Below are 57237 nucleotides of genomic sequence, written 5' to 3'. Positions count from 1 at the left end.
TACACCGGCGACAGGCGGTCGTAGAACGGATCGGCCGCGTACAGCGGGTGGCGGAAGCTCACGCCATCAAACGCCGCGCCATGGCAGGTGCCGATGGTGGTGCCTTCCAGCTTGTAGCGCGCCAGGCAGGATTCCACCAGATCCTGCGCCAGGATCAGCAGCAGCGGCTGGCCATCGCGCTCGGTCTGCACCAGCGAGTAGATCACTTCCGGATGCACGTTCAACGCCTGGTTGGACGGGATGGTCCACGGCGTGGTGGTCCAGATCACCAGGAAGCCGTTATCGGTCGGCAGTTTGTCCAGGTTGAAGATTTGCGCCAGTTTGGCGGTATCGGCGAACTTGAAGCCGACGTCGATGGCCGGATCGCGCTTGTCCTTGTACTCCACTTCCGCTTCGGCCAGTGCCGACTGACAGTCGAAGCACCAGTTGACCGGCTTCAGGCCGCGGTAGACGTAGCCTTTTTCCAGCAGCTTGCCGAGGGCGCGCAGTTCGTCGGCCTCGTTGGAGTAGTTCATGGTCAGGTAAGGGTTCTGCCATTCGCCCAGCACGCCCAGGCGGATGAAGTCCTTGCGCTGGCGCTCGACCTGTTCGTGCGCGTAGGCGCGCGCCTTGGTCAGCACTTCGCCGGTCGGCAGGTTCTTGCCGTATTGTTTTTCGATCTGGATCTCGATCGGCATGCCGTGGCAATCCCAGCCCGGCACGTAAGGCGCGTCGTAGCCGGCCAGGGTGCGGGCCTTGACCACCATGTCCTTCAGGATCTTGTTGACGGCGTGGCCGATGTGGATGTCGCCGTTGGCGTACGGCGGACCGTCGTGCAGGATGAATTTAGGACGGCCGGCGGCCGCCTTGCGCACGCGCTCGTAGATTTTCTTGTCTTGCCATTGCTTGATCCAGTTCGGCTCGCGCTTGGCCATATCGCCGCGCATCGGGAACGGGGTTTCGGTCATGTTGACCGGGTATTTACTCTCTGGCTTCTTTGCTGGTTTGTTATCGGACATGGTATGCGTTCAGTGTATGTATTCGGTAGATTCTGTGTAGCCGGCGCTCGTAGCTGATCGCGCGGTCAAATTCGGTCGGTGGCGCGCTTGGCGAAGAAGGCGCGGGCGATGTCGGCGTCGCGGTGGATGGCGGCCGTCAGCGTCGGCAGGTCGATGTATTTTTCCTCGTCGCGGATCTTTTGCAGGAACTCCACGCGCACCTGTTTGCCGTAGCAGTTCTGGGCGAAATCGAAGATATGCACTTCCAGCAGCACACGCCCGCTGTCGTCGACGGTGGGGCGCACGCCCAGGCTGGCCACGGCGGGCAGCGGCTGCTCGCTCAGGCCGTGCACCTGCACGATGAAGATGCCCGACAGCGCGGGGCGGTGCGGCACGCGCAGGTTCAGGGTCGGGAAGCCCAGCGTGCGGCCCAGTTTCTGGCCGTGGATCACGTGGCCGGAGATGGCGTACGGGTGGCCCAGCAGCGCTTCGGCGTGGGGGAAGTCGCCTTCGCTGAGCGCGGCGCGCACGGCGGAGGAGGAGATGCGGGTACTGCCGTTCATCACGGTCGGCAGGGTCTCGACGTGGAAGCCGTATTGCTGGCCGGCTTCCAGCAGCATTTGCACATTGCCGGCGCGGCGGGCGCCGTAGCAGAAGTCGTCGCCGACCATCAGCCATTTGACGTGCAGGCCTTCGACCAGCACCTTCTCGGTGAATTGCTGCGGCGTCAGGGCGGCGAAGGACGAGGAAAAGTGTTCGACGATGACGCGGTCGATGCCGTTGTCGGACAGCGATTGCAGCTTGTCGCGCAGGTTGGCGATGCGGGCCGGGGCTTTCGACAGGTCGCCGGATTTCTGGGCGAAGAATTCGCGCGGATGCGGTTCGAAGGTCATCACGGCCGCTTCCAGCCCAAGCCGGTCGGCGGCTGCGCGCACGCGGGCCAGCAAGGCCTGGTGGCCGAGGTGGACGCCGTCAAAATTGCCGATCGTGAGCGCGCAGGGCGCACGCGCCGCCGCATTGGGTAGACCTCGAAATACCTTCATGGGAATCTGGGGAAAACTATCGCAAATAAGGGATTATACGGGCAAACCCTCAAAGCGAAAAAAAAGCGCTGCCGGCGGACCGGACAGCGCTTTCGGTATCAGCCTATCCGAATTACATCGGACGGTTGATGTTCAGGGTCCAGTAGCGGGCCAGGTCGGCGGTGCCGTCCGTGCCTTTGACCGATTTCAGGGTGTTCAGCGCGGCGGGTTTCTTGCCGGCGATGTTCTGGGCGATACCCAGGTGCAGCTTGATGGCTTCCGGATTGCGGCCGGTGCCCAGCTTCACAGCCTGTTCGATCAGCGGCAGGCCTTTCTCAGCCTTGCCCTCCGAAACCAGGGCGTAGCCCAGGTTGGCCAGGGCGTCGGCGTCCTTGGCTTTTTCCGCTTCAGCCTGGGTTGCGGCCAGCTTGGCGTCGAACTCGGTCTGGGTCTTGGCGGCCAGGTCTTTCAGACGCTGGTGGCGGGCGGCGTCGCTGCCGGTGCCCAGGGCGCCTTTTTTGTAGCCCTGGTCGATGATCTTGATGGCTTCGGCCGGATTGCCCGCTTGCAGGGCCAGCTGGCTCATTTCCATGTATTCACCCGGCTTGCTCAGCAGGCCGTTGACCAGGCGCAGACGCAGCACGTCCAGTGCCAGCGTCGACGAGAAGCCTGGCTTGCCCGACACGCGGTTCAGCAGGTCGGTCCAGTAGTTTGGTTTCGGGTAGGAACCGGCCAGCTTTTCCAGGGTCTGCACGTAGCCGGCCTTGTCGTTCTGCTTCAGCTGGATGTTGGCCAGCATGCCCAGCTGGCTTTCGCTCAGGTTTTTGGTGGCTTGCAGTTCCTTGGCTGCCTCGGCGTACTTACCCGAGGTGTACAGGATCTGCACGATATATTCGTGGGCCGCGGTGTTGTTTGGGTTGTCTTTCAGCACGCGCTGGAACCAGGTCACGGCCTTGTTGTAGTCCTTGGCGCGGTAGTAAATGCCGGCCAGGGCTTCCGAGAATTTGGCGGATTCGGCAGGCGACAGCTTGCCGGAGTTGATCACGTATTCGAAGGCTTTGGCGGCGGCGTCGTTGTCGCCGGCAGCAACCGCGGCCGAGGCGCGGGTACGTTCGATCAGGTACATTTCGTTGGCGGATTTGCCGCCGACTGCGTCGGTTTCTTTCAGTTTGGCAAGTGCTTCCTTGTTCTTGCCGGCCGCGGCCAGTTTCTGTGCTTCTTGCAATGGTTTGCCGATTTCTGCGCGCACCGTTTCTGCTGCGTAGGCGACCGACGAGAAACCTGCGATAGGGGCTGCTGCAGTAAAACCAATAGCGGCCATTACCAGGCCGAGATGAGCGAGACGAAACTTGGACATGGGTGGGTTTTCTTTCATCAAAAAACGAAAATAGGCAGGATGGTCCTGCCTATTATTGTACATGGACTGATTATTGGAACTGTTCGTTACCGACCAGACCAATCTTGGTCACGCCCAGACGTTGAGCCGAAGCCATCACGCCTGCTACGACCTTGTACGACACCAGCTTGTTCGGACGCAGATGCACTTCCGGCTGGTCAGCTTGCGCTGCAACTTCGGTCAGCTTGGCTTCCAGGGTGCCGCGGTCAGGAACGACGGCGTTATCCCACAGAATCGTACCGTCGAAGTCGACGTCAATCGTAATGACCACTGGTTCCTTGGTTGGCGGTGGCGGGGTGCCGACCGGCATGTTCAGGTTGACCGAATGGTTGGCCTTCGGAATCGTAATGATCATCATGATAATCAGCACCAGCATCACGTCGATGAGGGGCGTCATATTCATTTCCATCATTGGTTCCGGATCCGCGCCTGCGGATGGAGAGCCGACACTCATACTCATGAATATTTCCTTTTTAGAAGGGCAGGCCTGAACTACAGGCCTGCGATGCACTGTCGGGAATTAACCCTTATCAGGCGGTTCGGTGATGAAGCCGACCTTCTGAATACCAGCACGCTGGGTAGTGTAAATAACCTTGCCGATCGCTTCGTACTTGGTTTCCTGGTCACCACGTACGTGTACTTCCGGCTGAGGCAATTTCACAGCTTCCACCTTCAGATTGTCGAACAGCTCATTGGCATCGCGCATTTTGCGCTGATTCCAGTAGATGTCGCCATCTTTGCTGACAACGATGTTGACGTCTTCAGGCTTGGTCTGGATAACCTGGTTGGTTTCCTCTGGCAGCTTGATCTTGATCAGCTTCAGAACAACCGGGCTCGTGATCAGGAAGATAATCAGCAGAACCAACATGATGTCCACGAGGGGCGTCGTGTTGATTTCCGACATGACTTGATCTTCGTCTCCGCTCTCGGAGCCTACGGACATGGACATGGTGAATTAGCCTACTTTTTTGGAGCCGGTTGCGGTCGACATTGCGCCCGAGATCAGCACCGAGTGAACGTCAGCCGAGAAAGCACGCACGTCTTCCATTGCCGACTTGTTACGACGCACCAGCCAGTTGTAACCCAGAACGGCTGGAACCGCCACAAACAGACCGAACGCGGTCATGATCAGTGCTTCACCCACCGGACCTGCCACTTTGTCGATCGAGGCGTTACCCGACATGCCGATGGCGATCAGCGCATTGTAAATACCCCAAACGGTACCGAACAGACCGATGAACGGTGCGGTCGAACCCACGGTTGCCAGGAACGACAGGCCGTCTTGCAGACGCGATTGAACTTTGTCAACAGCGCGTTGGATCGACATGGTCACCCAGGTCGACAGGTCGATTTGTTCCAGCAGGGCGCCGTCGTGGTGCGCGGTGGCCTTGGTGCCGGTTTCAGCGATGAAGCGGAATGGCGAACCTTCGGTCAGGGTAGCCGAACCAGCGGCGATCGACGAGGCTTTCCAGAACTTGGCCGAGGTTTCTTTCGACTGTTTGAAGATCTTGGTCTGGTCGATCAGCTTGGTGATGATGATGTACCACGAGCCCATCGACATCAGCGACAGGATGATCAGGGTGCCGCGCGACACGAAGCCGGCTTCCCAGACCGCGGCGAAGCCGTATGGGTTTTCCACTTCTTCTTTACCACCGTGAGCTGCTGGTGCTGCTGGCGCTTCCGCTGCTGGCGCAGGTGCTGCTGCCGCATCCGCTGCTGGAGCAGCTGCTGGAGCCGAAGCGGCGGCCGAGGCTTGCTCTTGCGCGAAGGCAGGGGCGCTCACCAGGGCGGTGGCTGCGGTCACCGAGAACAGCACAGCGGCCAGTACAGCGGACAAACGGGTATTCTTAAACATGCTTCCTCCAAATTGATAAAATAATCAGATCGCTGGCGTAATGACAACGAAATTACTCAGTGAGACGATGGTTTGTCTCGGTTTTACTCCAGCGTCCAGACGTATTGCATCTGCTGCCAGCCCTCTTGTGGTACGCCGTCCACGGTGGCCGGTTTGAAACGGCACTTCGTGATACCAGCGACCGCAGCTTTATCCAGATCTCTAAAGCCACTCGATTTCACAACTTTCGAATCCGCCACGCGACCGTCGGCTGCGATCAGGAACGACAGCTGGACGGTACCGGTTTCTTCGTTACGCAGCGACGACTTCGGCCATTCCGGCTTGGCGCAAGTGCTGAAGTCAACCACTGCCGCAGTGCGCACACCGGTTTTCGCCGGGCCCGGAGGCGCTGCCGGCGGTGCCGGCGGTGCCTTCTGGATCTCGGTCGTCGCCGGCTTCACGTTGGTCGCGTTAGCGATCGTGTTGTTCGGCGGTGGCGGCTGCTGCACGTTCACCTCAACTGGCGGGATGAAAGGCGGTGGTGGTGCCTTCATCTCTGGCGGAGGTGGCGGTGGTGGGAGTTCCTTTGGTGGAGGAGGTTTAACCTCCTCAATGATCTTGGTCTCCACTGGTGCGACCATTTTGGCCACCAGACGTTTTCCCAAGCCCGTCACGATCCCATAAGCAACCAGGATGTGCAACAAAACGACAATTGTGATGCCTGTAAAGTTCTTCCCGGTGCTTTTTTCGTTGTGCGTGAAATTCATGCCTGCTTTCTCCAATACCAACTCTCTTTGGTGCTACTTAAACCCCAAAATGGCGACACAAAACAACAGCCGCATCCGGGACGTCGGCGAATTATACATACGAATTCTTGATTTTACATAGAATTTTCATCCCTAAAACCGGTTAAATTTCATAGGGTTTTCCTATATGGTAGCGCTCACTTTGCACCGTTCTGGCCCAATCGGCAACACTGTCCGGCGCATTTTTGGGCGCGATCGCACCACGACGTTACTTAGTTTTCCCTTAAGGCCAAAAACGGAATTTTATCCCGGTAATTTTACTACCAACAGTTGATAATTTGGCCGTAAATGTTTCTTTGATGAAATTATGGCGCGCGGTCCCCTGCAAGTTTAACGAAAAAAATATTGACTTCCATCGCGCGCCGTGCCTTCAACGAAAAAACCGGGGATGACGCCTGTCCGCCACCCCCGGTTTGGACCTTGCAAGAGCCGTGCCTGAGTCAGGACGGCATTGCGAAAGCCTTATATATATGTTGGCTCAGGGCGTGCGGCCGCGTTTCTCCCGTTTTACTTCCAGCGTGCTGACGACTTCGCCGGTAGGGCCCACGGTTTCCAGGTGGACGTCGAAGCCCCATAGGCGGGCGACGTGCTTGAGCACTTCGCCCGCCTGCTGGTTGAGCGGACGGCGCTGGAACTGGCTGTGGCGCAGGGTCAGCGCGCGGTCGTCCTGGGTATTGACCGACCAGACCTGGATATTGGGCTCACGGTTCCCCAGATTATATTGTTCTGCAAGCTGCTGGCGCACGTATCGGTAGCCGAGGTCGTCGTGGATGGCCGAGACGCTGAGCTTTTCATTGTTGTCGTCGTCCAGCACGGCAAAGAAGTGGAACTCGCGTATCAGCTTGGGCGACAGGTATTGGGCGATGAAGCTCTCGTCCTTGAAATTGCGCATGGCGAAGTCCAGCGTCTTGCGCCAGTCGCTACCGGCGATGTCGGGGAACCATTCGCGGTCCTCGTCGGTCGGGTTCTCGCAGATGCGGCGGATGTCGGTCATCATGGCGAAGCCCAGCGCGTACGGGTTGATGCCGCTGTAGTAGGGGCTGTTGACCGGCGGCTGGTAGACCACGTTGGTATGGCTCTTCAGGAATTCCATCATGAAGCCGTCGCCCACCACGCCCTCGTCGTACAACTGGTTGAGGATGGTGTAGTGCCAGAAGGTGGCCCAGCCCTCGTTCATCACCTGGGTCTGGCGCTGCGGGTAGAAGTACTGGGAAATCTTGCGCACGATGCGCACCATCTCGCGCTGCCACGGTTCCAGCAGCGGCGCGTACTTCTCGATGAAGTACAGCAGGTTTTCCTCCGGCTCGGGAGGAAAGCGTTTAACCACGCGCTCGGCCTCCTCCTCCTCGCGCCGCGGCAGGGTGCGCCACAGTTCGTTGATCTGCGACTGCACATAAGCCTCGCGCTCCTTCTGGCGCGCGCGCTCCTGCGCCATGGACAGCTTGGCCGGCCGCTTGTAGCGGTCGACGCCGTAGTTCTGGATGGCGTGGCAGGAGTCCAGCAGCAGCTCGACCGCGTCGATGCCGTGGCGCTGCTCGCACTCGGCGATGTAATTCTTGGCGAACACCATGTAGTCGACGATGGCGTCGGCATCGGTCCAGGTGCGGAACAGGTAGTTCCCCTTGAAGAAGGAGTTGTGGCCATACGCCGCGTGCGCGATCACCAGCGACTGCATGGTCAGGCTGTTTTCCTCCATCAGGTAGGCGATGCACGGATTGGAGTTGATGACGATCTCGTAGGCCAGGCCCATCTGCCCGCGCTTGTAGCCTTTCTCGGTACTCAGGAAGTGCTTGCCGAAGGACCAGTGGTTGTAGGACACCGGCATGCCGACCGAGGTGTAGGCGTCCATCATCTGCTCGGCGGTGATGATCTCCAGCTGGTTGGGATAGGTATCCAGCCCGAAGCCCTCGGCCACGCGGCGGATTTCCTGGTGTATCTGCTCGATCAGCTCGAACGTCCATTCGGATTGCTCCGGCAGGGCGTTGGGATGCTTCGGCTTGGGTTGCGTCATGTCGTTCATGATTATTTCGGCTGCTTCTTGAACAGTTCGCGGAACACCGGGTAGATATCCGCCGGCGTGACGATTTTCTGCATGGCGAAGTGCTGATGGTGATCCGGCACTTGCGAATATTGCTCCCACAGGTTTTGCGGCGGACCGTCGGTGATCTCGACGTAGGTGTAGTACTGCACCTTGGGCATGATGGTATTCACCAGCAGCTGGCGGCACAGCACCGAGTCGTTGTCCCAGTTGTCGCCGTCGGAAGCCTGGGCCACGTAGGAGTTCCAGCTGCCGGCGCCGAAGCGTTCATCGATGATCTTGTCCAGCAGGTGCAGGGCCGACGACACCACCGTGCCGCCCGATTCGCGCGAATGGAAGAATTCTTCCTCGTCCACCTCGGCCGCCGCCGTGTGATGGCGGATGAACACCACCTCGATCTTGTCGTACACGCGCTTGAGGAACAGGTAGAGCAGGATGAAGAAGCGCTTGGCGGTGTCCTTGCGGGTTTCGTCCATGGAGCCGGAGACGTCCATGATGCAGAACATCACCGCCTGCGTCATCGGCTTGGGCACCTTGACGCGGTTGGTGTAGCGCAGGTCGAACGGATCGATGAAGGGAATCGCCAGCAGGCGGGTGTGCAGGTGGTGGATCAGCTTTTTCAGCTCGACCACGCGGGCGTCCTGCAATGGCACGCCTTCCAGCAGCAGTTCTTCCAGTTCCCGTTCGGCCTCGATCACGCGCTTGCGCGAGTTGCCGCCGACGGCGATGCGCCGGCCCAGGGCGCCGCGCAGGGAGCGCAGCACGTGGATGTTGGACGGCGTGCCGGACATGTTGTAGCCGGCGCGCTGGTTCTTGAAATCGGTGGTGGCGGTCAACTGGGTCTTGACCATGTGCGGCAGTTCCAGGTCCTCGAAGAAGTAGTTCATGAATTCTTCGCGCGACAGCTCGAAGATGAAATCGTCCTCGGTGGTCTGGTCGCTATTGCCGGCCTTGCCGCGGCCGGAACCGCCGCCGCCCTTGGGGCGGTTGATCTGGTCGCCTTTCAGGTATTCCTGGTTGCCGGGATTGACCACTTCCCAGATGCCGCCATGGGCGTGGCCAAACGAGGGCTCGCTCACATCCTTGACCGGGATGGAGACCTTTTCGCCGTTTTCAACGTCGGTGATGGAGCGGCCTTTGATGGCGCGCCCCACCGCGTCCTTGATCTGGGCTTTGTAACGCCGCAAGAAGCGCTCGCGGTTGACCGCGGACTTGTTCTTGCCTTGCAAACGACGGTCGATGAGGTAAGTCAAAAGATGCCTCCTGCAACTGTTTTACGGCCACCGCCCCCACGCGGAGGGCGGCGAGGCATTACGACGACTTCCTGACGCGCAGATACCATTCGCACAGCAAGCGCACTTGCTTGGCCGTGTAGCCTTTCTCCACCATGCGGGCGACGAAGTCGGCGTGCTTGTTGGCGTCTTCCGCGCTGGCCTTGGCGTTGAACGAAATCACCGGCAGCAGTTCCTCCGTATTGGAGAACATCTTCTTCTCGATCACGGTGCGGAACTTCTCATAACTGGTCCACGCCGGATTCTTGCCGCCGTTGTTGGCGCGCGCACGCAGGCCGAAGTTGACGATCTCGTTACGGAAGTCCTTCGGATTCGAGATGCCGGCCGGCTTCTCGATTTTTTCCAGCTCGTTGTTCAGCGACTCGCGGTCGAAGCTCTCGCCGGTGTCCGGATCGCGGTATTCCTGATCCTGAATCCAGAAGTCGGCAAAGGTCACGTAGCGGTCGAAGATATTCTGGCCGTACTCGGAATACGATTCCAGATAAGCGGTCTGGATTTCCTTGCCGATGAATTCCACGTAGCGCTGCGCCAGGTGCTCCTTAATATAGGAGAAGTACTTTTGCTCCAGCTCGGGCGGGAACTGCTCGCGCTCGACCTGCTGCTCCAGCACGTACAGCAGGTGCACCGGATTGGCCGCCACTTCGGTGTTGTCGAAGTTGAAGACCTTGGACAGGATCTTGAACGCGAAGCGCGTCGACAGCCCGTTCATGCCCTCGTCCACGCCGGCATAGTCCACATATTCGTGAATCGACTTGGCTTTCGGGTCGGTGTCCTTGAGGTTTTCGCCGTCGTACACCAGCATCTTGCTGAAGATGCTGGAGTTTTCCGGGTCTTTCAGGCGCGACAGGATGGCGAACTGCGCCATCATGCGCAGGGTGCCCGGCGCGCATGGCGCGGCCGACAGCGAGGAATTGAACAGCAGCTTGTCGTAAATCTTGATCTCATCGGTCACGCGCAGGCAGTACGGCACTTTGACGATGTAGATACGGTCGAGGAAAGCCTCGTTGTTGCGGTTGTTCTTGAAGGACTTCCATTCGGACTCATTCGAGTGCGCCAGCACGATGCCGTCGAACGGAATCGCGCCAAAGCCTTCCGTGCCCTTGTAGTTGCCCTCCTGGGTGGCGGTCAGCAGCGGGTGCAGCACCTTGATCGGGGCCTTGAACATCTCGACGAATTCCATCAGGCCCTGGTTGGCCAGGCACAGGCCGCCCGAGTAGCTGTAGGCGTCCGGATCGTCCTGCGAATAATCTTCCAGCTTGCGGATGTCGACCTTGCCGACCAGCGAGGAAATATCCTGATTGTTTTCGTCGCCCGGTTCGGTCTTGGAGATGGCCACCTGTTTCAGCACCGATGGGTAGCGCTTGACCACGCGGAACTGATTAATGTCGCCATTGAATTCATGCAGGCGTTTCACCGCCCATGGCGAAGGAATATTGCGCAGGTAGCGGCGCGGGATGCCGAAATCTTCTTCCAGGATCGCACCGTCTTCCTCTTCGTTGAACAGGCCAAGCGGCGACTCATTCACCGGCGAGCCTTTCAGGCAATAGAAAGGCACATGTTCCATCAAGGACTTCAGTTTTTCCGCAATCGACGATTTACCGCCACCCACCGGGCCAAGCAAATACAGTATTTGCTTGCGTTCCTCCAGGCCCTGGGCGGCGTGACGGAAGTAGGACACCACTTGCTCGATCACTTCCTCAGTGCCGTAGAACTCGCGGAACGCCGGATAAATCTTGATGACCTTGTTCGCAAAGATACGCGACAGCCGGGTGTCATTGCGCGTGTCGATCAAGGTCGGTTCGCCAATGGCTGCCAGCATGCGCTCGGCGGCGCTGGCGTACGTCAGCCGGTCTTTTTTGCAAAGCTCGAGATACTCCTTCATGGACATCTCTTCTTCTTTGGTTCGTTCGTATCGTGCGGCGTAGTTGTCAAAAATGGTCATTTGAATGTCCTTTAATGATGGAAACCTGCTTGTCACGAGTCACCGGCAGTTGCGCTTGCCTTGGCTCTGGTTCGTATAATCCTTTCGATCTTATTTTTCTTCTTGGTCAGCTTCCTTGGGTGGCACGGATTGCCCGTACCGATGAGCTGGCTTTATGGCCGGATGGCGGCTTTTATGTGTTGGTCGTAACGCTTCTTACGTCTATGAAATTGATTATTGCGCTATTGGTGCAGGAAGTCAAAAGGTATGTCGTAATATCGTTAATACCCTTTTGTAAGCGCATGATTCCAAAGCAAAATATCGAATTGGTCACGTCAATTTCAGCGTCTTTTCGCGTCCTTCGCCACCACAGTAACATGGCTTTGAGAGATGTGCTGACACGCTAACCGTCGCATGAGATAAGATGGACCGATTCAGTCACTTAAGTAACAGGAAAAATCAACATGTTGAATGATCAATTGCGCCGCGTTTTGCAGCAGATGCCAAAAGCCGAGCTGCACATCCACATTGAAGGCTCGCTGGAGCCGGAGCTGATCTTCGCGCTGGCCGAACGCAACGGCGTCAAGCTGGCCTACGGTTCGGTGGAAGAACTGCGCGCGGCGTATGCCTTCACCGATCTGCAATCTTTCCTCGACATCTATTACGCCGGCGCCAGCGTGCTGTTGCAGGAGCAGGATTTCTACGACATGACGGCGGCCTATCTCAAGCGCGCCGAGGCCGACAATGTGCGCCACACCGAAATCTTCTTCGATCCGCAGACGCATACGGCGCGCGGCGTGGACATCAAGGTGGTGATCGACGGTATCTATCGCGCCTGCCAGGACAGCCCGGTCAGCGCCACGCTGATCCTGTGCTTCCTGCGCCATTTGCCGGAAGAGGATGCGATCGCCACCCTGGAAGCGGCGCTGCCGTACCGCGACAAATTCATCGGCGTCGGCCTGGATTCGTCGGAAGTCGGCAATCCGCCGGAGAAGTTTGCCCGCGTGTTCGCGCGCTGCCGCGAACTCGGCCTGCATCTGGTGGCGCACGCCGGCGAGGAGGGCCCGCCGGCCTACATCTACACCGCGCTGGATACGCTGAAAGTCGAACGCATCGACCACGGCGTGCGCTGCCTGGAGGACGCGGCGCTGACCGCGCGCCTGGCGAAAGAACAGATGGCATTGACGGTGTGTCCGCTGTCCAACATCAAGCTGTGCGTGTTCGATCAGATGGAGCGGCACAACCTGCTGCAACTGCTGGATGCCGGCATTCTCGCGACGGTGAACTCGGACGACCCGGCCTACTTTGGCGGCTACATGAACGACAACTTCATCGCCACCTTTGAAGCGCTGCCACTGGGCTTGTCGCATGCGCACCGGCTGGCGCGCAACGGCTTCACCGCCGCCTTCCTGCCGGCGGCGGAAAAGCAGAAATATCTGGATGAAGTCGACGCATTCTTTGCCAAGGTTTAAATGTTCAAGCTCGCCCTGAAAATGACCGCGCGCGACTGGCGCGCCGGCCAGTTGCGCTTTCTGCTGATCGCGCTGACGGTAGCGGTGGCCGCCTTGTCGGCCACCGGCTTCTTCATCGACCGCCTGCGCAGCGGGCTGGATCGCGATGCGCATCAGCTGCTGGGTGCCGATGTCGCGGTCAGCGCCGACTTGCCGGTGCGGGCCGCGTGGCGCGCGCAAGCCGAACAGCGCGGACTGGCGCTGACCGACGCCATCACCTTCCCCAGCATGGCGCAAGCGGGCGAGGGCGAGCAATCCACGTCCGTGCTGGCGGCGCTGAAAGCCGTCGGTCCGGGCTACCCGCTGCGCGGCAAGGTCAAGATCACCACCGATGCGGCGCAAGCCGAACAAAGCATCGGCACGCCGGCGGCCGGCGCGCCCGCGCCCGGCACGGTGTGGGTGGAGCCTGGCCTGCTGGGCAGCCTGAACGCCAAGGTCGGCGACCAGCTCAAGCTGGGCGACAAGCGCTTCACCATCGCGCAAGTGATCGCGGCCGAGCCGGATCGCGGCGCCAACTTCCTGGCCTTCGCGCCGCGCGTGATGTTCGCGTTGCAGGATCTGGAGGCCACCAATCTGATCCAGCCCGGCTCGCGCGTCAATTACCGCCTGCTGGCCGGTGTGCCGCCGTCGCTGAAGAATGGCGCCACCGTCGCCAAGGCTTACCAGCAATGGCTGGAAGCGCAGATCAAGGACAACAACATCAAGGGCGTGCGGGTGGAGTCGCTGGACGGCCGCCCGGAAATGCAAACCACGCTGGAACGCGCCGACCGCTTCTTGTCGCTGGTCGGCTTGCTGTCGGCCATGCTGGCGGCGGTGGCCGTGGCGATGGCCGCGCGCCGCTTCATGCAGCGCCATCTCGATGCTTGCGCCATGCTGCGCTGCCTGGGGCTGACGCAGAATCAGGTCACGCTGATGTATCTGATCGAATTCCTGCTGGTGGGCCTGATCGGCAGCGCCGCCGGCGTGCTGGTGGGCTTTGGCGCACACTACGTGTTGCTGGAAGTACTGGGGGCACTGGTGTCCAGCGAACTGCCGCCGCCGACCATTTATCCGGGCCTGCAAGGCCTGGCGATCGGCATCCTGCTGCTGGCGGCGTTCGCGCTGCCGCCCATCCTGCAACTGCGCAAAGTGCCGCACAACCGCGTGATCCGCCGCGAGCAGGACCCGCCGCAAGTGGGCGCGCTGGCCACCTACGGCTTCGGCATGGCCGGCTTTGTGGCGCTGCTGCTGTGGCAGGCGGGCGATCCGAAGATGGCGCTGTACACGGCGCTCGGCTTCTTCGGCGCGTTCGCGCTGTTCGGGCTGGTGGGCTGGCTGGGATTGAAGTCGCTGCGTTCGCTGCGCGGCGCCATCGACCATCAAAGCTGGCGCTTTGCGATTACCTCCTTGCAGCGCCGTCCCGGCGCCACCATCGTGCAAATCGTCTCGCTGGCGCTGGGCATGATGGCGCTGCTGGTGTTGACGGTGGTGCGCGGCGACCTGATGACCGCGTGGCGCAACGCCACCCCGGCCGATGCGCCTAACCGCTTCATCATCAACATCCAGCCGGAACAGCGCGACGACATCGCGCGGCGCCTGACGGCGGCCGGCGTCCGCTATGCGCCGCAGTACCCGATGATACGTGGCCGCCTGACGCAGGTGAACGGCAAGCCGGTCACCGGCGACACCTACACCGATGACCGCGCGCGCGGCCTGGCCGACCGTGAATTCAACCTGTCCACCATGGCGCGGATGCAGGCCGAGAACAAGATCGTCGAAGGCAAGTGGTTCGAGGACAAGCCGGGCTTCCCCGAGGTGTCGGTGGAGGAGGGCATCGCCAGGACCTTGCGCTGGAAGCTGGGCGACAAGCTGCGCTTCGAGATCGCCGGCGCGCCGGTGGATGTGACCATCACCAGCATCCGCAAGCTGGATTGGGGCTCGATGCGGGTCAACTTCTTCGCCATCATCAATCCGGCGGCGATGACGGAAGTGTCGCAAAGCTGGATCACCGCCTTCCATCTGCCGCAAGGGCAGGGCGCGGTGATGAATGCGCTGACGCGCGACTTCCCCAACCTGACCATCGTCGACGTCGGCGGCATTTTGCGGCAGGTGCAGGCGGTGCTGGACCAGGTGATAACGGCGGTGGAGTTCCTGTTCATCTTCACGCTGGCCTCCGGTGTGCTGGTGCTGTACGCGGCCCTGATGGGATCGCAGGATGAGCGCACCCGCGAGGCCGGCCTGCTGCGCGCGCTGGGCGCGACCCGCAAGCAGTTGTCGCAGGCGCAACTGATCGAGTTCACGCTGGTGGGCGCGCTGTCCGGCGTGCTGGCGGCCAGCGGCGCGGCGGCCATGGGCTGGGCGCTGGCGACTTATCAGTTCAAGTTCGCGTGGAGCTTCAGTCCGATGGTATGGCTGGTGGGCCTGCTGGCCGGCGCGCTGTGCGCCATCGCCGGCGGCTGGCTGGGACTGCGCAATGTGCTGCGCCAGCCACCCCTGCAAACCCTGAGGGAAGCCTAAGCCGCGATGTCCTGCGGTTGCAGCTCGCGCAGGAACTGCGCGTAAGTGTGAGGGCGCTGTTCGAAGTAGTGCGATGGCAGATCGAACAGCGCCCAGTAGTAAGTCTCCTGGCCCTGGCAGATGCGCGGCGCCGCGCTGTAGCGGTGCCAGTTCTCGGCCATGCCGCTGTTGTACATGCCGTCGCCAAAGGGATCGCTGAAAAAAGTCAGCACGCGCCGCTCCAGCAGGGCGTTCAGCAGGGAGCGCGGCGCGTCGCTGTCGCGGGCGATTTCGTATTGCGTGTACATGCTTTGCTCGGTCTCGATCACCATCAGCGTGGCCTTGCCGTGCTGGTCGAGGAACAGGATGCCGGTCGGGTTCGGGAAGATGTAGTGCTCGACAAAGCCCAGCGTGCGCTTGAGTTCCCGCACCACCTCGGCCAGCGCCGGGTCGCACAGGAAGCGGTAGTCGTGCAGGGCCACCATCTCGCGCAGCGTGTCGGAACCCTGGTCGAAATAGGTTTCCTGTAGCGCCGTCACTTCCATCTCCAGGATGTCCAGCGCGTGGTCGTCGCTTTTCTTGATGTAGCGGTCGATCAGGCCGCGGTTGAAGGCCGCGACCGCGATCTTTTCATCGGCGGCGCCGGTGAACAAAATCTTCTTGCACGGCAGGTGCGCCACCGCCGCGCAGAACTCCAGTCCATTCATCTGCGGCATGGAGTAGTCCACCACGATCACCGATGGCGTGGCAAAACGCTGCCGCTGCTCGGCGATGCGGTAGATGCGTTCCAGGTCCAGCGCCACGTTGCATTGGTCGGCCGGCAGGTTCTGCATGTCGAAGTTGACGTGCAACGGCACGCCGCCGCTGCCCGGTGCGCTGTTGCGCAGCCAGTGCAGCGCTTCGGTGGTGTCGTGGAAGGTTTTGTTGGCCAGCGTGGGATCGAGCTGGAACGACAGGCTGCGCAGGAAGGAATCGCTGTCGTCGACCAGCACGGTCGTGGTGGGATGGGCATAAACTGGCAGATGCATGATTCACCTCGCGGGAAATTCCAGGATGAAGATGGCGTAGGCGCTCTCGCGCGAGACGCAACGGATGTGCGCACCCCAGGCTTCCATGATTTCCTGGCACAGCGCCAGGCCGATGCCGGCGCCGTTGTGCGGCGGATGCGAATAAAAACGGCGGAAGATCAACGACATGTTTTGCGTCGCGATACCGCAGCCGGTGTCGATGAACAGCAGGCGTGGCGGGGTGTGGCCGCCGTCGATGACGATGCGTACGCGCCCCTTGCCGGCGCGCTGCACGGCGCGCAGCGCGTTGCGCATCAGGTTGAGCAGCACCACCACCGCCAGCTCGCTCTGGCCGGGGAAGTGGAAGTTGTGGCGCAATTCCAGCTGCACCGACTTCTGCTGCTTCTGGCTGGCGAAGGGATAGCGTTTCAGCACCGCCTGCACCACGTCCTCCATCGACACCGTTTCCACCGGGTGCAGGTTTTGCCGCACCGCCGTGGCGCTCAGCAGGAACAGGTCGATCATGTGGTTCATGTGGCGCACCTCGAACTGGATGCGCGCCAGCGCGTCGATGATGGTCAGGCGATCGTCATTGTGGTTGACCTGGGCGTCGCTCATCATGCGCAGCAGGCCGCGCACATTGGCGTCGACACTGGTGAGCGGCGTGCGCAGTTCGTGCGCCACCGTGGCCAGGCCTGCGCCCATGCCGGCCAGCTTTTCCTGCGCCAGCACCTCGCGGCTGATCTTGGCCGCCGACAGCACGGCCATGGTGAACCAGTGGATCGGCAGTTGTTGCAGCACCTCGCGGGTGAGCAGCGCCTCGCCCGCGCCCAGCGCCACCGCCGCCGCGCAGGCCAGCCCGGTGCCGATGGCGTAGGCGCGCAAGGCCAGCCCTGTATCGAAATGGAACAGCACCACCAGTCCAATCAGCAGCGATTCGTCCCACACGCCGGAAGCGCGGTTCATCAGGAACATGAAGGTAAAGAAGAAGGGAAAGATGTAGCTGAGCGTGACCAGCAGGTACAGGTTCAGCATCTGCCGGCTGAACTGGCGCGCGAACAGGCCGGTCGCGCACAGCAGAATGCCGAGCATGCGCAGCGGCAGCGATTCGTACTCCTGGGGGAAGAAGTTCTGCCAGATCACGTAATACAGCGGCATGGCCACCGTGCCGACGCAGGCCAGCAGCAGCACGCGCACGGTCGCGTGATCTTCACGCCCGTGATACAGCAGCAGGGACTGCAACAGTCCGTGCTGACGGCGTTTCCAGCGTTCGTGCAGGGGAGGCTTCATGGCGGCTTTTGATTTTTATCAAGTCGTCATCATCGCCGGTATTTGCAACGCCTTCGGCAATATCAAAACAGACATTGATCCGTATCAATCTCCATGAGTTTTTTTCGCCGCATGGTGGCGTTGTACTTCCTAAAAAAACAATCTTACTTGTCCGAAACTCAACAGGAGCCGTGCCATGACTTACGCAATTGCCCACCATCCACTGCCTGCCACGCTGCCGGATTTTGTCACTCAGCGCATGGATCTGCACTACATCACCCGCATTCAACAGCTGCTGGGCGGCGAGCATCCGCACGCCTGGCAGCCGACGCCAGCCGGCGCGATCTTTCTGGCCGGGAACGATTACCTGTGCCTGGCCGGCGAGCCGGCGCTGGTGGGCGCGCAAATCGCCGCCCTGCGGCATAGCGCCGGCGAGTTGCTGATGTCGGCCGTGTACCTGCAAGAAGGCAGCGCCCAGCACCGGCTGGAGCGCAAGCTGGCGCGGTTCATGGGCGCGGAGGACGGCATCCTGGCGCAATCCGGCTGGGCCGCCAACGTCGGGCTGGTGCAGACGCTGGCCGCGCCGGGCATTCCGGTCTACCTCGACATGCAGGCGCATGCTTCGCTGTGGGAGGGCGTGCAATCGGCCGGCGCGCTGCCGGTGTCATTCCTGCACAACGACATGGAGCATTTGCAGAAGCAGCTGCTGCGCCATGGGCGCGGCCTGATCGTGGTCGATGCGCTGTACAGCACCAATGGCAGCGTGGCGCCACTGGTGGAGCTGGTGGAGATCGCGGAGCGCAGCGGCTGCATGCTGATTGTCGATGAGTCGCACTCACTGGGCACGCACGGCCCGCGTGGCGCCGGACTGGTGGCGGCGCTGGGACTGAATGAGCGGGTGCACTTTCGGACGGCCTCGCTGGCCAAGGCGTTTGCCGGGCGTGCGGGCTTTATTACTTGCAGCAGTCATTTCAAGGGCTACTTCCTGTCCGAGTCGCGCCCCGCGATTTTCAGTTCCTGCCTGCTGGGCCATGAGCTGGCGTGGTTCGACGCCGCCATCGACTTCGTCGCCGCCGCCGACGACCGCCGCGCCGCGCTGCGCGCCCATACGCGCCTGCTGCGCGAGGAGCTGGGCGCTTTGGGCTATAACGTCAGCGACGGCACCGAGCAAATCATCGCGCTGGAGCCGGGACCGGAACCGAAGACGCTGGCCTTGCGCAAATTGCTGGAAAAGCACGGTGTGTATGGCGCCATGTTTTGCGCGCCAGCCACACCCAAGAACCGCTCGCTGGTGCGGCTGACGCTCAATTCCGGACTGGACGCGGCGCAGCTGGCGCGCATCGTTCATGCCTGCGACGAGATCCGTGGACAGGCCGATCTGGAGAGCTGGTCTTCCACGCGCCGCTTGCGCAAGCTGGCCCTCGTATAAGCTATCATTGCGGGTATGACTGAAGAATCCCGCACCCTCTACGAAGTAATTGGCGGCGAGCCGACCATCCGCGCGATGGTCGACCGCTTTTATGATTTGATGGAACTCGAACCCGAGTTCCAACTGCTGCGCTCCGTGCACGGTCCCTCGCTGGAAAATGCCAACCAGCGTTTGTTCATGTTCCTCAGCGGCTGGATGGGCGGCCCGGACCTGTACCAGCAGGCGCACGGCCATCCGCGCCTGCGCATGCGGCACATGCCGTTCGCCATCGGCTCGCAGGAACGCGACCAGTGGCTGCGCTGCATGGCATGGGCGATGGAAGACGTGGGCATCGACACTGAGCTGCGTGTGCGCCTGATGAATTCCTTCTTCCAGACCGCCGACTGGATGCGCAACAAGCCGGATTGATTCCATGACCTCCACCGAGTTTTTCGTCCTGCTGGCCGCACTGGCCGCGATCATCGTGTTGCAGGTGCTGGCGCTGCTGCGTTCCCGCAGCTCGTCGACGGCGGATCTCGCCGAACGTATCGAGCGTGTTGAACGCGAGGTGCGCATGCAGTTGCAGACCACGGCGCAGACCAGCAACGCCGCCAACGTTCAGCAGTTCGAAGCCATGCGCCGTCAGCTGGAAGAGCAGGGTGTCAGCAGCCGTCACGAGCAGACCCGCAATCTCAAGCTGTTCGCCGACACCATGAACCAGCGCATGCTGGAGGTGCGCGTGATGTTGGAGACCAAGATCAAGGATCTGCAAACCGACAACGGCGCGCGGCTGGAAGAGATGCGCAGGACGGTGGACGAAAAACTGCACGCCACGCTGGAGTCGCGTTTGAACGCTTCATTCCAGCAGGTGTCCGAACGATTGGAGCGCGTGCACCAGGGCCTGGGCGAGATGCAGCAGCTGGCCATGGGCGTCGGCGATTTGAAGCGCGTGCTGACCAATGTGAAAACACGCGGCACCTGGGGCGAGGTGCAGCTGGAGATGCTGCTGGAGCAGGTGCTGACGCCGGACCAGTATGCCAAGAATGTCGAGACCATCGCCGGCAGCGGCGCGCGCGTGGAGTTTGCGCTCAAGCTGCCGGGCCAGACGGAAGGCGGCGCGCCGGTGTGGATGCCGATCGACGCCAAGTTCCCGAAAGAACAGTACGAACGCCTGCTGGAAGCGGCCGACAGCGCCGACGCCGATGGCGTGGCGCTGTCGGGCCGCGAGCTGGAGCGGGCCGTGCGCAACGAGGCCAAGACCATCTCCGAGAAATACGTCTCGCCGCCGCACACCACCGACTTCGCGATCCTGTTCCTGCCGACCGAAGGCTTGTATGCGGAAGTGATGCGCCGTCCGGGCCTGGCCGATGAGCTGCAACGCGTGAACCGCATCAGCATCGCCGGGCCGTCGACGCTGACGGCGCTGCTCAACAGCCTGCAAATGGGCTTCCGCACGCTGGCGCTGGAGAAGCGCTCGTCGGAGGTGTGGCAGGTGCTGGGTGCGGTGAAGACCGAGTTTGCCAAGTTCGGCGACGTGCTGGCCGCGACCAAGCTGACGCTGGAGCGCGCCGCCAAGAATATCGAATCGGCCGAAACGCGCAGTCGCGTGATGGCGCGCAAGCTGAAATCCGTGGAAGCACTGCCGAGCGAACAGGCGCAATTGCTAATGGGCGCGGACCCCGATAAAGGCGATCTCGATACCGAATAATAGTTTTGCGTATTTGTGCGTATTTGTGCGTGTTTTAGCGTACTTGTGTACAATGTACGCATGAAATCGGAATCTCTCCTGCTGCCCGAGCGGCATGCGTTAATACTCGAGCAACTTTCGGCCGAGGGTCGCGTACTGGCGGCCGCGCTGGCGCGCGAGCTCAATGTCACGGAGGACACCATCCGCCGTGACCTGCGCGATCTGGCTGCCGCCGGCTTGTGCCAGAAGGTCTACGGCGGCGCGGTGCGTGTGTCGCCGGGGCCGGAGGGCGGCACGCTGGTGCAGCGCATGGAGCGCCAGCAGGACGGCAAGTCGCGTCTTGCCGCCGCCGCTGCGACGCTCATCGCGCCGGGCAGCACCATCTTCCTCGACGCCGGCTCCAGCAATCTTGCCGTCGCCGAAGCGTTGCCAGTGACGCCGCTGACGGTGCTCACCAATGCACCATCCATCGCCGCGCGGTTGCTGGAGAAGGCGCATGTGGATCTGATCATGATCGGCGGCCGTATCCGGCATAGCCTTGGCGGCAGCGTCGGCGCGACCGCGATGCGCGAGCTGGAATTGATCCGGCCCGATTTGTACTTCGTCGGCGCCTGCGGCGTCGATGTGCTGGCCGGGGTGACGGCGGTCGACTACGAAGAGGCCGAATTCAAGCGCCGCCTGGCCGCGCAGTCCAAAACCACCGCGATTGTCGCCACCGGCAGCAAGATCGGCGCGGTGGCGTCGTATCGCGTGCTGCCGATTTCCCAATTAACCCATTTGATCGTCGAAGCCGACACCAGCGCGGAAGTAGCGGAGGCCTACGCGGCCGCCGGCACCCGCCTGCTGCGCGCCGGCGCATAAACTCATGAACATCTACGGACTAAAACAGCGCGTATCGACGCGTTTAGCTTTTCTGGCGGCCGGCATGGCCATGTCCGCGTGGGCGCCGCTGGTGCCTTACGCGAAAATGCGCACCGGCGTCGAAGCCGCGCAACTGGGCTTGTTGCTGCTATGCCTGGGTATCGGCTCGCTGCTGGCGATGCCGGTGACCGGCGTGCTGGCGGCGCGCTTCGGCTGCCGCCGCGTGATCCTGTGGTCCGGCCTTGGCTGCTGCGCGGTGTTTCCGTTTCTGGCCATCGCGCCGAGCGCGCCCTTGCTGGCATTGACCTTGTTCCTGTTCGGCGCCACCATCGGCACGCTGGACGTGTCGATGAATGTGCAGGCGGTGATCGTGGAGAAGGATTATGGCGGTGCGCTGATGTCCGGCTTCCATGGCATGTTCAGTGTCGGCGGCATCGTCGGTGCGGGCGCCATGAGCGCGATGCTGTGGCTGGGCATGGACATCATCAGCGCCTCGGTGGCGATGACGGTTGCGGTGGCGCTGGTGCTGCTGGTGGCCGGTCCCCATCTGCTGCGCGAGGCGCAGCCGGCGGAGCGCGATGCGCCATTCCTGGTGGTGCCGCGCGGCGCGGTGGTGCTGATTGGTGTGCTGTGCATGTTCGTGTTCCTGGCCGAAGGCGCGGTGCTGGACTGGAGCGCGGTGATGCTGACCAACAGCGGCATGAGCGGCGCGCAGGGCGGCCTTGGCTACGCGGCGTTCGCGGTGGCGATGACCATCGGCCGCCTGAATGGCGACAAGATCGTGCAGCGCTGGGGCGGCCGCCGTATCCTGCTGGTGGGGGGACTGGCCGCTGCCGCCGGCTTCTTCATCGTGGTGCTGGCGCCTTCGGCGTGGCTGGCGCTGGCGGGCTTTTTGCTGATTGGCTTTGGCGCTTCCAACATCGTGCCGGTGCTGTTCACGGCGGCCGGCAGTCAGAACGATATGCCGGCCAGTCTGGCGGTAAGCGCGATTTCCACGATTGGTTATGCCGGCATCCTGGCCGGTCCTGGCCTGATCGGTTTCGTGGCGCACGCCATCGGCTTGCAGTGGGCCTTTGCGGCGCTGGCATGCGGCATGCTGCTGGTGGCGATCAGCGGCTCGTCAAACGCTCCAGCCGCAGGCGGTGGCGCTCGTCCGTGACGCTGCGCGCCGCAAGGTAGACGGCCAGCGTGACGGCGATGCCGCTGCCGCCGGCCAGCAGGAACATCAGCAGGATCTGGTAGCGCACCGCGTCCATCGGGTCCATGCCGGCGAGGATCTGGCCGGTCATGATGCCGGGCAGGGTGATGATGCCGGCCGCCGACATCTGGTTGATGATGGGGATCAGGCCTTTGCGCACCGACTCGCGGATCAGCGGCGCCAATGCTTCGTGGCGCGTGGCGCCCAGCACCAGTTGCGCCTCGATCGCTGCGCGTGCGCTGACCACGCCGCCGTAGAAGGTGTCCAGTCCGAGGCTGGCGGAGTTCAGCACGTTACCCAGCACGATGCCGATCAGCGGCACCGCGTATTGCGGTTCGTACCATGGTGTTGGATGCAGCACCGTCAGCAGCGCCAGCACCACGGTGGCGATGCTGGACAGGCCGACGCTGGCCGTCGCCAGCCACACGCCGGGCCATCCGCGCAGGCCGTGCGCGGGACGCATCGCCACTTCGCGCGCGGCGGCGACGATCATCAGCAAGGCCACGGCCAGCGTGGCGGCCGGCGACGCCAGCGCGAACACCCAGCGCAATACCAATCCCACCAGCAGCAGCTGCACCACCATGCGCACGGCAGACCACAGTACCATGCGCTGCATACGCAGGCCGAGATAAGCCGAGATGCCGGCATTCAGTACCACCAGCGAAGAGGCGACGGCCAGGTCGGTGGCGCCGGGCTGGATGGCGTTCATGGCGTGTCCTCGCTGAGCTGGCGCTCGCGCATGGTCATGCGGCGGCTGCCTAACGCCTTCGCCTGCGTTGCGGAGTGCGTGACGAGGAGGAGCGACAGGCCGTTGCGCACTTCCTTGCGCAGCAGCGCTTCGGTGGCCGCTACGGATTCAGGATCGAGTGCGGCGGTGGGTTCGTCCAGCAGCAGTACTTTGGGCTCGCAGGCCAGTGAGCGGATCAGCGCCATGCGTTGGCGTTCGCCGGTCGAGAGACGGCTTACGTCTTGCTCCAGCAGTGCGGGCGACAGGTTCAGTTGCGGCAGCAACGCGTGCACGCGCGGGACCTGTCCCGGTTTGAAGTGCGCGCCGGCAGTGGGCAGCCACCATGCCGGTTCGGCAGGTTGATAAACCACTTGCGCGCGCCACGCGGGTGCGCTGATGCAGCTGCGTGGTGCGCCGTCCAGCAGGACTTCGCCGGTGTTGGGATCGAGGTCGCACAGCATCCGCAACAGCAGGCTTTTGCCTGAGCCGGAGGGGCCGGAGATGGTAATGCATTGGCCGGCCGCCAGCTCGAATGAGTAGGGGCCGGCCAGTGGCGATTGCAGGTTATGGACTTGCAGGCGAGGCTGCATGCGGCGTCAGGTCAGGCCATCGAACAGCATCACGTCGACCATCTGGCCGGCGGCGACGTTGGCCTGGTCGTGGTGCAGGACGACGATGCAATTTGCTTCGCTCATGGAACGCAGGATGCCGGAGCCCTGGGCGCCGGTCAGGCGCACTTGCGGTGTGCCGTCGTTGCCGGTGCTGAGGATACCGCGCTGGTATTCGGTGCGGCCGGGACGCTTGCGGATGGCTTCCGCCGCGCGGGCCTGCGTGGTTTGCTGCTGGCATTGGGTGCCCATCATGCGCAGCAGGGCCGGGCGGGCGAACATGTAGAACGAGACCATCACCGCGACCGGGTTGCCGGGCAGGCCGAATAGCCATGCGCTGTCCTGTTCCGCTTGTACTTTGCCGAAGGCCAGTGGACGGCCGGGGCGCATGGCCAGCTTCCAGAAGGCGACGTCGCCCAGCAGCGCCATGATGTCACGCGTGTAGTCGGCCGCGCCTTCGGAGACGCCGCCGGAAGTGATGATGGCGTCGGCTTGTTGGGCGGCGGCGCGCAAGGCGGCTTGCAGCGCTTGCGGATCGTCCTTGATTACGCCCATGTCGATCACTTCGCAGCCGAGGCGCGTCAGCATGCCGAACAGGGTGTAACGGTTGCTGTCATACACGCAGCCTTCATCGAGTTTGTCACCCAGTGAGCGCAGTTCGTCGCCGGTGGAAAAGAAGGCGACTTTCAGTTTGCGCCGCACGCGCACTTCGCCGATGCCGAGTGAGGCGATCAAGCCCATGTCGGCAGGGCGGATGCGCTTGCCGGCGGCGATGGCGATGCCGCCGGCTTGCAGGTCTTCGCCGGCGCGGCGCAGATTGGCGCCGGCGCGGATGGCGTTGGCGGCGATGGTGACCTGGTCGCCATCGATGGCGGCGGCCAGTTCTTGCGGCAGCACGGTATCGCAGCCGGGTGGGATGGGGGCGCCGGTCATGATGCGCACGCATTCGTTGGCCTGCGGCGCTTGCGTGAACGGATGGCCGGCGTAGGCGGTGCCGATGGTTTTGAATTCACGCGCGCCTTCGCCCGGCAGGTCCGCGCCGCGCAGGGCGTAGCCGTCCATGGCCGAGTTGTCGTGGGCGGGGACGTTGATGGGCGAGATGATGTCGGCGGCCAGCACGCGCTCCAGGGCGGCCAGCAGGGGCAGCGTTTCGGTGGCCTCCACCGGCGCGATGCGCTCGCAGATGAGACGCTGCGCTTCAGCCACCGGCAGCGCTGGTGGATCAGTGTCGCCCGTGCCCGCGCCGTGCGCGGCCGGAGAGCCGTCGTGCGGCGCGGCGGGCGCGGTGCGTTCGTGGTGCTGGAGTTCTTCCAGCGTGTTGATGTTGCTGAACGCCGCGCTGTCGTCGAACAGCACTTCGGCCACTTTCAGCGTCTTGAAGAAGCCTTCCATGCGGCGTGCGCCGGTGTCGAGGTAGGCTTCCAGCTGCGGCAACGTGCTGGCCTTGATCAGGCTGAAGACGGGGTGCGGCTGGCGATACGGCGCATCCTGCTCATCGCGCTCCATGGTCACAGCCATGGCCATGTCGGCGCCTTGCGCTTCCATCGCCGCGTGCAGGCGCTCGGCCAGGTCGAGCGGGAAGAAGGGCGAGTCGCACGGTGCGGTCAGCAGCAACTCGGTCGGACAAAACTGCAAGCCAATCTGCAAGCCGGCCAGCGGCCCGGCAAAGCCATCGAGGAAATCCGGCAGCACCGGCGATGTGCCGGCCAGCGCCTGATACTGCGGCAGGTTGCGATTGGCATTGATCGCCACACTGGCCGCCTGCGGCGACAGGCGATCCAGCACATGCGCCGCCAGCGTGGAACCGCGAAACGGCTGCAAGCCCTTGTCCACGCGGCCCATGCGCGTGCCGCGCCCACCCGCCAGTATCAACCCGGTGACTTTGCTCTTCAAAGACAAAACTATCCCCCGATGTAAGACATTTCCACTTTATTGGCGCTGCGGCGCAGGGCCTCGGTCTGGCTGGTGCGCAGTTCCGAGTAGCGGTCCTCGCGCGCGCGCCACAGGTGCGCCAGCGCGGTGCTGATCTCGGCATCGCTGCGGCCTTCGCGCAGCAGGGCGCGCAGATCGTGGCCGCTGGTGGCGAACAGACAGGTGTACAGTTTACCCTCAGTCGACAGCCGCGCGCGAGTACAGTCCGAACAGAACGCCTGCGATACAGATGAAATCACGCCAACTTCGCCGCTGCCGTCGGTGTAACGCCAGCGCGCGGCGGTCTCGCCGGTGTAGTTGGCGGCCACCGGCTCCAGCGGCATCTCGGCGCTGATGCGGCGGATCACTTCGGCCGAGGGAATCACCTCATCCATCTTCCAGCCGTTGGATGCACCCACGTCCATGTATTCGATGAAGCGCAGGATATACGGGCTGCCACGGAAGTGGCGCGCCATCGGCACGATTTCCTGATCGTTCATGCCGCCCTTGACCACCATGTTGATCTTGATCGGGCCGAGCCCAACCTGATGGGCGGCGTCTATGCCTTTCAGCACATCGCCGACCGCGAAGTCGACGTCGTTCATGCGCTGGAAGATGGTGTTGTCCAATGCGTCCAGCGAAACGGTCACGCGTTGCAGGCCAGCGTCTTTCAGCGATTGCGCCTTGCGGGCCAGCAGGGAGGCGTTGGTGGTCAGCGTCAGGTCCAGTGGCTTGCCGCTGACGGTTTTCAGTTCGGCCAGCATGCCGATCAGTTTTTCGATGTTCTTGCGCAGCAACGGCTCACCGCCGGTCAGGCGGATTTTTTCCACGCCGTGGGCGATGAACAGCTTGGCGATGCGGGTGATTTCTTCAAACGACAGCAGCGAGGTGTGCGGCAGGTATTGGTAGTCGTTGTTGAACACCGCCTTCGGCATGCAGTAGACGCAGCGGAAGTTGCAGCGGTCGGTGACGGAGATGCGCAGGTCGTGCAGGGGCCGCGCCAGGCGGTCGCTCAGCAGGCCGGTTGGCGTTTCCAGCGTTGCGGGGATGGCCGGGGCGTTGCCGCGCTGCTCGGTCATCATGATAATTTTTTCTGCCATATTGCTGTTTAGGAAATGCACTTGCTAATGACTCAGACAGCTACGATAGCATGATAAAAAAAGGGAAGCACGAGGCTTCCCTTTTTTGGCTTGCAGCCGGTGTGGCTTAACGGCGGGTGTCGACCTGGACCAACGGCTCGTCAACCTGCGGCGGCAGCGGCTTGCGCTCGCGTGGCACGCGCACCGGTTGCACGACTTGCGCAGCGGCTTCTTGCGCGGCGCGCAGCTTGGCTGGGTCGGTGGCGGCCAGGGTCAGGCCGGCCGAGCTCAGCACGGTTTGCAGGTCGATCGGAGCCGATGGCGCCGGGACGGCTGCCACTGGCGCTGGGACCGGTGCCGGAGTTGGGGCAGGCGCTGGAGCGGCTGCGACCGGCTCGGCGGCCAGCGGGGCGGCTGGTGCCGGCTCGGCAGCCACGGCTGGCGCTTCCACTGCCGGGGCAGCGGCTTCCACTGCGGCGGCAACAGGAGCGGCTTCCACCACTGGTGCTGCCGCGACAGGTGCGGCTTCCACGACTGCCGGAGCTTCCACGACTGGCGCGGCGGCTTCGGCTGCGACGGCTGGTGCTGGCGCAACTTCCGCGGCGGCAGGCGCGGCTTCGGCTTCGGCAGCGGCAACCGGGGCCGGTGCGCTGGCTTCGACCGGAGCGGCGGCTGGCGCCACAGGCTCGGCGGCCGGAGCGGCTGCCACTGGCGCGGCGACGGCGGCTTCGGCAGCAGGTGCTTCGGCAGCGGCTTCGGCAACCGGCGCTTCGGCAGCGGCCGGTGCGGTGGCTACCGGCGCGGCTTCGACAGCCGGTGCGGCGGTCGCAGTTTCGACGGCTGGCGCTGCGACCACTGCTGCTTCGGCGGCAGCCGTGGCTTGGGCAACATCAGCCACTGGCGAGAAGCTCAGTTCGGCCTGTTCGCCGGTTTCGCCGGCGACGCCTTCCTGGCCTTCCACGCCTTCGCGTTCGCGGCGATTGCGGTTGCGGCCGCCACGACGACGACGACGACGCGGCTCATCACCTTCGCCTGCCACTTCGTTTTCTTCACCTTCCGGACCGGCGTTCGGCGCCGATTTCAGGATGCTGGCGGCGGCGTCGGTGGCTGGACCGGTCGACGGGGCAGTCGCCGGGGCGGCGGCGTTCAATACCAGTTCTTCTGCCTTGGCTTCCACTGGCGCTTTGTCGCCGCGCGGTTCGCGTGGCTGGCGTGCCGGACGCTCGCCACGTTCGGCACGTTCCGGACGCTCGGCGCGCTCAGGACGTTCCGCGCGTTCGCGGGTCTGGCCTTCCACTGCCTGTTCGCGCGGCTCGCGTGCCTCGCGCGGAGGGCGCGGCTGGCGTGGCGGACGGCCGTTGGCGTCCGCCGCCTTGCCTTCTTCCTTGGCAGCGCCCGGTTCTTTCTCTTCGCGCTCGCCACGGCCGCCTTTGCCGCTACGGTTGCGGCCACGTGGGCCACGTGCATTGCGGTCGCCGCGCTCGCCGCCGGCTGGCGTCTTGACCACGATGGTCGGCTGCTGCGGCAGGGCCGGAGCGGCTGGCTTGCCGGTGAAGAAGCTGATCAGCTTGGCAAAGAAGCCTTGCTCGGCTGGTGCCGGCACTGGCGCCGGAGCCGGCTTGATGACGATCTCGGTCGGCTTGCGGTCGACCAGCGGCGCAGGCTGCTCAGGGGTGATGGTCTTGACCATGGCTTCCTGGCGTGGCTTGGCTTCTTCCTTCTGGCGCTTGCTGTAGGCCATGTCGGTTTCGGCTTGTTCGGCCAGGGTGTAGCTGGCGCTGCTGTCTTCCAGGCGCGGATCGTCGTGCTTGATGCGCTCCAGCTTGTAGTGCGGCGTTTCCAGGTGCTTGTTCGGCACCAGAATGATGGTGATGCGGTGGCGGGTCTCGATCTTGAGCACTTCGCCGCGCTTTTCGTTCAGCAGGAAAGCGGCAACGTCCACCGGCACTTGCACGTGGATGGTGGCCGAGTTTTCCTTCATCGCCTCTTCCTGGATGATGCGCAGGACTTGCAGGGCCGACGATTCGGTGTCGCGGATGTGGCCGGTGCCCGAGCAGCGCGGGCAGGTCACGTGCGAGCCCTCTGACAGCGACGGACGCAGGCGCTGACGCGACAGTTCCATCAGGCCGAAGCGGGAAATCTTGCCCATCTGAACGCGGGCACGGTCATGGTGCAGGGCGTCTTTCAGGCGCTGTTCCACTTCGCGCTGGTTCTTGGCCACTTCCATGTCGATGAAGTCGATCACGATCAGGCCGCCCAGGTCGCGCAGGCGCAGCTGGCGGGCCACCTCTTCGGCGGCTTCGCAGTTGGTGTGGAATGCGGTGGTTTCGATGTCGGAACCGCGGGTGGCGCGGGCCGAGTTGACGTCAACCGACACCAGCGCTTCGGTGTGGTCGATCACGATGGCGCCACCTGATGGCAGCGGCACGGTGCGCGAGTACGCGGTTTCAATCTGGTGTTCAATCTGGAAACGCGAGAACAGCGGCACGTCGTCGCTGTAGCGTTTTACACGGTGCACCATGTCGGGCATCACGTGGCTCATGAACTGGTGGGCTTGCTCGTAGATCTCGTCGGTATCGATCAGGATCTCGCCGATATCGGGCTGGAAGTAGTCGCGAATCGCGCGGATCACCAGCGACGACTCCTGGTAGATCAGGAACGCGCCCGAGGCCGACTTGCCGGCGCCTTCAATCGCGCGCCACAGTTGCATCAGGTAGTTCAAGTCCCATTGCAGCTCTTCCACGCTGCGGCCGATGCCGGCGGTGCGGGCAATCACCGACATGCCTGGCGGCAGGTCCAGCTTGTCCATGGTTTCGCGCAATTCCTGGCGCTCTTCGCCTTCCACCCGGCGCGATACGCCGCCGCCGCGTGGGTTGTTCGGCATCAGCACCAGGTAACGGCCGGCCAGCGAGACGAAGGAGGTGAGGGCGGCGCCTTTGTTGCCGCGCTCTTCCTTTTCCACCTGCACCATGATTTCCTGGCCTTCGCGCAGCGCTTCTTTCACCGAAGCGTTACGGACATCCACCCCTTCCTTGAAGTAAGTGCGCGCTACTTCCTTGAATGGCAGGAAGCCGTGGCGATCTTCGCCATAGCTGACGAAGCAAGCTTCCAGCGACGGTTCGATACGGGTGATCACGCCTTTGTAGATGTTGGACTTGCGCTGTTCGCGTCCGGCGGTTTCGATGTCGATATCGATCAGTTTCTGACCATCGACAATGGCTACGCGCAGCTCTTCTTGCTGCGTAGCATTAAACAACATACGTTTCATTTTTATAAACTCCGCGACCCTTGGGCCATGTGTGCCGTCCGGTTTCTTAGGACCGGTGCGGCAAGCTACAGGGATACGCGCGAGAATCGGAACGATTGCGGTGGGTATGCCCATCCTGTGCGGCCGCGTGGGCGACCGCAACTGGGCGCATGAGGTTGATCGACATGCCGAGTGCTCGCTTCATCTGTAGTTCTCCATGCGGCCCCAACGGACGGCAGAAAAGAACAGACGGAGAGCAGCGTCTTAATGGCCAGATCTCGACCAGGCTTACCAACTACAAGTATTGCTACTTCTATAACCGGGCTGGCATCAGCCTGCGGTTGAGCTTGCAGTGAGCATGGGGTCTGGCGAAAACGGCAAGCGTTATCAACTACTCATCAACCGGCCAGCCCAACTTATGATCTGGCTGACCGGACTTTATCCTTACTATCCAATCATTCTTCTTCAGCATCCCTGCCGCCATCCGATTACAACTACGGTGCAACCTTGATTTCAGCAGGGATGGTGCGCATACATTTTTTCCTCTGAATTTGCAATTTGGCGAGGCCAGTGGAGACGCCCCTGTGTAAAATGTGCTTTTATTCTTACACTTGCCGCAGTTAGAACCGCAGCGAAACGATTATATATTCAAAATGAAGGACTTAGAGAGATTTCTGGGAAGACAGAGCAAATGAAGATGCAAAAAGATGTTGTTCCCGCTTCAACGTCCGCCCCGCTGCAAGCCCAATTCGTCACAATTACTGAAGAAGAAGCCGGTCAACGGATCGATAACTACCTGTTGCGCGTTTGCAAAGGCGTGCCGAAAAGTCACGTCTATCGTATCCTGCGCTCGGGTGAAGTGCGCGTTAACAAAGGTCGCATCGACCAGCTGTACCGTCTGGTACAGGGCGATGTGGTGCGGATTCCGCCGATCCGCCTGGCGGAAAAACCGGAAAACCATGTGCCGGCCGCCGAATTCAAGATTATTTTCGAGGACAGCCACCTGCTGGTGATCGACAAGCCGGCCGGCGTGGCCGTACACGGTGGTTCCGGCGTGTCGTTTGGCGTGATCGAGCAGTTGCGCGCTTCGCGTCCGGACGCCAAGTTCCTGGAGCTGGTGCACCGCCTGGACCGCGAAACCTCGGGCCTGTTGTTGCTCGCGAAGAAGCGATCGGCCCTGACCAGCCTGCACGAGCAGATGCGCGACGGCGAGACCGACAAGCGCTATCTGACCATGGTGGCCGGCGACTGGAAAAACGCCCGCCAGCACATCAAGCTGGCCTTGCACAAATACACCACCGCCGACGGCGAACGCCGGGTGTCGGTGTCGGAAGACGGCATGCCGTCGCACACGATTTTCTCGTTGCTTAAGAAATTCGATGGTTTTGCTCTGCTGGAAGCCGAGCTGAAGACCGGGCGCACCCACCAGATCCGCGTTCATCTGTCATCGTCGGGCTTCCCCATCCTTGGCGACGACAAATACGGCGATTTCCCGCTTAACAAAGCCCTGCAAAAAGCCACTGAAACGCGCGGTGCGCTCAAGCGGATGTTCCTGCACGCACATCAAATAACGTTCACTCATCCCGAATCCGGTAAAAACATGACGCTGAACGCACCTTTGGCCGCCGAATGTGAGCGATTCTTGGTAAGCTTGGGCAAACCTCTTAACTAATCGCAAACACATGGCAAGAAAGCAATTTGATCTGATCGTCTTCGATTGGGATGGAACCTTGATGGATTCCACCTCAACCATCGTGAAGTGCATTCAGGCGGCCGCGCGCGACCTGAAGCTGCCGGTGCCGGGCGATGACCGTGCCGCCCATGTCATCGGACTGGGCTTGCACGAAGCCATGCAGGCGGTGCTGCCGGACATCGATCCGGCCTTCTATCCGCGCATGGTGGAGCGCTACCGCTATCATTTCCTGTCGCGCGATCACGAAATCAGCCTGTTCCCCGGCGTGCACGACATGCTGGAGGAGCTGTCGCAGAACGGCTATTTCCTGGCCGTGGCCACCGGCAAGAGCCGGGTTGGCTTGAACCGCGCCATGAATGATGTCAAAGTATTGTCGCTGTTCGATGCCACCCGTTGTGCCGACGAAACCTTTTCCAAGCCGCACCCGGCCATGCTGCAAGAGCTGACCAGGGAATTGGGCCAGGATATGCGACGTACGGTGATGATCGGCGATACTACCCACGATCTGCTGATGGCCAACAACGCTGGCGCGGCCGGCATCGCGGTCGAGTATGGCGCGCATCCGGTCGACCAGTTACATGCCTGCAATCCGCTGTACTCGGCCAAGACGGTGGCCGAGCTGCATCAATGGCTGAGCGAACATGCCTGATGACATCCTGATCTGCGCTGCGGACGCCATCGTGGATGGCGGCAAGGGCGTGCGCTTTGCGCTGACGGCCGGCGGCGAGGACGCGACCGGCTTTGTGGTGCGTCATGGCGGCAAGGCGTTTGCGTACCTGAACCGCTGCGCCCACGTGCCGATCGAACTGGACTGGAACGAAGGCGACTTCTTCGAGTCCAGCAAGCTGTACCTGATGTGTTCGACCCACGGCGCGATTTATGTGCCGGAAACCGGTCAGTGCGCCGGCGGCCCGTGCCGGGGTGGCCGGCTGCGGCCGATCGCCGTGGTGGAGCGCGATCAGAACATTTACTGGCAGCCGGACGACTACGTGCGTCCGGCACGTGCCTGATTTAAAACCAAAAACCAGCATTCCATGAGCGACGATACCGACATCGACACCCCTTCGACTCCCGCACCGCAGCCGGCCAAGCCGGCCGTGAGCGCTTCCAACTGGGAGCGCGAAGTGCTGGAAAAGCTGGTGTTTGCCACGCTGAAAGAGCAAAAGGCGGCGCGCCGCTGGGGCATTTTCTTCAAGGCGCTGACCTTGCTGGTGGTGGTGTTCGCGCTCAGCGCCTACTTCGACTACAGCTGGACCGGCTCGGATGGCGAGGCGCTGGGCCGCCATACGGCGCTGATCGAGGTGGAAGGCTCGATCGAATCCGAGGGCAGCGGCTCGGCCGCCGTGGTGATCCCGGCGCTGAACAAGGCGTTCTCCGACAGCGGGTCGGTGGCGGTGGTGCTGCATATTAATAGTCCCGGCGGCAGCCCGGTGCAGGCCGGCATGATCGTCGACGAGATGATCCGCCTGCGCAAAGGCTATCCGGGCAAGCCGCTGTACGTGGTGGTGGACGAGATTTGCGCTTCCGGCTGCTATTACATCGCGGCCGGCGCCGACCGCATCTACGTCAACAAGGCCAGCATCATCGGTTCGATTGGCGTGCTGATGGATGGCTTCGGCTTCACCGGTGTGATGGAAAAAGTGGGCGTTGAGCGACGTCTGTTGACTGCCGGCGAGAACAAAGGCTTCATGGACCCGTTCAGCCCGCTGACCGAAAAGCACAAGCAGCACGCGCAAGCCATGCTGAATGAAATCCACCAGCAATTCATCCAGGTGGTGCGCAACGGCCGCGGCAAGCGTCTGAAGGAAACCCCGGAGATGTTCTCCGGCCTGTTCTGGACCGGCGCCAAGGCCATCGACATGGGCCTGGCCGACGCCTACGGCACGGTCGACAGCGTGGCGCGCGACGTGGTCAAGGCCGAGGATATCGTCGACTACACCCAGCACGAAGGCTTGCCGGAACGCGTGTTGAAGAAATTTGGCGCGGCCATGGGCGCCGGCGCCATGAAGTCGGCCGTGGAGACCGCCAAGCCCAGCCTGCGTTAGCCGTGGTTGTCGGATGACTGGCTGGGCGATTAATATTATCAATACGGCCTGATTTTCACTTGCAGAACCCTTTTGTTGAACTATATTGGTGTTGTAGTTCTTACCTAGGGGGGCAAATATAAACACTTTCCGGTTGTGCAGTACAACGTAGAGAACTACTCAGCTGCACCATGGGTGCGGAGTAGAGCGAATTTCGATTCCTCATATAAGTCCCTTTGTGGGGCTGAAAACGGCGGCGCAATGCCGCTGTTTTCTTTTGCGCGGTGTAAAATCCCGCCCATGAGCAAATTCTCCCTGGACCGCATCCTGCAATCGCAGGGCTACGGCACCCGCAAATTCTGCCGCACCCTGATCGAGGACGGCGAAGTGACCATTAACGGCGTGGTGCATGACAATTACAAAGAAACCATCGAAACCGATGGCCTGGTGTTCCGCCTGTTCGATGAGGACGTGCTGTACCGCGAACACGTCTACATCGCGCTGCATAAACCCGCCAACTACGAATGTTCGCGCAAGCCCAGCCATCATCCGGGCGTGCTGACCCTGCTGGCGGAAGAGCTGACCTGGCGCGATGTGCAGCCGGTCGGCAGGCTCGACCATGACACCACCGGCATGCTGCTGATGTCGGACGATGGCGCGTTTATCCACGCACAATCGTCGCCGAAGCGCCACGTTCCCAAGATTTACCAGGCCACCACGGCCGAGCCCGTGACCGATGAGCTGATCGCGCAAATGCTGGCTGGCGTGCAGTTGCACGACGAACCGGCGCCGCTGGCGGCGCTCACTTGCATCAAGCGCGGCGAGCACCAGCTGGAAATCGTGCTGGAGCAGGGCAAATACCATCAGGTCAAGCGCATGCTGGCGGCCGCCGGCAACCACTGCGCGGCCCTGCACCGCTCGGCCATCGGCAAGCTGGAACTGGCTTCGCTCGACCTCAACGAAGGCGAATGGTGCTACCTCACCCCTGAACAACTCGCTCTGCTGACACCCGAATGAAACTCGCTACCCTGAAAGACGGCACCCGCGACGGCCAGCTGATGGTGGTCTCGCGCGACCTGAAAACCGCGCAACTGGCCGACGGCGTCGCCCGCACCCTGCAACGCGCGCTGGACGACTGGACCTTCATCTCGCCGCAACTGGATGCCCTCTATCAGGAACTGAACCGGGGCGGCGGCCGCCGCAGTTTCGACTTCGATCCGGCCAACTGCATGGCACCCCTGCCGCGCGCCTTCCAGTGGGCCGACGGTTCGGCCTACGTCAATCATGTCGAGCTGGTGCGCAAGGCGCGCGGCGCCGAGCTGCCGGCCTCGTTCTGGGAGGAGCCGCTGATGTACCAGGGCGGCAGCGACGATTTCCTTGGCCCGACCGACGACATCGCGCTGGCGCGTGAAGAATGGGGCATCGATTTCGAAGCGGAAGTGTGCGTGATCACCGACGATGTGCCCGTGGGCGTCACCGCGGACCAGGCCCACCAGCGCATCCGCCTGCTGATGCTGGCCAATGACGTGTCGCTGCGCAATCTGATTCCGGACGAGTTGGCCAAGGGTTTCGGCTTCCTGCAATCCAAGCCGGCCACCAGCTTCTCGCCGGTGGCGGTCACGCCGGACGAGCTGGGCGATGCGTGGAAGAGCGGCAAGGTGCACCTGCCGCTGCTGTCGACCTGGAACGACAAGCTGGTCGGCAAGCCGCAGGCCGGCGTCGACATGGTGTTCAATTTCCCGCAATTGATCGCCCATCTGGCCAAGACCCGCAATGTGCGGGCCGGTTCCATCATCGGCTCCGGCACCGTGTCCAACAAGGACAGCAAGAAGGGCTACTCCTGCATCGCCGAGCAGCGCTGCCTGGAGATGATCGCCGGCGGCGAGCCGGTCACGCCGTTCATGGCGTTTGGCGACACCATCCGCATCGAGATGCTGGACGACGGCAAATCGGTGTTCGGCGCCATTCATCAAACCATCAAGCAAGCCTGAGTTTCCTGCCGTATTCGAGGGATGATCTTGCCGTGCCGCAATCGATAATGGCACGGTCGAGATCAACTTAAGCAGCAGGCAGACCAAATGGCAGAAGACAGCGACGCCGAAAAGACCGAACCCGCGTCAGCGAAGCGCCTCGAGCAGGCGCGTGAGGAAGGTGACGTTCCCCGATCGCGGGAAGTGGCGACGTTTACCGTGCTGATGGCGGCGGGCGCCGGGTTGTGGATGACCGGCGACGGCCTGGTGCGCCAGCTGCAAAGCGTGCTGGTGTCCGGTCTCAAGCTGGACCAGGAGCAAATCTTCAATGCCGACGTGCTGTTCCATCGCATCGCCGTGGACGTGGTGCAGGTGCTGATCGCCTGCCTGCCGCTGGGCGTGGCGGTGATGGTGGTGGCGCTGGCCTCGCCCATGCTGGTCGGCGGCTGGCTGTTCAGCGGCAAGGCCTTCATGCCGAACTTTAACAAGCTCAATCCCATCAACGGCATCAGCAATATGTTTTCGACCAATGCGCTGGTCGAGCTGGTGAAGGCCATCCTGAAAACCATCGTGGTCGGCTTCGTCACCTGGCTGGTGGTGTTGAAGTACAAGGACGCGGTGATCGGCTTGTCGCTGGAACCGCTCAAGCTGGGCATCGGCCACACGCTGAACATGCTGGCCTCCAGCTTCATGTTCATTGTCGGCGCGCTGGGCCTGATCGCGGCCATCGACGGCCCGTACCAGATGTGGCACTACGCCAACAAGCTGAAGATGACGCGCCAGGAACTGATCCAGGAATCGAAAGAGTCCGACGGTAACCCGCAGATCAAGGGCAAGATCCGCCAGCTGCAACGCGAGATGGCCAAGCGCCGCATGATGGCCGACGTGCCGACCGCCGACGTGGTGGTGACCAACCCGACCCACTACGCGGTGGCGCTCAAGTACAACGATGGCATGCGCGGCGCGCCGAAGGTGGTGGCCAAGGGCACCGACGAGGTGGCGGCCAAGATCCGCGAAATCGCCAGGGAGCACAAGGTCACGCTGCTGGAAGCGCCGGCGCTGGCGCGCGCGCTGCACAAGCACAGCGAGATCGGCGACGAGATTCCGGAGCAACTGTACGCCGCCGTGGCCGAGGTGCTGGCCTATGTCTTCCAGCTGCGCCTGTTCAGCAGCGGCAAGGGCAAGTACCCGGACAAGCCGCGCAAACTCGACGTGCCGCCAACCATGGACCCGCTGGACCCGGCTTACATTCCCAAGCATGGCCCGCAAGCAGATTTGAATAACGGAGCATCCGCATGAACGCCCTCAGCAACGTGAAACTGCCGCCGTGGCTGCAAGGCCTGGCCACCGCGCAAAACAAGGCCAGCCTGGCGGCGCCTATCCTGATCATCATGCTGCTGGCGATGATGATCCTGCCGCTGCCGGCCTTCGTGCTGGACATGTTCTTCAGCTTCAATATCGCGCTGTCGGTGATCGTGCTGCTGACCGCGCTGTACACGGTCAAGCCGCTGGACTTCATGGCTTTCCCGACCATCCTGCTGCTGTCGACCATGCTGCGGCTGGCGCTGAACGTCGGCTCGACCCGCGTGGTGCTGACCGAGGGCCACACCGGCGCCGACGCGGCCGGCAAGGTGATCGAGGCGTTCGGCCACTTCCTGATCGGCGGTAACTACACGGTCGGTATCGTGGTGTTCGTGATCCTGACGATTATTAACTTTGTGGTGGTGACCAAGGGCGCGGGCCGTATCGCCGAGGTGGGCGCGCGTTTCGCCCTGGACGCCATGCCGGGCAAGCAGATGGCGATCGACGCCGACCTCAACGCCGGCCTGATCGGCGAGGCCGAGGCCAAGAAGCGCCGCAGCGAAGTGTCGATGGAAGCCGAATTCTACGGCGCCATGGACGGTGCCTCGAAATACGTGCGCGGCGATGCCGTGGCCGGCATTCTGGTGACGGTGATCAACGTGGTGGGCGGCCTGCTGGTCGGTATCATCCAGCACGACATGCCGTTTGCCGACGCGATCAAGAACTACACGCTGCTGGCCATCGGTGACGGCCTGGTGGCGCAGATTCCGTCGCTGGTGATTTCGATCGCGGCCGGTATCGTGGTGTCGCGCGTGGCCAGCGACCAGGACATCGGCGCGCAGCTGATGGGGCAGCTGTTCGCCAAGCCGCAGGTCATGTACATCACCGGCGCCATCATCGGCGGCATGGGTTTGATTCCGGGCATGCCGAATCTGGTGTTCCTGTTGCTGGGCGGCGCGCTGATTGGCGCCGGCTATCTGATGACCAAGCGCGCCACGCAGAAGACGACGGACGAGGTGGCGGCGGCCGAAGCGGCGGCGCCGGCCGCGGCCGCGGCGGCCGAGCAGGAGGAGGCCAGCTGGCAGGACGTGATGCCGGTCGATACCCTGGGCCTGGAAGTCGGCTACCGCCTGATTCCGCTGGTCGACAAGACGCAGGGCGGCGAGCTGCTCAAGCGCATCAAGGGCATCCGCAAGAAGTTTGCGCAGGAGGTCGGCTTCCTGGCGCCGCCGGTGCACATCCGCGACAACCTGGAGTTGAAGCCATCGGCGTACCGCATCGCGCTCAAGGGCGTGGAGGTGGGCACGGGCGAGGCGTACAACGGCCAGTTCCTGGCCATCAATCCCGGCATGGCGAGCGGCACCTTGCAGGGCATGGTGACCACCGATCCGGCCTTCGGCCTGCCGGCCGTGTGGATCGACGCCAGCCTGCGCGACCAGGCGCAGGGCATGGGCTACACCGTGGTCGATGCCGGCACGGTGGTGGCCACGCACCTGAATCACCTGATCACCACCCACGCGTCCGAGCTGCTGGGCCGCGCCGAGGTGCAGCAACTGCTGGATCACCTGGGCAAGGAAGCGCCGAAGCTGGTGGAAGACCTGGTGCCGAAGCTGATTCCGCTGTCGACCTTGCAGAAGGTGTTGCAAAACCTGCTGGCCGAAGGCGTGCACATCCGCGACATGCGCAGCATTATCGAGACCTTGTGCGAGCATGCGTCGTACACCCAGGACGCGGGCGACCTGACCGCGCTGGTGCGCATCGCGCTGGGGCGGGCGATTGTGCAGCAGCTGTTCCCTGGCGCGGGCGAGTTGTCGGTGATGACGCTGGATAACCGTCTGGAGCGTTTGCTGATGCAGGCCTTGGCGGCCAGCGGTCCGGACGGCGCCGGCATCGAGCCGGGCCTGGCCGACACCATCGCCCAGCAGGCGCAACAGGCCGCGGCGCAGCAGGAAGCGCTGGGGCTGACGCCGGTGCTGCTGGTGCCGGGACCGTTGCGCGCCTTGCTGTCGCGCTTCCTGCGCCGCGCCTTGCCACAACTGAAAGTGCTGTCGCACGCCGAAATCCCGGAAAGCAAAACCATCCGCGTCACCGCGCTGGTGGGCCAGCAACCGGCCTGAGTTTGATCCAGCGCGAAGCGCCGCCATTCAGGCCGCCTAGACTGCCTGAATGAACGACGACTACGACACGCCATGGAAGGAAGTGGTCACACGCTATTTCCCTGAATTCATGGCCTTCTATTTTCCTGACGCGCACGCGGCCATCGACTGGTCGCGTCCGTATGATTTTCTCGACCAGGAGCTGGCGGCCCTTTCTCGGGACGCGGCGCTGGGCAAACGCCTGCTCGACAAGCTGGTGCGCGTGCATTTGCACGATGGCGGCGAGCAATGGGTACTGATCCATCTGGAAGTACAGGGGTTTAGCGACGCAGGGTTTGCTGAGCGGATCTTTTTGAACGCGCTGGCCGCAAGATCGGCAGGCAGGAGGGCTTGCTGGAAGGGCGGCAGGAAGGGCGGCAGGAAGGGCGCTATACCTTGCTAGCCGCTATGCTCGCCAAACGCTTTGGCGCGCTGGATCCGGTGGTCATGGCGCGGCTGGCAACGGCGGACGCGGAGCAGCTATCGGCCTGGGCGTTGAATACGCTCGACGCCCGCTCGCTCGACGAGGTTTTCCGCGACTGAATTGCGGCCCATTTCCAGCCTTGTTCATCGGATCGTTTCCAAGATGCATCGTCAATAATGGAAGCATAGGAGTGAAGCTGCTCCATTTGCTTTCCACGAGAGACGGTCATGAACGTTAAAAAATTTACCGCGTCGACTTCCCGCGAAGCGCTGCGCAAAGTCCGCGAATCGCTCGGCCCCGACGCCGTGATCCTGTCCAACCGCCAGTCCGATGGCGTGGTTGAAATCCTCGCCCTCGCCAACGACGATGCCGCCTCGCTGGCCATGCCCGCGCCGCATTCGCCGATGGCCGAACCGGCACCGTCGCTGGACCTCGGCGCCATCCCGGCCGTCCCGGCCGGCCGCGTCGAGCCGCGCTTTGAAGACGAACTGCCGCACATGTCGCCGCCAGTGGCCGCCAAGCAGGCCGGCCTGCCGCAGCAGCCGCAACGCCGCGTGGTCGCCTCGCATTCGTCGCTGGCCACCAAGGTCGCCGCTGCCGCACCGGCGCCGGCGCCAGCAGCGCCAGCCAAGGCCGCACCGTCCATCGACGCCAACCAGATCGCCGCCATGGTCAGCGCCGCCGTTGCCAGCGCCAAGGAATCGGCCGCCGCCGAAATGAGCGGCATGATGAATGAAATCCGCGCCATGCGCGGCATGATGGAAACCCAGCTGGCCGAACTGTCCTGGGGTGCGACGCAGGCGCGCGAGCCGCACAAGACCGCCGTGCTGCGTTCCATGCTGGCGGCCGGTTTCTCGGCCAGCCTGGCCCGCTACCTGATCGAAAAACTGCCGGCCAATCAGCGCGACGCCGCCGACAGCCTGCGCTGGATGAAGACCGTCCTCACGCGCAATCTGCAAACCATGGCCAACGAAGATGCGCTGATCGACCAGGGCGGCGTGTTCGCACTGGTCGGTCCGACCGGCGTCGGCAAGACCACCAGTACCGCCAAGCTGGCCGCGCGCTGCGTGATGCGCCACGGCCCGGACAAGCTGGCCCTGATCACCACCGACGCCTACCGTATCGGCGCCCATGAGCAGCTGCGCATCTACGGCAAAATCCTGGGCGTGATGGTGCATTCGGTCAAGGATGAGGCCGACCTGCGCATCGCCCTCAAAGAACTCAAGAACAAGCACACCGTGCTGATCGACACGGTCGGCGTCAGCCAGCGCGACCAGATGGTGACCGAGCAAGTCTCCATGCTGCAAGGCGCCGACGCCAACGTCAAACGCCTGCTGTGCCTGAACGCCACCGCCACCCAGGAAACCCTGAGCGAAGTGGTGCGCGCCTATCAGGGCAGCGGCCTGGCCGGCTGCATCATGACCAAGCTGGACGAGGCGGCCGCCATCGGCAATGTGCTGGACGTGGTGATCCGTCACAAGCTCAACCTGTTCTACGTGTCCAACGGCCAGCGCGTGCCGGAAGACCTGCACCTGGCCGACCCGGCCTATCTGATCGACCGCGCTTTCAAATTGAAACGCGAGATCGTCAACACCCAGTACCAGGACGCGGAACTGCCGCTGTTGATGAGCAACGATAACCATGGACTGCGCGAGGTGCATCTTGGCTAACTTCAATTTCGACCAGGCGGAGGGACTGCGCCGCATGCTGGCGGGGCCGCAGCCCCGCATCGTCACCTTCCTGTCGGCCGCGCCGCAGGACGACAAAGGTTCCATGCTGGTCAACCTGGGCGCCTCGCTGTCCCGCGCCGGCAACGACGTGCTGATCGTCGACGCCTGCGCCAGCGCCCATGGCGTGGCCTCGCGGCTCGGCGTCGACGGCGGCCACAGCCTGCTGAACGTGGCGCGCCAGGAGTGCGGCCTGAACCAGGTCATCCATCAGGTGCCGCAGGGTTTTGCTGTGGCGTCCATGACACGCGGCGCGGCGCGCTCCGGCCCGGACGAAACGCGCCGCCTGGCCAAGGCCTTCGATGTGATGGCCAAGCAAACCGGCATGGTGCTGGTGGATGGCGAATTCGACGGCGAGGCGTTCCCGGTGCCGGTCATGGCCAGCTCGGAAATCGTGGTGCAAGTCTCTAATAGCGCTACCTCGATCAAGGCCGCCTACAGTATGATTAAGCGGTTGAACCAGGAACTGGGCCGGCGGCCGTTTGGCATTCTGGTGACCGGGGCTTCCGAATCGGAAGCAAAGGTGGTATACGATAATATGGCACAGGCGGCCAGCCGCTATCTGGCGGTGAATCTGGTTTCCATGGGTTCGGTGCCGGCGGACGAATACCTGCAACGTGCCGCGCGCTTGGGGCGCGCGGTGGTTGACGCGTTTCCGCTGGCCGGGGCTTCAGTCGCGTTCCGTCAACTGGCGGGGCGCTTCGCGCTGGGGGGAAATAGCCAACTCAGTGCTTAATTAATACAAAAATATTCGAATGTACACGGTAAAAGGGAAAGCGGACAAGGACACCTTACTGACGGAACACATGCCGTTGGTCAAGCGCCTGGCCCACCACATGAAGGCGAAACTGCCGCCCAGCGTCGAAGTCGACGATCTGGTGCAAGCCGGAATGATCGGCCTGCTAGACGCCATCAGCCGTTACGAAGAAACGCACGGCGCCCAGTTTGAAACCTACGCGGTGCTGCGCATCCGCGGCGCCATGCTGGATGAGTTGCGCAACAGCGATTGGCTGCCGCGCTCGCTGCGCCAGAACATGCGCAAGGTCGAGGCGGCGATGTCCACCTTGCAGCAGCGCCTGGGCCGGCCGCCGAGCGAATCGGAAGTGGCCAAGTCGCTCAAGCTGTCGCTGGCCGATTATCAGGAAATGCTGTCCGACGGCGGCGGCCACCAGCTGGTCTACTACGAAGACTTTCATGACGATGACGGCAACGACAGTTTCCTCGACCGTTACGCCTCGGATGACGAAGCCGATCCGCTGCGCTCGCTGCTGGACGGCGACTTCCGCCAGGCCGTGATCGACGCCATCGACGCCTTGCCGGAGCGGGAGAAAATGCTGATGGGCCTGTATTACGAAGAGGAGCTCAACTTGAAAGAAATCGGCGCCGTGATGGGTGTCTCCGAATCGCGCGTATCGCAGCTGCATACGCAAGCCGTGGCGCGCCTGCGCGCCTCACTCCGGGAGCGGTCTTGGACTGGGCCAGCGTAGCCGGCGTCCTGGTGGCGCTGGCCGGCATCGTCATCGGCCAGGGACTGGAAGGCGGCAAGGTCACCTCCTTGCTGCAACCGGCGGCGTTTGCCATCGTGGTGGTCGGCACCTTTGGCGCCGTGCTGCTGCAAACGCGGCCCAGGACCCTGCTGCGCGGCCTGCGCATGCTGCGGCTGGTGTTCGCGCCGCCGCCCGACACCCGCGCCGCGCTGGCGCGCGACATCAACGCCTGGAACCTGGCGGCGCGGCGCGACGGCCTGCTGTCGCTGGAGCGCTACATGCTGGCGTCCAAGGACAAGTTCAACACCAAGGGCCTGCGCCTGATCGTCGACGGCATCGCGCCCGACAAGCTGCGCCAGCTGCTGGACACGGAAATCACCGCCTATGAAACGGAAGAGCGCCAGGCGGTGCGCATCTGGGAATCGGCGGCCGGCTATTCGCCCACCATCGGCATCCTGGGCGCGGTGCTGGGTTTGATCCACGTGATGGAAAACCTGACCGACCCGAGCAAGCTGGGCTCCGGCATCGCGGTGGCGTTTGTGTCCACCATCTACGGCGTTGGCCTGGCCAATCTGTTCTTCTATCCGATTGCGAATAAATTGAAAGCCATCGTCACCCAGGCCGTGCACCAGCAGGAGATCGCGGCGGCGGTGTTCTACGATATCGCCACCGGCGACCACACGCGCGTGATCGACGAACGCATCGCCACGCTGCTGCGGGAGCACTGAATGCAGTACCGGCGCGCGCGCAGGAAGTTCGACGACGAACCCGAGAACCACGAGCGCTGGCTGATCTCCTACGCCGATTTCATCACGCTGCTGTTTGCCTTCTTTGTTGTGATGTATGCGATTTCGGCGGTCAACATCGGCAAGTACAAAATCTTTTCCGACGCGCTGGGTGACGCCTTTGGCGGCAAGGGCGCGGCGCAGCCGGTCAATACCGAGGTGCCGAATCTGCCGGTGCCCAATCCCGCCATCAAGCGCCGCAATGAGCTGCTGCGCAAGGAAAAGGAACAGATGACCAAGCTGGCGCAGGACTTGTTGTCCACCATGGCGCCACTGGTGAAAGAGGGCAAGGTGCGGGTGACGCAGAACAGCCGCGGCGTCAGCGTCGAGATCAATGCCTCGGTGCTGTTCGATCCGGGCGACGCGCGCCTGATGCCGGAATCGGTGGAGGCGCTGCGCGCGGTGGCCGCTCTGCTCAAGGGCGACAGCCATGACGTGCAGGTGGAAGGCCATACCGACAATCAGCCGATCGGCAATACCCGTTTCCCGTCCAACTGGGAGCTGTCCTCGGTGCGCGCCAGCAGCGTGGTGCGCCTGTTCATCGATGCTGGCGTGGCGCCGCAGCGCTTGACGGCCGTGGGCTACAGCGCCAACGTGCCGGTGGCCGACAACGACACGCCGCAAGGACGCGCGCGCAACCGCCGCGTGGCGGTGACCATTTTGTCGGGCATTCCCGACCCAAGCACGGAAGTGCCGACCAATTAGCCGGCGAGGAAGCCGCGGCTGCGCGGCAGGGAAGTGGAGATGCCGGCCGGGCCGTAGAAGTTGTTGGCCGTGCCGTTCTGCGGACGCAGCGCTTGCAGCGCGCCTTGGGTGTGGCCCATTTGCTTGTTGATCAACATGCCATTCACGCGGTTCAGCTCCTTGGCCTCGCGCGTGTGCCGCAACAGCGCCTGCCACAGGCTGGCCGATTCCGCGCGCGCGTCGCCGCTGGCGGCGATCCACGCGTCCATGCCGGCTTCCTCGGCCGGAAAGCCGCATTTGCCCAGGGAACGGTGACGTTGCGCCGACAACAGGGTCATTTGCGTGACCAGCGCGGTCTTGCGGGTGGTGATGGCCGGCAGGGCCTCGATTTCCGCCGTCACCAGCAGATGCTGTTCCTGGCGCAGCACATCCAGCAGGGTGGACATGATCTGTTCTTCTTCGCGCAGGCTGTTCAGCGGGGTGACGGTGGTCATGATGATCCTATCGTTTTCTTGAGTGCAGCAGATCCTTGACGGTATCCAGCAAGCCATCCGCTACTTTTTCCGAGTTGACCTGGAACTGACCGTCGGCAATCGCCAGCTTGATGCGCTCGACCTTTTTGGTGTCGAACACGGCGTTGGCGCCGCCGGCCGAACTGGCCGCCATAGCCTGGCCTTGCGGCGACAGGCGCACGTTATCCGAGGCAACATTCGCCGGTGCCGCTTCCGCCGCCTTTTCCGCGCCGCGCGCGGTGGAGGAGGTGGCCGCGGGCGTCGACGGCAGGCCGGGCGTGCTCTTTAGTGTGTCATTGATTTTCACAGCATTTCCTTCTCAGCTAGGAGTACGAAACTCCGGGATCTGAGTCGGTAACGGCGGCGCGGCCGGAAACTTTAGCTGGACTGTGCCGCATGTTGCTCAAAATGCCACCTCCACCGTGCCGCCGCTCTTGGCGATGCCGGTAATTTGCTGGCCATTGGCCGCTTTCACCTGCACCACCTGGCCTTCGCCGGCCGTGCTCATGGCGCGCGCCTCGGACGATACGCTGAAACCGTTGCCGCTGGACACCAGGCGCACCAGCTGGCCGGACTGCACCACCGGCTTGCTGCGCAGGGTGTCGAGGCGCAAAGGCGTTCCCGGTGGTAACGAAACCGTGGCGCTGCGGCCGATCACCTGGTTGACGTCGGTGGCTATCCCGGCAGGCAACATTGTCAAATCGCCCTTGAGGATGGTGAGCTGGCCGGCGTCGATGGGCTGGCCCTGCACCAGCGGCGCGGCGCTGGCGACGTAGTCGCCCACCACCGTGACGCTGGCTTGAATATAGACCGTCCAGGCGGAAGGCGTCGCACAGCGCACGCCGACCGAGGTTTTGCCCCAGGCGCGCGCGCCGGGCATGAAGAACGCTTGCGGATCGGGGCAGGCGGCCAGGTTCAGGCGTGGATCGACCGCGCCCACGTTGACCGTCACCTCGCCCGGCAGGCCGCCGGCCTGCACTTGTAGGAACTGTTCAACGGTGCGCTTGAGCACGGCGATGTCCTGGCGGCCGCTCTGGGCGGCGGCGGTGCCGGCCAGCAGACTGGCGGCCAGCGCGGTGGTAAGTAAGCGAGACAGTGAGCGAGATTTCATGGCGTCGGTTTCCCCTTCAATGTTGCCATCATAGTCTGGCGGCCTGGACTTGAAGCTTGGAATAGGGCGGGAAAAACGAGGCTTATCGCCCGATGGTGACAGCGGTCAACTCCGTATCATCGAACCTGTCACCAATGTGGAAGGGGAGCGAATCATGCTCGGCAGCAAGTTAGACGATTATCTGCGCTTTAATGAGACCGCGCTCAGCCTGCGCTCGGCGCGCCAGACCGTGCTCGCCTCCAACATTGCCAACGCGGACACGCCGAATTACAAGGCGCGCGACATGGATTTCAGCAGCGCGCTGCAAGCGGCGCTGGACAAGGCCAATCCGGACGCCAAACAAACCCTGAACACCACCGCTGCCAGGCATTACCCCAACCCCCTGCAAGACGCCGGTACGCTGGCCGATGGCACGCCGCTGTTGTACCGCGGCGTGGTCCAGGGCGCGGTGGACGGCAACACGGTGGACATGGACGTCGAGCGCAACCAGTTCGCCGACAACGCCATCCGCTATGAGGCCGGCATCACCGCCATCAACGGCCAGATCAAGGCCATGATGGCCGCGATCCAATCCGGGAGCTGATCATGTCGCTGTTTAAAATTTTCGATGTATCGGGTTCGGCCATGAGCGCGCAGGCGCAGCGCCTGAACGTGGTGGCCTCCAACCTGGCCAACGCCGACAGCGCCACCAGCGCCAGCGGCGAAGCCTACCGCGCGCGCCAGGTGGTGTTCGAGGCGCAGACGCCGACCAACGGCGGCACCGCCACCGGCGTGCGCGTCAAACAAGTGGTGGAAGACCAGTCGCCGATGAAGATGGTGTACGACCCCAAGCATCCGGCCGCCGACGAGAACGGCTACGTCACCATGCCGAACGTGAACGTGGTGGACGAGATGGTCAACATGCTGTCGGCCTCGCGCTCCTACCAGACGCAGGTGGAAACCATGAACGCGGCCAAGACGCTGCTGTTGAAAACCCTGACCATCGGTCAATCCTGATTAAGAGAACATCATGGCTATTAGCGGCATTATCGATACGCCCAAGGCGGCAAGCACCAACAGCGTGGCCACCACCACGACCACCAGCACCGACAGCGTGCAGGCGGACCAGGACAAGTTCATGAAGCTGCTGGTGACGCAACTGCAAAACCAGGACCCGCTGAACCCGATGGACAATGCCGCCATGACCAGCCAGCTGGCCCAGCTGTCGACCGTGACCGGCATCAACAAGGTCAACGCCACGCTGGAATCGCTGCGCACCGACATCTCCAGCACGCAGTCGTCCACGGCCATCAACCTGATCGGCAAGGGCATCCTGGTGGAAGGCAAGGGCATCACGCTCAGCAGCAGCACCGACGCCGACGGCAAGACCACCAGCTCCAGCGTGTTCGGCGTCGACCTGCCGTCCGATGCGCAAAGCGTCACCATCAACATCGTGGACAAGGCCGGCAAGACGGTGCGCACCATGAGCATGACCAACGCCGAGGCCGGCACCTACCCGATCACCTGGGACGGCACCACCGACGCCAAGACCACGGCGGCAGCCGGCGAGTACAGCTTCACCGTCGAAGCCAGCAACGCCGGCAGCAAGGTCACCGCCACGCCGTTGCAACTGGCGGCCGTGGCCAGCGTGTCGACCGGCAGCGGCGGCGTCAAACTGAATACCTCGCTCGGCCATTTCGCCATGAGCGATGTGAAAGAAGTTCTGTAAGCAGTATCACACCTAGATAGGGGAATACCATGTTCCAACAAGGACTGAGCGGCTTGAATGCTGCATCCAAATCGCTGGACGTTATCGGCAACAATATTGCCAACGCCAGCACGGTGGGCTTCAAGGCGTCGCAAGCGCAGTTTGCCGACCTGTACGCGAATTCGCTGAATGGCGTGTCGGGCCAGAATGCCGGTATCGGTGTGACGGTGTCCAAACTGGCGCAGCAGTTCACGCAGGGGAATATCGAGACCTCCAGCAATCCGCTGGACGTGGCCATCAACGGCGGCGGCTTCTTCCGCCTGGTGGTGAACGGCGCCGTACAGTATTCGCGCAACGGCCAGTTCCACGAGGACGCATCGCACACCCTGGTCAACGCGCAGGGCGCGCAGCTGACCGGCTACCTGTCCAACAAGGCTGGCGTGATCCAGCTGGGCGCGCCGGTGCCGCTGACGCTGGACAAGTCCGACCTGACCCCGGTGCAAACCACCGAAGCCAACTTCCAGCTGAACCTGAGCTCGGCTGAAACGGTGCCGACCACGATTCCGTTCGACGCCAACGATCCGACCAGCTACAACAAGCAGACCGTGCTGAACGTGTACGACTCGCTAGGCACCGCGCACATCATGACGACCTACTACGTCAAGACCGATGCCAACACCTGGGACGTGTACGCCGCCGCTGACAACAAGGAAGTCGTGTCGGCCAGCGTGGCCGCCACTGTGGCCACCGATGGTCCGACCATCACGGCCCGCAACGATTACAACGACGCCGTGCGCGCCACCCCCCCCGACCCGGCCGCCATCGCACTGGCCGCCGGTAATTATGCCACCGCCGCCTACCAGGCCATGCTGACCGCCGCCAGCACGCCGCCGGCGGCGGCTACCCAAGCCCAGTTGGACGCGCTGACCGCCGCCTACACCGCGCTCGACCCGACCGTCAGCGGTTCGATCACCGGCAAGACGCCTGACCAGATCAACGCCATCCTGGGCGCCGCCATCACCGTGCCAGCGGTGAAGGCCGGCACGCTGCTGTTCACCAAGAACGGCGCGCTGGACCCGCAGGCGATGGCCTTGATGACCAATCCGCAAACGCTGCCGTTCCAGATCCAGCTGCCGATCTTCCCTGACACGGGCGCACAAGTGCCGATGACGATCGCCACCACCTTCGACAAGACCACCCAGTACGGCAGCGTCACCAACGACCTGGGCTCGACCCAGAACGGTTACTCGGCCGGTTCCTGGCAGCGCTACTCGATCGACGAGAACGGCGTGATCCTGGGCCAGTACAGCAACGGCAAGTCGCGCGCCATGGGCCAGATCGCCATGGCCAACTTCGCCAGCGTCGACGGCCTGACCCCGCTGGGCAACAATGCCTGGGCGGAAAGCTCGGCCTCCGGTCCGCCAACCGTGGGCGTGCCGAATGCTGGCTCGATGGGCCAGCTGCGCTCGGCGGCGGTGGAAACCTCCAACACCGACCTCACCGCCGAGCTGGTCAACATGATCACCGCGCAGCGCGTCTACCAGGCCAATGCGCAGACCATCAAGACCGAGGACTCGATCCTGCAAACCCTGGTCAACCTGCGTTAATAGGCTAAGCCATGGACCGTCTCGTCTACACCGCGATGACCGGGGCGCGACACGTGATGGAGCAACAAGCCACCGTGTCCAACAACCTGGCCAACGCCACCACCACCGGCTTCCGCGCCCAGCTCGACAGTTTCCGGGCGGTGCCGGTGGTGTCGGAGGGCTTGCCCACGCGCGCCTTCGTGGTCGATGCCACGGTCGGCTCGGACTTCCGCGCCGGCCCGATCGAGACCACCGGCCGCGCGCTGGACATCGCCATCCGCGACCAGGGCTGGCTGGCGGTGCAGTCGGCCGACGGTTCGGAGGCGTACACCCGCAACGGCAGCCTGAAGATCAGTGAAAACGGCATCCTGCAAACCAGCGGCGGCCAGACGGTGATCGGCGACGGCGGCCCGATCGCGGTGCCGCCGGACACCAAGATCAGCATCGCCAGCGACGGTACGGTCAGCGTCATCAACGACACTTTCCAGCCGGGACCGAGCAACACGCTGGGGCGCATCAAGCTGGTCAACCCGGACAGCAAGACCCTGCTGCGCGGCGATGACGGCCTGTTCCGCCAGGCCGACGGCACGCCGGCCCAGAACGACGCCAATGTGCGCGTGGTCGATGGCGCGCTGGAGGGCAGCAATGTCAACCCGGTCGACTCCATGGTCAACATGATCAGTCTGGCAAGGCAGTTCGAAATGCAAATGAGCCTGATGAAGAACGCCGAGAATAACGCCGCAAAAGCCACCCAGATCCTCGCTTTGAGTTGATGGCCTCTCCCGCATAATGCTTGCATGGGATGAACAGTCTTGATGTTCGTCCGGCATTGGGAGAAGCATCATGATACGTTCCTTATGGATCGCCAAGACGGGCATGGAAGCGCAGCAGACGCAGATGGACGTCACGTCCCACAATCTGGCCAACGTCAGCACCAACGGTTTCAAGAAATCGCGCGCCGTGTTCGAGGACCTGCTGTACCAGAACATCCGCCAGCCGGGGGCGCAATCGTCGCAGCAGACCAACCTGCCGTCCGGCTTGCAGCTGGGCACCGGTGTGCGTGCCGTCGCTGTCGAGCGCATTCACACCCAGGGCAATCCGCAATCGACCGGCAACGATAAAGACATCATGGTCAATGGCAGCGGCTTCTTCACCGTGCTGCTGCCCGACGGCACCACCGCCTACACCCGCGACGGCTCGTTCCAGCGCGACAGCAACGGCCAGATGGTGACCTCGGAAGGCTTTGTGCTGCAACCGGCCATCACCATCCCGATCACCGCGCAATCGATCACCGTGGCGCGCGACGGCACCGTGTCGGTGAATGTGGCCGGCACCAACGGCGCCACCACCACCCAGCAGCTGGGCAGCCTGCAACTGGCCACCTTCATCAACCCGACCGGGCTGGAATCCAAGGGTGAGAACCTGTATGTGGAAACCACCGCCTCCGGTGCGCCGCAGCAGAACACGCCGGGCACCAACGGCACCGGCACCATCCTGCAAGGCTATGTGGAAACCTCCAACGTCAACGTGGTGGAGGAGATGGTCAACATGATCCAGACCCAGCGCGCGTACGAGATCAATTCCAAGGCCATCACCACCTCGGACCAGATGCTGCAAAAGCTGTCGCAGATGTAAGGACCTCATCATGAAACACGCCATTCCCCTGCTTGCCGCCGTGCTGCTGAGCGCCTGCGCCGCCACGCCCGGAACCATCGTCAGCGGCCCGATGACCGCGCGCCCGCTGACCACCGAACAAATGCAGGCGACGCCCAACAACGGCGCCATCTACCAGCCGGCCGCCTTCCGTCCGGTGTTCGAAGACCGCCGTGCGCGCCATGTGGGCGACGTGCTGACCTTGGTGATTACCGAGCGTACCTCGGCCAACAAGAGCGGCACCGCCACCGGCAACAAGTCGGGCAGCGTGTCGGCCACCATGCCCAAGAAGCTGGCCGGCACCTTCGGCAATCCGCTCTCGGTCAGCACCGACAACACCTACTCCGACGGTGACACCCAGGCCGCCAGCAATGCCTTCACCGGCACCATGGGCGTCACCGTGGTGGAAGTGCTGGCCAACGGCAACCTGATCGTGGCCGGTGAAAAGCAGATCGGCATGAACAAGGGCACCGAGTACATCCGCTTCTCCGGCATGATCAACCCGGACAGCATCGCCACCGGCAACACCGTGCAATCGACCGCCGTGGCCGACGCCCGCGTCGAGTATCGCACCGCCAACAAAATCGACCGCGCCGAGTTGTCCTCGATGGCTTCGCGCTTCTTCCAAAGCTTGCTGCCGTTCTGACCATCATGAAAACTTCCATCAAAGCCGCGCTGCTGTTGAGCTTGTCCTTGCTGGCGCCGTTCAGCCAGGCCGAGCGCATCAAGGATCTGGCCAGCATCGCCGGTGTGCGTAACAACCAATTGCTGGGCTACGGCCTGGTGGTCGGCCTCGACGGTTCCGGCGACCAGACCACGCAGACCCCGTTCACCGTGCAAAGCGTGATCTCCATGCTGCAACAGCTGGGCGTCAACCTGCCGCAGGGCGGCTCGCAGCTGCAACTGAAAAACGTCGCGGCCGTGATGGTCACCGCCACGCTGCCGCCGTTCGCGCAGCCGGGCCAGCAGCTGGACATCACGGTCTCGTCGATGGGTAACGCCAAGAGCCTGCGCGGCGGCACGCTGCTGATGACGCCGCTGAAAGGCGCGGACGGCCAGGTGTACGGCATGGCGCAGGGCAATGTGCTGGTCGGCGGCGTCGGTGTGCAGGCCGGCGGCGGCGCCGGCGGCAGCTCGCTGACCGTCAACCACCTGAGCGTGGGCAAGATCTCCGGCGGCGCCACGGTCGAGCGCGCCGTGGCCACCAACCTGGGCGAAGGCAATATGATCAAGCTGGAGCTCAACAATGCCGACTTCGCCACCGCCAGCCGCGTGGTGGAAGCCATCAACGACAAGTACGGCGCCGGCATCGCCTACGCGCTGGACAGCCGCGTGATCCGGGTGCAGGCGCCCAGCAGCAGCGACCAGCGCGTCAGCTTCATCGGTACGCTACAGGACATGCAGATCAATCCGGCCGAGCAGCCGGCCAAGGTGATCATGAACGCGCGCACCGGCTCGGTGGTGATGAACCGCGCGGTCACGCTCGATACGTGCGCCATTTCTCACGGTAATCTGTCAGTATCGGTCAACGCCGATACTCAGGTGAGCCAGCCCAATCCCTTGTCGGGCGGCCGCACCGTCGTCACGCAAAATCCCCAGGTCGGCATCAAGGCCGATGGCGGCAAGGTCATGATGGTCAAAGGCGGCGCCTCGCTGGCCGAGGTGGTCAAGGCGCTCAACGCCATCGGTGCCACGCCGCAGGACTTGTTGTCCATCTTGCAGGCCATGAAGGCCGCCGGTTCGCTGCGCGCGGAACTGGAAATCATTTAAGCAGGTATCGCCATGGCCTCCCAGACTTCCACCAACAATGACCTGAGCAGCAAATTTTCGCTGGACGTGCGGGACATGGGCAGCCTCAAGCAGCAGGCCCGCGCCGGCGGCAAGGATGCGCTGAAAACCGCCTCGACCCAGTTCGAGGCAATGTTCGTCAACATGATGTTGAAGAGCATGCGCGACGCCACGCCGCAGGATGGCATGATGGACAGCCAGCAGACCAAGACCTTCCAGACCATGCTGGACCAGCAGACCAGCCAGAACATCGCCAAGAAGGGCATCGGCCTGGCCGACATGCTGGTGCGCCAGTTGTCGGCCAAGACCGACGCCGCCGCGCTCGACATCGGCAACGCCGGCGACAGCACCAGCGCCGCCAATGCCGGCAGCTTCCAGGGCGCGGCCAGCCTGATGGACGCCCGGCTGCAACGCGCGATCGCCGCCGCCGGCGGCAACGCCAGCGCCACGGCCACCACCTCGTCCACCGACGCCGCCGCCAGCACCAACAAGGGTTCGCAGGCGCCGCACGTGCGCAGCTTCCAGGAAAAACTGGCGGCCCATGCGGAAGAGGCCAGCAAGAGCACCGGCATTCCGGCCAAGTTCATGCTGGGCCAGGCCGCGCTGGAATCGGGCTGGGGCAAGCGCGAGATCAAGGGCCGTGACGGCACCAACAGCCACAACCTGTTCGGCATCAAGGCCGGCGGCGACTGGAAGGGCAAGGTGGTCGAGGCCACCACCACCGAATACGTCAACGGCAAGGCCCAGACCCGGGTCGAGCGCTTCCGCGCCTACGACAGCTATGCCGACAGCTTCAAGGATTACGCCCGGTTGTTGGCAAGCAATCCACGTTACGAAAAAGTACTGGCCAGCGCCGGCGACGCCAGCAGTTTTGCGCGCGGCTTGCAGCAAGCCGGCTACGCCACCGACCCCAACTATGCGACCAAGCTGACGAGCATCATCAAGCGCTCGCTGGCAGGGTAATCAAGTTTTGGCACGATCTGCCGTTACCCTTTACAGATAGAGTAAAAATATTATGTCCAGTCTTCTCAGCATCGGTAAAAGCGGTTTGTTGGCGGCACAGGTCGGCTTGTCGACGGTCGGCAACAATATCACCAACGCCAACACGCCCGGCTACAACCGCCAGGTCGCGATCCAGGGCGATACCGGTACCCAGTACCAGGGGTTCGGCTACGTCGGCTCGGGCACCGAGATCCAGGCTGTGCGCCGCTATTACGACAACTTCCTGGCCACCTCGCTGCGCAACGCCGAGTCCAACCAGGCCTCGCTGGACGCTTACAGCGCGCAGATCAGCCAGATCGACAATCTGCTGGCCGACCCCACCGCCGGCCTGTCGCCGGCGCTGCAAGACTTCTTCAACGGCGTGCAGGACGCCACCGCCAGCCCGGCCTCGGCCGCCGCGCGCCAGTCGCTGCTGTCGAACGCTGAATCGCTGGCCTCGCGCTTCCAGGGCATGAGCGCGCGCCTGACCGAGATCGCGTCCGGCGTCAACAACCAGATCACCGCCAACGTCGGCGAGATCAACGCCTACGCCAAGCAGATCGCCGACATCAACCTGACTATCGCCGGCCTGAGCACCAGCACCGCCGAACCGAACGACCTGCTGGACAAGCGCGACCAGATGCTGACCGAGCTGAACAAGCTGGTCAAGGTCACCGTGGTCCCGGGCGACAACAATATGCTCAACGTGTCGTTCGGCACCGGCCAGCCGCTGGTGGTGGCCAACAAGGCCTTCCAGCTGGGCACCTCGACCTCGCCGACCGACGTCAGCCGCGTCACGCTGGGCTATCAGACCGACGCCGGCGCCTTCACGCCGCTGCCGGACGACGTGTTCACCGGCGGCCAGCTGGGTGGCCTGATGGAATTCCGCAACGGCCCGATGGACCGCGCGCAAAACTCGCTGGGCCAGGTGGCGGCCGGACTGGTCACCGCCTTCAACGCCCAGCACGTGCTGGGCCAGGATGAGAATGGCGCCATGGGCACCAACTTCTTCAATCCGATCCAGGCCTATGTCGGCACCAACACGCGCAACTCGCCGGCCAGCACGGCGGACGTGACCGCCACCGTGGTCGACGCCGGCGGCCTGACCGCCAGCGACTACAGCGTCGACTTCGACGGCACCAATTTCAACGTCACCCGCAAGAGCGACGGCAAGGTCACGCAGATCAACCCCTTCCCGCAGACCACGCCGCAGGTGATCGATGGCGTGGCCTACAGCATCACCGGCACGCCGCAGCAGAACGACAACTTCCTGGTGCGGCCGACCTACACCGCCGCCAAGGACTTTTCGGTGGCCATCAAGGACCGCGACAAGATCGCGCTGGCGGCGCCGATCGCCACCGCCGCGCCGACCGCCAATGCCGGCAACGGCAAGATCTCGGCCGGCACGGTGGATACGAATTACCTCACGCCCGGCAATGCCCTGACCGCCACCTCGACCCTGACCTTCGACAAGGCCAGCAACAGCTTCTCCGGCTTCCCGGCCGGGCAGGACGTGACGGTGACCGCCAACGGCAGCAGCACGGTGTATCCGGCCGGCACGCCGGTGCCGTACACGGACGGCGCCAACATCAGCTTCGGCGGCGTCAACTTCGCCATCAGCGGCACGCCGGCCGACCAGGACACCTTCACCGTCGGCCCCAACACCAGCGGCGTGGGCGACAGCCGCAACGGTGCCTTGCTGGCCGGGCTGCAAACCAAAAACATCCTGGACGGCGGCAAGGCCACCTTCCAGACCACCTACGCCCAGATGGTCAACTATGTGGGCACCAAGGCGCGCGAGGCGCAGATCAGCGGCACGGCGGCCGACGCCGCCGTCAAGCAGGCCACCAGCGCGCAGCAGAGCGTGTCCGGCGTCAACCTCGATGAAGAGGCGGCCAATCTGTTGCGCTATCAGCAGGCGTATCAGGCCAGCGGCAAGGTCATGCAAGTGGCCAGCCAGCTGTTCGACACCTTGCTCAGCCTGGGAAATTAAGGGAATTAAGGGAATAGGGTAGCTCTATGGTCATGCGCATCAGCACACGGACAATTTACGACATCGGTTCGCAGAACATCACCTCGCTGCAAACGGCCATGTCGCGCACGCAGCAGCAGCTGTCCACCGGCCGCAAGAACCTGACCGCGGCCGACGATCCGATCGCCACCGCGCGCGCGCTGGAAGTGACGCAGTCGCAATCGCTGAACACCCAACTGGCCACCAACCGCGCCAACGCCAAGGGCGTGCTGTCGACCGAAACCACGGCGCTGGCCAGCGCCACCTCGATTTTGCAGGACATCAAGGATCTGGCGGTGAAGGCCGGCAATGGCTCGTACACGGATTCGGACCGCGAGTCGGTGGCGGTGGAACTGGAGGCGCGGCTGTCCGACCTGCTGGGCATCGCCAACACGGCGGACGGCGTGGGCGGCTATGTGTTCTCGGGCTACAAATCGACCACGCTGCCGTTCACCAAGACCGCCACCGGCGCCGACTACCAGGGCGACCAGGGCCAGCGCTCGTTGCAAGTGGGCTCGACCCGCAGCATACCGATCACCGATTCCGGCGCCTCCGTTTTTGAGAGCAACACCACCGGCAACGGCACCTTCGTGACCACCGCCGATCCGGCCAACTACGGCCGGGGTGGCAGCGGCATCATCAGTGCCGGCTCGGTCAAGGATGCCACCCTGCTGACCGGCCACAATTACCAGATCGATTTCCAGGTGGTCCCGGCCACCCCGGGCGTGGCCAAGCAGACCACCTACACCGTGACCGACACCACCACCGGCGCGCTGGTGACGACCTCGCCGCAAGCCTATGTGAGTGGGCAGAACATCACGTTTGACGGCGTGCAGTTCGACGTCAAGGGCGATCCGGCCGATGGCGACAATTTCGCGGTGGCGCCGTCGACCAATCAGTCGATCTTCACCACCGTGCAGGGCTTCATCGACGCGTTGCGCGCGCCGGGCAGCGGTCCGGCGGGGCAGGCCAGTCTGAGCAACAAGCTCAATCAGTTGCAGGTGAATGTGGACAATGCCACCGACAATGTGCTGTCGGTGCAGGCGGCGGTCGGTTCGCGGCTGAAAGAGCTGGACTACCTCGACAGCTCCGGCGACGATCTGGGGTTGCAATACGCCACCACCCTGTCGCAATTGCAGGACGTTGATTACACGGCGGCGATCTCGCTGTTCACCCAGCAGCAGACCACGCTGACGGCGGCGCAGAAATCGTTCACCACCATGTCCGGGCTGTCGTTGTTCAACTACATCAGCTAAGCAGTGTCGTTCCGGCGCAGGCCCACTGGTGTCCGGAATAATTTTGTTGACATAGTCTCAAAAGAGTGAAGGCTGAAGGTGCGCGATGGTTGCCCTGTCCTGTCGTCGTCGCCGATAGGCGGACATTTCAGTCTCAACGCGCTGGAA

Annotated in this window: 54 protein-coding genes (1 of these 54 only partly in view); 34 read left to right on the top strand and 20 right to left on the bottom strand. The window is 63.0% G+C overall.

The window, feature by feature from the left end; all coding sequences use genetic code 11:
• The 10 genes from ileS to GM676_RS22200 all read right to left on the bottom strand — a co-directional run.
• Positions 1–998: the start of an isoleucine--tRNA ligase gene (gene ileS, locus GM676_RS22245; RefSeq protein WP_155466156.1), read on the bottom strand. 1870 nt of this gene lie to the left of the window's left edge; 998 of the gene's 2868 nt are visible here — the first part of the coding sequence; its start codon is at positions 996–998; its stop codon lies off the left edge, out of view.
• Between the two features lie 65 nt (positions 999–1063).
• Positions 1064–2020, bottom strand: a complete 957-nt coding sequence (locus GM676_RS22240; protein WP_155466155.1) for a bifunctional riboflavin kinase/FAD synthetase — start codon at positions 2018–2020, stop codon at positions 1064–1066.
• 112 nt (positions 2021–2132) lie between these two features.
• Positions 2133–3320: a tetratricopeptide repeat protein gene (locus tag GM676_RS22235; protein WP_170304342.1), complete on the bottom strand. Its 1188-nt coding sequence runs from the start codon at positions 3318–3320 to the stop codon at positions 2133–2135.
• A 106-nt stretch (positions 3321–3426) separates the two neighbouring features.
• Positions 3427–3855 carry an ExbD/TolR family protein gene (locus tag GM676_RS22230; protein WP_211923278.1) on the bottom strand — a complete coding sequence of 143 codons (429 nt, stop codon included), beginning with the start codon at positions 3853–3855 and terminating at the stop codon, positions 3427–3429.
• A gap of 60 nt (positions 3856–3915) precedes the next feature.
• Positions 3916–4344: an ExbD/TolR family protein gene (locus GM676_RS22225; protein WP_155466153.1), complete on the bottom strand. Its 429-nt coding sequence runs from the start codon at positions 4342–4344 to the stop codon at positions 3916–3918.
• A gap of 6 nt (positions 4345–4350) precedes the next feature.
• Positions 4351–5250, bottom strand: a complete 900-nt coding sequence (locus GM676_RS22220) for a MotA/TolQ/ExbB proton channel family protein (RefSeq protein WP_211923277.1) — start codon at positions 5248–5250, stop codon at positions 4351–4353.
• Positions 5251–5333: 83 nt separating this feature from the next.
• Positions 5334–5996 (bottom strand): energy transducer TonB, encoded by a 663-nt coding sequence (locus GM676_RS22215; RefSeq protein WP_155466152.1) that lies wholly within the window; start codon positions 5994–5996, stop codon positions 5334–5336.
• A 517-nt stretch (positions 5997–6513) separates the two neighbouring features.
• The gene (locus GM676_RS22210; RefSeq protein WP_155466151.1) at positions 6514–8055 is read right to left on the bottom strand and encodes a SpoVR family protein; all 1542 of its coding nucleotides are present in this window, start codon (positions 8053–8055) and stop codon (positions 6514–6516) included.
• Positions 8056–8057: 2 nt separating this feature from the next.
• Entirely contained in the window at positions 8058–9326 is a 1269-nt protein-coding gene (locus tag GM676_RS22205; RefSeq protein ID WP_155466150.1) for a YeaH/YhbH family protein, read from the bottom strand.
• A 58-nt stretch (positions 9327–9384) separates the two neighbouring features.
• Entirely contained in the window at positions 9385–11307 is a 1923-nt protein-coding gene (locus GM676_RS22200) for a PrkA family serine protein kinase (protein WP_155466149.1), read from the bottom strand.
• 29 nt (positions 11308–11336) lie between these two features.
• Between GM676_RS22200 and GM676_RS22195 the strand changes: the two genes are divergently transcribed.
• Genes GM676_RS22195 through GM676_RS22185 form a run of 3 tightly spaced genes read left to right on the top strand, consistent with a single transcriptional unit; the run spans position 11337 to position 15293 of the window.
• Positions 11337–11693, top strand: a complete 357-nt coding sequence (locus tag GM676_RS22195; RefSeq protein WP_155466148.1) for a hypothetical protein — start codon at positions 11337–11339, stop codon at positions 11691–11693.
• 57 nt (positions 11694–11750) lie between these two features.
• Positions 11751–12758 carry an adenosine deaminase gene (locus GM676_RS22190; protein ID WP_155466147.1) on the top strand — a complete coding sequence of 336 codons (1008 nt, stop codon included), beginning with the start codon at positions 11751–11753 and terminating at the stop codon, positions 12756–12758.
• Positions 12759–15293: an ABC transporter permease gene (locus GM676_RS22185; RefSeq protein WP_155466146.1), complete on the top strand. Its 2535-nt coding sequence runs from the start codon at positions 12759–12761 to the stop codon at positions 15291–15293. It begins immediately after the preceding gene.
• On the opposite strand, the gene GM676_RS22180 is transcribed toward GM676_RS22185, so the two are convergent.
• Positions 15290–16300, bottom strand: a complete 1011-nt coding sequence (locus GM676_RS22180; protein ID WP_155466145.1) for a response regulator — start codon at positions 16298–16300, stop codon at positions 15290–15292. The genes GM676_RS22185 and GM676_RS22180 overlap by 4 nt on opposite strands.
• Positions 16301–16303: 3 nt before the next feature.
• Complete coding sequence (locus tag GM676_RS22175; RefSeq protein ID WP_155466144.1) at positions 16304–17569, bottom strand: sensor histidine kinase; 1266 nt, start codon at positions 17567–17569, stop codon at positions 16304–16306.
• Positions 17570–17744: 175 nt separating this feature from the next.
• On the opposite strand from GM676_RS22175, the gene cqsA reads away from it, so the two are divergent.
• The 5 genes from cqsA to GM676_RS22150 are packed head-to-tail and all read left to right on the top strand — an operon-like array spanning position 17745 to position 22663.
• A complete protein-coding gene (gene cqsA / locus GM676_RS22170; protein ID WP_155466143.1) occupies positions 17745–18977 on the top strand; it encodes an alpha-hydroxyketone-type quorum-sensing autoinducer synthase in 1233 nt (410 codons plus the stop codon).
• Between the two features lie 15 nt (positions 18978–18992).
• Positions 18993–19385, top strand: a complete 393-nt coding sequence (locus tag GM676_RS22165) for a group II truncated hemoglobin (RefSeq protein WP_155466142.1) — start codon at positions 18993–18995, stop codon at positions 19383–19385.
• Positions 19386–19389: 4 nt separating this feature from the next.
• Complete coding sequence (locus GM676_RS22160) at positions 19390–20664, top strand: DNA recombination protein RmuC (protein WP_155466141.1); 1275 nt, start codon at positions 19390–19392, stop codon at positions 20662–20664.
• 60 nt (positions 20665–20724) lie between these two features.
• Positions 20725–21504, top strand: a complete 780-nt coding sequence (locus tag GM676_RS22155; protein WP_155466140.1) for a DeoR/GlpR family DNA-binding transcription regulator — start codon at positions 20725–20727, stop codon at positions 21502–21504.
• Positions 21505–21508: 4 nt separating this feature from the next.
• On the top strand, positions 21509–22663 hold the full coding sequence (locus GM676_RS22150; protein ID WP_155466139.1) for an MFS transporter: 1155 nt from the start codon (positions 21509–21511) through the stop codon (positions 22661–22663).
• Here GM676_RS22150 and GM676_RS22145 read toward each other — a convergent pair.
• The 5 genes from GM676_RS22145 to GM676_RS22125 form a co-directional block, all read right to left on the bottom strand.
• A complete protein-coding gene (locus GM676_RS22145) occupies positions 22614–23411 on the bottom strand; it encodes an ABC transporter permease (protein ID WP_155466138.1) in 798 nt (265 codons plus the stop codon). The genes GM676_RS22150 and GM676_RS22145 overlap by 50 nt on opposite strands.
• The gene (locus tag GM676_RS22140; RefSeq protein WP_155466137.1) at positions 23408–24019 is read right to left on the bottom strand and encodes an ABC transporter ATP-binding protein; all 612 of its coding nucleotides are present in this window, start codon (positions 24017–24019) and stop codon (positions 23408–23410) included. The genes GM676_RS22145 and GM676_RS22140 overlap by 4 nt, the downstream gene beginning before the upstream one ends.
• A 6-nt stretch (positions 24020–24025) precedes the next feature.
• Positions 24026–25930 (bottom strand): molybdopterin molybdotransferase MoeA, encoded by a 1905-nt coding sequence (moeA, locus tag GM676_RS22135; protein ID WP_308936696.1) that lies wholly within the window; start codon positions 25928–25930, stop codon positions 24026–24028.
• 8 nt (positions 25931–25938) lie between these two features.
• The gene (moaA, locus tag GM676_RS22130; protein ID WP_155466135.1) at positions 25939–27048 is read right to left on the bottom strand and encodes a GTP 3',8-cyclase MoaA; all 1110 of its coding nucleotides are present in this window, start codon (positions 27046–27048) and stop codon (positions 25939–25941) included.
• Between the two features lie 106 nt (positions 27049–27154).
• Positions 27155–30295: an Rne/Rng family ribonuclease gene (locus GM676_RS22125; RefSeq protein WP_155466134.1), complete on the bottom strand. Its 3141-nt coding sequence runs from the start codon at positions 30293–30295 to the stop codon at positions 27155–27157.
• Positions 30296–30965: 670 nt separating this feature from the next.
• On the opposite strand from GM676_RS22125, the gene GM676_RS22120 reads away from it, so the two are divergent.
• The 15 genes from GM676_RS22120 to motD all read left to right on the top strand — a co-directional run bounded on the left by GM676_RS22120 (position 30966) and on the right by motD (position 44526).
• Positions 30966–31946 (top strand): RluA family pseudouridine synthase, encoded by a 981-nt coding sequence (locus GM676_RS22120; protein ID WP_155466133.1) that lies wholly within the window; start codon positions 30966–30968, stop codon positions 31944–31946.
• Between the two features lie 10 nt (positions 31947–31956).
• On the top strand, positions 31957–32616 hold the full coding sequence (locus GM676_RS22115; RefSeq protein ID WP_155466132.1) for an HAD-IIIA family hydrolase: 660 nt from the start codon (positions 31957–31959) through the stop codon (positions 32614–32616).
• Positions 32609–32977: a Rieske (2Fe-2S) protein gene (locus GM676_RS22110; protein WP_155466131.1), complete on the top strand. Its 369-nt coding sequence runs from the start codon at positions 32609–32611 to the stop codon at positions 32975–32977. The genes GM676_RS22115 and GM676_RS22110 overlap by 8 nt, the downstream gene beginning before the upstream one ends.
• Positions 32978–33001: 24 nt before the next feature.
• Positions 33002–34012: a S49 family peptidase gene (locus tag GM676_RS22105; RefSeq protein ID WP_155466130.1), complete on the top strand. Its 1011-nt coding sequence runs from the start codon at positions 33002–33004 to the stop codon at positions 34010–34012.
• Between the two features lie 279 nt (positions 34013–34291).
• Positions 34292–35008: a pseudouridine synthase gene (locus GM676_RS22100; RefSeq protein WP_155466129.1), complete on the top strand. Its 717-nt coding sequence runs from the start codon at positions 34292–34294 to the stop codon at positions 35006–35008.
• A complete protein-coding gene (locus tag GM676_RS22095) occupies positions 35005–35982 on the top strand; it encodes a fumarylacetoacetate hydrolase family protein (protein ID WP_155466128.1) in 978 nt (325 codons plus the stop codon). The genes GM676_RS22100 and GM676_RS22095 overlap by 4 nt, the downstream gene beginning before the upstream one ends.
• 87 nt (positions 35983–36069) lie before the next feature.
• Entirely contained in the window at positions 36070–37260 is a 1191-nt protein-coding gene (flhB, locus tag GM676_RS22090) for a flagellar biosynthesis protein FlhB (protein WP_155466127.1), read from the top strand.
• On the top strand, positions 37257–39380 hold the full coding sequence (flhA, locus tag GM676_RS22085) for a flagellar biosynthesis protein FlhA (protein ID WP_155466126.1): 2124 nt from the start codon (positions 37257–37259) through the stop codon (positions 39378–39380). The genes flhB and flhA overlap by 4 nt, the downstream gene beginning before the upstream one ends.
• 49 nt (positions 39381–39429) lie before the next feature.
• The gene (locus GM676_RS22080; RefSeq protein ID WP_229262819.1) at positions 39430–39801 is read left to right on the top strand and encodes an RpnC/YadD family protein; all 372 of its coding nucleotides are present in this window, start codon (positions 39430–39432) and stop codon (positions 39799–39801) included.
• 5 nt (positions 39802–39806) lie between these two features.
• Positions 39807–39941 (top strand): hypothetical protein, encoded by a 135-nt coding sequence (locus GM676_RS32365; protein WP_229262818.1) that lies wholly within the window; start codon positions 39807–39809, stop codon positions 39939–39941.
• Positions 39942–40049: 108 nt separating this feature from the next.
• Entirely contained in the window at positions 40050–41492 is a 1443-nt protein-coding gene (flhF, locus tag GM676_RS22075) for a flagellar biosynthesis GTPase FlhF (RefSeq protein ID WP_155466125.1), read from the top strand.
• Positions 41485–42285 (top strand): MinD/ParA family ATP-binding protein, encoded by an 801-nt coding sequence (locus tag GM676_RS22070; protein ID WP_155466124.1) that lies wholly within the window; start codon positions 41485–41487, stop codon positions 42283–42285. Before flhF ends, GM676_RS22070 begins: the two co-directional genes overlap by 8 nt.
• A 19-nt stretch (positions 42286–42304) precedes the next feature.
• Complete coding sequence (locus GM676_RS22065; protein ID WP_155466123.1) at positions 42305–43036, top strand: RNA polymerase sigma factor FliA; 732 nt, start codon at positions 42305–42307, stop codon at positions 43034–43036.
• Positions 43018–43764 carry a flagellar motor protein gene (locus tag GM676_RS22060; protein ID WP_155466122.1) on the top strand — a complete coding sequence of 249 codons (747 nt, stop codon included), beginning with the start codon at positions 43018–43020 and terminating at the stop codon, positions 43762–43764. The genes GM676_RS22065 and GM676_RS22060 overlap by 19 nt, the downstream gene beginning before the upstream one ends.
• Complete coding sequence (motD, locus tag GM676_RS22055) at positions 43765–44526, top strand: flagellar motor protein MotD (RefSeq protein WP_155466121.1); 762 nt, start codon at positions 43765–43767, stop codon at positions 44524–44526.
• Here motD and GM676_RS22050 read toward each other — a convergent pair.
• From GM676_RS22050 to flgA, 3 genes are all read right to left on the bottom strand, one after another.
• A complete protein-coding gene (locus tag GM676_RS22050; protein WP_155466120.1) occupies positions 44523–44999 on the bottom strand; it encodes a flagella synthesis protein FlgN in 477 nt (158 codons plus the stop codon). The genes motD and GM676_RS22050 overlap by 4 nt on opposite strands.
• A gap of 7 nt (positions 45000–45006) precedes the next feature.
• Positions 45007–45324: a flagellar biosynthesis anti-sigma factor FlgM gene (gene flgM / locus GM676_RS22045; protein WP_161015074.1), complete on the bottom strand. Its 318-nt coding sequence runs from the start codon at positions 45322–45324 to the stop codon at positions 45007–45009.
• Between the two features lie 96 nt (positions 45325–45420).
• Entirely contained in the window at positions 45421–46128 is a 708-nt protein-coding gene (gene flgA / locus GM676_RS22040; protein WP_170304340.1) for a flagellar basal body P-ring formation chaperone FlgA, read from the bottom strand.
• A gap of 154 nt (positions 46129–46282) precedes the next feature.
• On the opposite strand from flgA, the gene flgB reads away from it, so the two are divergent.
• The 11 genes from flgB (at position 46283) to flgL (ending at position 57090) form a co-directional block, all read left to right on the top strand.
• Positions 46283–46711 carry a flagellar basal body rod protein FlgB gene (gene flgB / locus GM676_RS22035; protein ID WP_155466119.1) on the top strand — a complete coding sequence of 143 codons (429 nt, stop codon included), beginning with the start codon at positions 46283–46285 and terminating at the stop codon, positions 46709–46711.
• Between the two features lie 2 nt (positions 46712–46713).
• Positions 46714–47124 carry a flagellar basal body rod protein FlgC gene (flgC, locus tag GM676_RS22030; RefSeq protein WP_155466118.1) on the top strand — a complete coding sequence of 137 codons (411 nt, stop codon included), beginning with the start codon at positions 46714–46716 and terminating at the stop codon, positions 47122–47124.
• Between the two features lie 13 nt (positions 47125–47137).
• Positions 47138–47836 carry a flagellar hook assembly protein FlgD gene (locus tag GM676_RS22025; RefSeq protein WP_155466117.1) on the top strand — a complete coding sequence of 233 codons (699 nt, stop codon included), beginning with the start codon at positions 47138–47140 and terminating at the stop codon, positions 47834–47836.
• 29 nt (positions 47837–47865) lie between these two features.
• Positions 47866–49422 (top strand): flagellar hook protein FlgE, encoded by a 1557-nt coding sequence (locus GM676_RS22020; RefSeq protein WP_155466115.1) that lies wholly within the window; start codon positions 47866–47868, stop codon positions 49420–49422.
• 11 nt (positions 49423–49433) lie between these two features.
• Complete coding sequence (gene flgF / locus GM676_RS22015; protein ID WP_155466113.1) at positions 49434–50174, top strand: flagellar basal-body rod protein FlgF; 741 nt, start codon at positions 49434–49436, stop codon at positions 50172–50174.
• Positions 50175–50244: 70 nt separating this feature from the next.
• A complete protein-coding gene (flgG, locus tag GM676_RS22010; RefSeq protein WP_155466111.1) occupies positions 50245–51036 on the top strand; it encodes a flagellar basal-body rod protein FlgG in 792 nt (263 codons plus the stop codon).
• 10 nt (positions 51037–51046) lie between these two features.
• Positions 51047–51700, top strand: coding sequence for a flagellar basal body L-ring protein FlgH (locus tag GM676_RS22005; protein ID WP_155466109.1), 654 nt, complete (start codon positions 51047–51049; stop codon positions 51698–51700).
• Positions 51701–51705: 5 nt separating this feature from the next.
• On the top strand, positions 51706–52824 hold the full coding sequence (locus tag GM676_RS22000) for a flagellar basal body P-ring protein FlgI (protein ID WP_155466107.1): 1119 nt from the start codon (positions 51706–51708) through the stop codon (positions 52822–52824).
• 12 nt (positions 52825–52836) lie between these two features.
• Positions 52837–53805 (top strand): flagellar assembly peptidoglycan hydrolase FlgJ, encoded by a 969-nt coding sequence (flgJ, locus tag GM676_RS21995; RefSeq protein WP_155466105.1) that lies wholly within the window; start codon positions 52837–52839, stop codon positions 53803–53805.
• Between the two features lie 52 nt (positions 53806–53857).
• Positions 53858–55816, top strand: a complete 1959-nt coding sequence (flgK, locus tag GM676_RS21990) for a flagellar hook-associated protein FlgK (protein ID WP_155466103.1) — start codon at positions 53858–53860, stop codon at positions 55814–55816.
• Positions 55817–55842: 26 nt separating this feature from the next.
• The gene (flgL, locus tag GM676_RS21985) at positions 55843–57090 is read left to right on the top strand and encodes a flagellar hook-associated protein FlgL (RefSeq protein ID WP_155466101.1); all 1248 of its coding nucleotides are present in this window, start codon (positions 55843–55845) and stop codon (positions 57088–57090) included.
• Positions 57091–57237 lie beyond the last annotated feature (147 nt).

Origin of the sequence: Duganella radicis (assembly GCF_009720825.1) — a bacterium.
In the GTDB taxonomy this organism is placed as follows: Bacteria; Pseudomonadota; Gammaproteobacteria; order Burkholderiales; family Burkholderiaceae_D; genus Rugamonas; species Rugamonas radicis.
This window is presented reverse-complemented; position numbering and strand designations above follow the sequence as displayed.

Excerpts from the sequence above, each read along its gene's own strand:
- GM676_RS22080 (WP_229262819.1), top strand. The coding sequence starts at position 39,430 with ATGAACGACGACTACGACACGCCATGGAAGGAAGTGGTCACACGCTAT.
- GM676_RS22175 (WP_155466144.1), bottom strand. The coding sequence starts at position 17,569 with ATGAAGCCTCCCCTGCACGAACGCTGGAAACGCCGTCAGCACGGACTG.
- flhB (WP_155466127.1), top strand. The coding sequence starts at position 36,070 with ATGGCAGAAGACAGCGACGCCGAAAAGACCGAACCCGCGTCAGCGAAG.
- GM676_RS22025 (WP_155466117.1), top strand. The coding sequence starts at position 47,138 with ATGGCTATTAGCGGCATTATCGATACGCCCAAGGCGGCAAGCACCAAC.
- GM676_RS22220 (WP_211923277.1), bottom strand. The coding sequence starts at position 5,250 with ATGTTTAAGAATACCCGTTTGTCCGCTGTACTGGCCGCTGTGCTGTTC.
- GM676_RS22185 (WP_155466146.1), top strand. The coding sequence starts at position 12,759 with ATGTTCAAGCTCGCCCTGAAAATGACCGCGCGCGACTGGCGCGCCGGC.
- GM676_RS22160 (WP_155466141.1), top strand. The coding sequence starts at position 19,390 with ATGACCTCCACCGAGTTTTTCGTCCTGCTGGCCGCACTGGCCGCGATC.
- GM676_RS22115 (WP_155466132.1), top strand. The coding sequence starts at position 31,957 with ATGGCAAGAAAGCAATTTGATCTGATCGTCTTCGATTGGGATGGAACC.
- GM676_RS22180 (WP_155466145.1), bottom strand. The coding sequence starts at position 16,300 with ATGCATCTGCCAGTTTATGCCCATCCCACCACGACCGTGCTGGTCGAC.
- GM676_RS22105 (WP_155466130.1), top strand. The coding sequence starts at position 33,002 with ATGAGCGACGATACCGACATCGACACCCCTTCGACTCCCGCACCGCAG.
- GM676_RS22000 (WP_155466107.1), top strand. The coding sequence starts at position 51,706 with ATGAAAACTTCCATCAAAGCCGCGCTGCTGTTGAGCTTGTCCTTGCTG.
- moaA (WP_155466135.1), bottom strand. The coding sequence starts at position 27,048 with ATGGCAGAAAAAATTATCATGATGACCGAGCAGCGCGGCAACGCCCCG.
- GM676_RS22200 (WP_155466149.1), bottom strand. The coding sequence starts at position 11,307 with ATGACCATTTTTGACAACTACGCCGCACGATACGAACGAACCAAAGAA.
- GM676_RS22120 (WP_155466133.1), top strand. The coding sequence starts at position 30,966 with ATGAAGATGCAAAAAGATGTTGTTCCCGCTTCAACGTCCGCCCCGCTG.
- GM676_RS22240 (WP_155466155.1), bottom strand. The coding sequence starts at position 2,020 with ATGAAGGTATTTCGAGGTCTACCCAATGCGGCGGCGCGTGCGCCCTGC.
- GM676_RS22005 (WP_155466109.1), top strand. The coding sequence starts at position 51,047 with ATGAAACACGCCATTCCCCTGCTTGCCGCCGTGCTGCTGAGCGCCTGC.
- GM676_RS22140 (WP_155466137.1), bottom strand. The coding sequence starts at position 24,019 with ATGCAGCCTCGCCTGCAAGTCCATAACCTGCAATCGCCACTGGCCGGC.
- flgL (WP_155466101.1), top strand. The coding sequence starts at position 55,843 with ATGGTCATGCGCATCAGCACACGGACAATTTACGACATCGGTTCGCAG.
- flgA (WP_170304340.1), bottom strand. The coding sequence starts at position 46,128 with ATGAAATCTCGCTCACTGTCTCGCTTACTTACCACCGCGCTGGCCGCC.
- GM676_RS22165 (WP_155466142.1), top strand. The coding sequence starts at position 18,993 with ATGACTGAAGAATCCCGCACCCTCTACGAAGTAATTGGCGGCGAGCCG.
- GM676_RS22100 (WP_155466129.1), top strand. The coding sequence starts at position 34,292 with ATGAGCAAATTCTCCCTGGACCGCATCCTGCAATCGCAGGGCTACGGC.
- GM676_RS22235 (WP_170304342.1), bottom strand. The coding sequence starts at position 3,320 with ATGGCCGCTATTGGTTTTACTGCAGCAGCCCCTATCGCAGGTTTCTCG.
- GM676_RS22230 (WP_211923278.1), bottom strand. The coding sequence starts at position 3,855 with ATGAGTATGAGTGTCGGCTCTCCATCCGCAGGCGCGGATCCGGAACCA.
- GM676_RS22095 (WP_155466128.1), top strand. The coding sequence starts at position 35,005 with ATGAAACTCGCTACCCTGAAAGACGGCACCCGCGACGGCCAGCTGATG.
- flgJ (WP_155466105.1), top strand. The coding sequence starts at position 52,837 with ATGGCCTCCCAGACTTCCACCAACAATGACCTGAGCAGCAAATTTTCG.
- motD (WP_155466121.1), top strand. The coding sequence starts at position 43,765 with ATGCAGTACCGGCGCGCGCGCAGGAAGTTCGACGACGAACCCGAGAAC.
- flhF (WP_155466125.1), top strand. The coding sequence starts at position 40,050 with ATGAACGTTAAAAAATTTACCGCGTCGACTTCCCGCGAAGCGCTGCGC.
- GM676_RS22215 (WP_155466152.1), bottom strand. The coding sequence starts at position 5,996 with ATGAATTTCACGCACAACGAAAAAAGCACCGGGAAGAACTTTACAGGC.
- GM676_RS22155 (WP_155466140.1), top strand. The coding sequence starts at position 20,725 with ATGAAATCGGAATCTCTCCTGCTGCCCGAGCGGCATGCGTTAATACTC.
- flhA (WP_155466126.1), top strand. The coding sequence starts at position 37,257 with ATGAACGCCCTCAGCAACGTGAAACTGCCGCCGTGGCTGCAAGGCCTG.
- GM676_RS32365 (WP_229262818.1), top strand. The coding sequence starts at position 39,807 with ATGCTCGCCAAACGCTTTGGCGCGCTGGATCCGGTGGTCATGGCGCGG.
- GM676_RS22050 (WP_155466120.1), bottom strand. The coding sequence starts at position 44,999 with ATGACCACCGTCACCCCGCTGAACAGCCTGCGCGAAGAAGAACAGATC.
- GM676_RS22225 (WP_155466153.1), bottom strand. The coding sequence starts at position 4,344 with ATGTCCATGTCCGTAGGCTCCGAGAGCGGAGACGAAGATCAAGTCATG.
- cqsA (WP_155466143.1), top strand. The coding sequence starts at position 17,745 with ATGACTTACGCAATTGCCCACCATCCACTGCCTGCCACGCTGCCGGAT.
- GM676_RS22145 (WP_155466138.1), bottom strand. The coding sequence starts at position 23,411 with ATGAACGCCATCCAGCCCGGCGCCACCGACCTGGCCGTCGCCTCTTCG.
- GM676_RS22020 (WP_155466115.1), top strand. The coding sequence starts at position 47,866 with ATGTTCCAACAAGGACTGAGCGGCTTGAATGCTGCATCCAAATCGCTG.
- GM676_RS22110 (WP_155466131.1), top strand. The coding sequence starts at position 32,609 with ATGCCTGATGACATCCTGATCTGCGCTGCGGACGCCATCGTGGATGGC.
- flgK (WP_155466103.1), top strand. The coding sequence starts at position 53,858 with ATGTCCAGTCTTCTCAGCATCGGTAAAAGCGGTTTGTTGGCGGCACAG.
- GM676_RS22125 (WP_155466134.1), bottom strand. The coding sequence starts at position 30,295 with ATGAAACGTATGTTGTTTAATGCTACGCAGCAAGAAGAGCTGCGCGTA.
- GM676_RS22210 (WP_155466151.1), bottom strand. The coding sequence starts at position 8,055 with ATGAACGACATGACGCAACCCAAGCCGAAGCATCCCAACGCCCTGCCG.
- GM676_RS22150 (WP_155466139.1), top strand. The coding sequence starts at position 21,509 with ATGAACATCTACGGACTAAAACAGCGCGTATCGACGCGTTTAGCTTTT.
- flgF (WP_155466113.1), top strand. The coding sequence starts at position 49,434 with ATGGACCGTCTCGTCTACACCGCGATGACCGGGGCGCGACACGTGATG.
- GM676_RS22190 (WP_155466147.1), top strand. The coding sequence starts at position 11,751 with ATGTTGAATGATCAATTGCGCCGCGTTTTGCAGCAGATGCCAAAAGCC.
- flgC (WP_155466118.1), top strand. The coding sequence starts at position 46,714 with ATGTCGCTGTTTAAAATTTTCGATGTATCGGGTTCGGCCATGAGCGCG.
- GM676_RS22065 (WP_155466123.1), top strand. The coding sequence starts at position 42,305 with ATGTACACGGTAAAAGGGAAAGCGGACAAGGACACCTTACTGACGGAA.
- flgG (WP_155466111.1), top strand. The coding sequence starts at position 50,245 with ATGATACGTTCCTTATGGATCGCCAAGACGGGCATGGAAGCGCAGCAG.
- flgB (WP_155466119.1), top strand. The coding sequence starts at position 46,283 with ATGCTCGGCAGCAAGTTAGACGATTATCTGCGCTTTAATGAGACCGCG.